General features: G+C 65.1%; 48 protein-coding genes, 1 tRNA gene, 1 pseudogene and 1 riboswitch (1 of these 51 only partly in view). Of the genes and pseudogenes, 22 read left to right on the plus strand and 28 right to left on the minus strand.

Features of this window, described 5'->3' with window-relative positions; all coding sequences use genetic code 11:
* The 7 genes from FOY51_RS22105 to FOY51_RS22135 all read left to right on the plus strand — a co-directional run.
* Positions 1–441, plus strand: partial view of a DEAD/DEAH box helicase gene (locus tag FOY51_RS22105; protein ID WP_371830481.1) — the 3' portion only. 1,137 nt of this gene lie to the left of the window's left edge; 441 of the gene's 1,578 nt are visible here — the last part of the coding sequence; its start codon lies beyond the left edge, outside the window; its stop codon occupies positions 439–441.
* Between the two features lie 12 nt (positions 442–453).
* Positions 454–1,740 (plus strand): DEAD/DEAH box helicase, encoded by a 1,287-nt coding sequence (locus tag FOY51_RS22110; RefSeq protein WP_149432435.1) that lies wholly within the window; start codon positions 454–456, stop codon positions 1,738–1,740.
* 4 nt (positions 1,741–1,744) lie between these two features.
* Entirely contained in the window at positions 1,745–2,584 is an 840-nt protein-coding gene (locus FOY51_RS22115; protein WP_149432436.1) for a DMT family transporter, read from the plus strand.
* An 11-nt stretch (positions 2,585–2,595) separates the two neighbouring features.
* Entirely contained in the window at positions 2,596–4,032 is a 1,437-nt protein-coding gene (locus tag FOY51_RS22120) for a GuaB1 family IMP dehydrogenase-related protein (RefSeq protein WP_149432437.1), read from the plus strand.
* 206 nt (positions 4,033–4,238) lie between these two features.
* A complete protein-coding gene (locus FOY51_RS22125; protein ID WP_149432438.1) occupies positions 4,239–5,621 on the plus strand; it encodes a hemolysin family protein in 1,383 nt (460 codons plus the stop codon).
* Positions 5,614–6,717: a hemolysin family protein gene (locus tag FOY51_RS22130; RefSeq protein WP_149432439.1), complete on the plus strand. Its 1,104-nt coding sequence runs from the start codon at positions 5,614–5,616 to the stop codon at positions 6,715–6,717. The genes FOY51_RS22125 and FOY51_RS22130 overlap by 8 nt, the downstream gene beginning before the upstream one ends.
* A gap of 13 nt (positions 6,718–6,730) precedes the next feature.
* Entirely contained in the window at positions 6,731–7,609 is an 879-nt protein-coding gene (locus tag FOY51_RS22135) for a 3-methyladenine DNA glycosylase (protein ID WP_149432440.1), read from the plus strand.
* Here the strand turns inward: FOY51_RS22135 and FOY51_RS22140 are convergent.
* Complete coding sequence (locus tag FOY51_RS22140) at positions 7,591–8,349, minus strand: SDR family oxidoreductase (protein ID WP_149432441.1); 759 nt, start codon at positions 8,347–8,349, stop codon at positions 7,591–7,593. The genes FOY51_RS22135 and FOY51_RS22140 overlap by 19 nt on opposite strands.
* Before the next feature lie 207 nt (positions 8,350–8,556).
* On the opposite strand from FOY51_RS22140, the gene FOY51_RS22145 reads away from it, so the two are divergent.
* Both FOY51_RS22145 and FOY51_RS22150 read left to right on the plus strand, forming a co-directional pair.
* Positions 8,557–10,749: a malate synthase G gene (locus FOY51_RS22145; protein ID WP_149432442.1), complete on the plus strand. Its 2,193-nt coding sequence runs from the start codon at positions 8,557–8,559 to the stop codon at positions 10,747–10,749.
* Between the two features lie 17 nt (positions 10,750–10,766).
* Complete coding sequence (locus FOY51_RS22150) at positions 10,767–12,509, plus strand: substrate-binding domain-containing protein (RefSeq protein ID WP_149432443.1); 1,743 nt, start codon at positions 10,767–10,769, stop codon at positions 12,507–12,509.
* 109 nt (positions 12,510–12,618) lie between these two features.
* Here the strand turns inward: FOY51_RS22150 and FOY51_RS22155 are convergent, their stop codons facing one another.
* From FOY51_RS22155 to FOY51_RS22215, 13 genes are all read right to left on the minus strand, one after another.
* Positions 12,619–13,560 (minus strand): HNH endonuclease signature motif containing protein, encoded by a 942-nt coding sequence (locus FOY51_RS22155; protein WP_149432444.1) that lies wholly within the window; start codon positions 13,558–13,560, stop codon positions 12,619–12,621.
* A 146-nt stretch (positions 13,561–13,706) separates the two neighbouring features.
* Positions 13,707–13,886 (minus strand): hypothetical protein, encoded by a 180-nt coding sequence (locus FOY51_RS22160; RefSeq protein WP_149432445.1) that lies wholly within the window; start codon positions 13,884–13,886, stop codon positions 13,707–13,709.
* A gap of 158 nt (positions 13,887–14,044) precedes the next feature.
* Positions 14,045–16,849: an aminomethyl-transferring glycine dehydrogenase gene (gene gcvP, locus FOY51_RS22165; RefSeq protein WP_187776427.1), complete on the minus strand. Its 2,805-nt coding sequence runs from the start codon at positions 16,847–16,849 to the stop codon at positions 14,045–14,047.
* A 198-nt stretch (positions 16,850–17,047) separates the two neighbouring features.
* A riboswitch (glycine riboswitch) is annotated at positions 17,048–17,161 on the minus strand.
* Positions 17,162–17,174: 13 nt separating this feature from the next.
* Positions 17,175–17,768, minus strand: a complete 594-nt coding sequence (locus FOY51_RS22170) for a MerR family transcriptional regulator (RefSeq protein WP_149432447.1) — start codon at positions 17,766–17,768, stop codon at positions 17,175–17,177.
* A gap of 139 nt (positions 17,769–17,907) precedes the next feature.
* Positions 17,908–18,381 carry a bifunctional nuclease family protein gene (locus tag FOY51_RS22175; protein ID WP_149432448.1) on the minus strand — a complete coding sequence of 158 codons (474 nt, stop codon included), beginning with the start codon at positions 18,379–18,381 and terminating at the stop codon, positions 17,908–17,910.
* Between the two features lie 88 nt (positions 18,382–18,469).
* Positions 18,470–19,198: a transcriptional regulator FtsR gene (gene ftsR / locus FOY51_RS22180; protein ID WP_149432449.1), complete on the minus strand. Its 729-nt coding sequence runs from the start codon at positions 19,196–19,198 to the stop codon at positions 18,470–18,472.
* On the minus strand, positions 19,198–19,698 hold the full coding sequence (gene garA, locus FOY51_RS22185; protein WP_149432450.1) for a glycogen accumulation regulator GarA: 501 nt from the start codon (positions 19,696–19,698) through the stop codon (positions 19,198–19,200). Before garA ends, ftsR begins: the two co-directional genes overlap by 1 nt.
* Positions 19,699–19,848: 150 nt before the next feature.
* Positions 19,849–20,253 (minus strand): glycine cleavage system protein GcvH, encoded by a 405-nt coding sequence (gene gcvH / locus FOY51_RS22190; RefSeq protein ID WP_149432451.1) that lies wholly within the window; start codon positions 20,251–20,253, stop codon positions 19,849–19,851.
* A 154-nt stretch (positions 20,254–20,407) separates the two neighbouring features.
* A complete protein-coding gene (locus tag FOY51_RS22195) occupies positions 20,408–21,049 on the minus strand; it encodes a CDP-alcohol phosphatidyltransferase family protein (protein ID WP_290367914.1) in 642 nt (213 codons plus the stop codon).
* Positions 21,046–22,095: an SMP-30/gluconolactonase/LRE family protein gene (locus tag FOY51_RS22200; RefSeq protein ID WP_149432452.1), complete on the minus strand. Its 1,050-nt coding sequence runs from the start codon at positions 22,093–22,095 to the stop codon at positions 21,046–21,048. Before FOY51_RS22200 ends, FOY51_RS22195 begins: the two co-directional genes overlap by 4 nt.
* Positions 22,096–22,122: 27 nt before the next feature.
* Complete coding sequence (locus FOY51_RS22205; RefSeq protein ID WP_149432453.1) at positions 22,123–22,746, minus strand: NUDIX hydrolase; 624 nt, start codon at positions 22,744–22,746, stop codon at positions 22,123–22,125.
* 16 nt (positions 22,747–22,762) lie between these two features.
* Positions 22,763–23,665 carry a serine hydrolase gene (locus tag FOY51_RS22210; RefSeq protein ID WP_149432454.1) on the minus strand — a complete coding sequence of 301 codons (903 nt, stop codon included), beginning with the start codon at positions 23,663–23,665 and terminating at the stop codon, positions 22,763–22,765.
* Entirely contained in the window at positions 23,662–24,537 is an 876-nt protein-coding gene (locus FOY51_RS22215; protein WP_149432455.1) for a LysR family transcriptional regulator, read from the minus strand. Before FOY51_RS22215 ends, FOY51_RS22210 begins: the two co-directional genes overlap by 4 nt.
* A 157-nt stretch (positions 24,538–24,694) precedes the next feature.
* Here FOY51_RS22215 and bla point away from each other — a divergent pair, with 157 nt between their 5' ends.
* Positions 24,695–25,672 (plus strand): class A beta-lactamase, encoded by a 978-nt coding sequence (gene bla, locus FOY51_RS22220; RefSeq protein WP_149432456.1) that lies wholly within the window; start codon positions 24,695–24,697, stop codon positions 25,670–25,672.
* Here the strand turns inward: bla and recD are convergent.
* From recD to recC, 3 genes are read right to left on the minus strand one after another with little or no spacing between them, the layout of a single operon-like run.
* Positions 25,644–27,515, minus strand: a complete 1,872-nt coding sequence (gene recD, locus FOY51_RS22225; RefSeq protein WP_149432457.1) for an exodeoxyribonuclease V subunit alpha — start codon at positions 27,513–27,515, stop codon at positions 25,644–25,646. The two genes, bla and recD, sit on opposite strands and share 29 nt — an antisense overlap.
* Complete coding sequence (locus FOY51_RS22230; RefSeq protein ID WP_149432458.1) at positions 27,512–30,832, minus strand: UvrD-helicase domain-containing protein; 3,321 nt, start codon at positions 30,830–30,832, stop codon at positions 27,512–27,514. Before FOY51_RS22230 ends, recD begins: the two co-directional genes overlap by 4 nt.
* Positions 30,790–34,062: an exodeoxyribonuclease V subunit gamma gene (gene recC / locus FOY51_RS22235; protein ID WP_149432459.1), complete on the minus strand. Its 3,273-nt coding sequence runs from the start codon at positions 34,060–34,062 to the stop codon at positions 30,790–30,792. Before recC ends, FOY51_RS22230 begins: the two co-directional genes overlap by 43 nt.
* 231 nt (positions 34,063–34,293) lie before the next feature.
* On the opposite strand from recC, the gene FOY51_RS22240 reads away from it, so the two are divergent.
* The 4 genes from FOY51_RS22240 (at position 34,294) to FOY51_RS22255 (ending at position 37,441) form a co-directional block, all read left to right on the plus strand.
* Positions 34,294–35,097 (plus strand): alpha/beta fold hydrolase, encoded by an 804-nt coding sequence (locus FOY51_RS22240; RefSeq protein WP_149432460.1) that lies wholly within the window; start codon positions 34,294–34,296, stop codon positions 35,095–35,097.
* Positions 35,094–35,645, plus strand: a complete 552-nt coding sequence (locus FOY51_RS22245; protein WP_149432461.1) for a type 1 glutamine amidotransferase domain-containing protein — start codon at positions 35,094–35,096, stop codon at positions 35,643–35,645. The genes FOY51_RS22240 and FOY51_RS22245 overlap by 4 nt, the downstream gene beginning before the upstream one ends.
* An 87-nt stretch (positions 35,646–35,732) precedes the next feature.
* Complete coding sequence (locus tag FOY51_RS22250; protein ID WP_149432462.1) at positions 35,733–36,452, plus strand: GAF and ANTAR domain-containing protein; 720 nt, start codon at positions 35,733–35,735, stop codon at positions 36,450–36,452.
* An 11-nt stretch (positions 36,453–36,463) separates the two neighbouring features.
* Positions 36,464–37,441 (plus strand): patatin-like phospholipase family protein, encoded by a 978-nt coding sequence (locus FOY51_RS22255; RefSeq protein ID WP_149432463.1) that lies wholly within the window; start codon positions 36,464–36,466, stop codon positions 37,439–37,441.
* Between the two features lie 10 nt (positions 37,442–37,451).
* Here the strand turns inward: FOY51_RS22255 and FOY51_RS22260 are convergent, their stop codons facing one another.
* Positions 37,452–37,712 carry a hypothetical protein gene (locus FOY51_RS22260; protein WP_149432464.1) on the minus strand — a complete coding sequence of 87 codons (261 nt, stop codon included), beginning with the start codon at positions 37,710–37,712 and terminating at the stop codon, positions 37,452–37,454.
* Positions 37,713–37,827: 115 nt separating this feature from the next.
* On the opposite strand from FOY51_RS22260, the gene FOY51_RS22265 reads away from it, so the two are divergent.
* From FOY51_RS22265 to FOY51_RS22290, 6 genes are all read left to right on the plus strand, one after another.
* Positions 37,828–39,015: an ROK family transcriptional regulator gene (locus FOY51_RS22265; RefSeq protein ID WP_149432465.1), complete on the plus strand. Its 1,188-nt coding sequence runs from the start codon at positions 37,828–37,830 to the stop codon at positions 39,013–39,015.
* A gap of 128 nt (positions 39,016–39,143) precedes the next feature.
* Complete coding sequence (locus tag FOY51_RS22270) at positions 39,144–40,631, plus strand: sugar porter family MFS transporter (protein ID WP_149432466.1); 1,488 nt, start codon at positions 39,144–39,146, stop codon at positions 40,629–40,631.
* A 29-nt stretch (positions 40,632–40,660) separates the two neighbouring features.
* Positions 40,661–41,665, plus strand: a complete 1,005-nt coding sequence (locus FOY51_RS22275) for a carbohydrate kinase family protein (RefSeq protein WP_149432467.1) — start codon at positions 40,661–40,663, stop codon at positions 41,663–41,665.
* Positions 41,662–44,001 carry a glycoside hydrolase family 65 protein gene (locus FOY51_RS22280; RefSeq protein WP_149432468.1) on the plus strand — a complete coding sequence of 780 codons (2,340 nt, stop codon included), beginning with the start codon at positions 41,662–41,664 and terminating at the stop codon, positions 43,999–44,001. Before FOY51_RS22275 ends, FOY51_RS22280 begins: the two co-directional genes overlap by 4 nt.
* A 2-nt stretch (positions 44,002–44,003) precedes the next feature.
* Positions 44,004–44,744: an HAD family hydrolase gene (locus FOY51_RS22285; RefSeq protein ID WP_149432486.1), complete on the plus strand. Its 741-nt coding sequence runs from the start codon at positions 44,004–44,006 to the stop codon at positions 44,742–44,744.
* Between the two features lie 31 nt (positions 44,745–44,775).
* A complete protein-coding gene (locus FOY51_RS22290) occupies positions 44,776–45,117 on the plus strand; it encodes a hypothetical protein (protein WP_149432469.1) in 342 nt (113 codons plus the stop codon).
* A gap of 100 nt (positions 45,118–45,217) precedes the next feature.
* On the opposite strand, the gene FOY51_RS22295 is transcribed toward FOY51_RS22290, so the two are convergent.
* From FOY51_RS22295 to FOY51_RS22330, 8 genes and pseudogenes are all read right to left on the minus strand, one after another.
* Positions 45,218–46,051 carry an SDR family oxidoreductase gene (locus FOY51_RS22295; protein WP_214633135.1) on the minus strand — a complete coding sequence of 278 codons (834 nt, stop codon included), beginning with the start codon at positions 46,049–46,051 and terminating at the stop codon, positions 45,218–45,220.
* A gap of 72 nt (positions 46,052–46,123) precedes the next feature.
* Positions 46,124–47,191, minus strand: coding sequence for a 3-hydroxyacyl-CoA dehydrogenase family protein (locus tag FOY51_RS22300; protein ID WP_149432471.1), 1,068 nt, complete (start codon positions 47,189–47,191; stop codon positions 46,124–46,126).
* Positions 47,188–48,333: an acyl-CoA dehydrogenase family protein gene (locus FOY51_RS22305; protein WP_149432472.1), complete on the minus strand. Its 1,146-nt coding sequence runs from the start codon at positions 48,331–48,333 to the stop codon at positions 47,188–47,190. Before FOY51_RS22305 ends, FOY51_RS22300 begins: the two co-directional genes overlap by 4 nt.
* Positions 48,330–50,123: an acyclic terpene utilization AtuA family protein gene (locus FOY51_RS22310; protein ID WP_149432473.1), complete on the minus strand. Its 1,794-nt coding sequence runs from the start codon at positions 50,121–50,123 to the stop codon at positions 48,330–48,332. Before FOY51_RS22310 ends, FOY51_RS22305 begins: the two co-directional genes overlap by 4 nt.
* Positions 50,120–51,271: an acyl-CoA dehydrogenase family protein gene (locus FOY51_RS22315; protein ID WP_149432474.1), complete on the minus strand. Its 1,152-nt coding sequence runs from the start codon at positions 51,269–51,271 to the stop codon at positions 50,120–50,122. The genes FOY51_RS22310 and FOY51_RS22315 overlap by 4 nt, the downstream gene beginning before the upstream one ends.
* Positions 51,268–53,223, minus strand: coding sequence for an ATP-binding protein (locus tag FOY51_RS22320; protein WP_149432475.1), 1,956 nt, complete (start codon positions 53,221–53,223; stop codon positions 51,268–51,270). The genes FOY51_RS22315 and FOY51_RS22320 overlap by 4 nt, the downstream gene beginning before the upstream one ends.
* Complete coding sequence (locus FOY51_RS22325) at positions 53,220–54,059, minus strand: enoyl-CoA hydratase/isomerase family protein (protein WP_149432476.1); 840 nt, start codon at positions 54,057–54,059, stop codon at positions 53,220–53,222. The genes FOY51_RS22320 and FOY51_RS22325 overlap by 4 nt, the downstream gene beginning before the upstream one ends.
* Before the next feature lie 7 nt (positions 54,060–54,066).
* Positions 54,067–55,757, minus strand: a pseudogene (locus tag FOY51_RS22330) (acyl-CoA carboxylase subunit beta).
* Positions 55,758–55,829: 72 nt separating this feature from the next.
* On the opposite strand from FOY51_RS22330, the gene FOY51_RS22335 reads away from it, so the two are divergent.
* On the plus strand, positions 55,830–56,507 hold the full coding sequence (locus FOY51_RS22335; protein WP_149432477.1) for a TetR/AcrR family transcriptional regulator: 678 nt from the start codon (positions 55,830–55,832) through the stop codon (positions 56,505–56,507).
* A gap of 163 nt (positions 56,508–56,670) precedes the next feature.
* On the opposite strand, the gene FOY51_RS27305 is transcribed toward FOY51_RS22335, so the two are convergent.
* Both FOY51_RS27305 and FOY51_RS22345 read right to left on the minus strand, forming a co-directional pair.
* Positions 56,671–56,940, minus strand: coding sequence for a hypothetical protein (locus FOY51_RS27305; protein ID WP_187776429.1), 270 nt, complete (start codon positions 56,938–56,940; stop codon positions 56,671–56,673).
* Between the two features lie 194 nt (positions 56,941–57,134).
* A tRNA-Pro gene (locus FOY51_RS22345) sits at positions 57,135–57,211 on the minus strand.
* A 176-nt stretch (positions 57,212–57,387) separates the two neighbouring features.
* Between FOY51_RS22345 and FOY51_RS22350 the strand changes: the two genes are divergently transcribed.
* Positions 57,388–57,660 carry a hypothetical protein gene (locus FOY51_RS22350; RefSeq protein WP_149432478.1) on the plus strand — a complete coding sequence of 91 codons (273 nt, stop codon included), beginning with the start codon at positions 57,388–57,390 and terminating at the stop codon, positions 57,658–57,660.
* Positions 57,661–57,671: the final 11 nt, after the last annotated feature.

Raw genomic sequence — 57,671 nt, forward strand, 5'->3', positions numbered from 1 at the left:
ATGCGCAAGCTCACCTCGATGGCCGGTGTGAAGACGACGCCGGTGCCGGTTGCACCGGGCTCCGACCAGCTCGCATCGATCACCGGCGCCCAGCAGCCCACCGGAGAACCGTTGCGGCAGAGCGCTTCCTACACCGATCGCCGCAACTCCTTCGACGGTCGCTCGCGGCCGCCGCGTCGCGAAGGTGGCGGCGGCTACCGCGGCAACGCTCCCCGCGAGGGCGGCTACCGCGGCGGCGACAGCCAGCGCAGCGAAGGTGGCTACCGCGGCCAGGGCGGGCCTCGCCGCGAGAGCGCGCCACGAGACGGCGGCTTCCGCGCAGAAGGCCGCCCCGAGCGCCGGGACAGCTCGGCAGCACCGCGCACGTCGGGTGGCTTCCGAGCCCGCACCGGTGACAGCTCGTACGGCGGATTCGAAAGGCGCTCGAACCGGAGTGCGTGAGACACCGGGCGCATGACGACCGACGCGACGTTCGGCCGGCTCGGCCTACCAGCCGTGCTGGTCCAAGCGCTGCGCCGAGCAGGCTTCGTGGCACCGTTCGCCATCCAGTCGGCGTGCATCCCGGATGTGTTGGCGGGCAAAGACGTTCTCGGCCGAGCCCCCACCGGATCGGGTAAGACGCTGGCCTTCGGTCTACCGATGCTCGCTCGGCTCGCTGGGGCCCCCAGCAAGCCGAGCAGCCCTCGGGGCCTGATCCTTGCACCCACGCGTGAACTCGCCGTCCAGATCGAGCAAGCACTCGACGATCCAGCTCTCGCGCTGGGACTTCGGGTGGCCGCGGTCGTCGGCGGAATTCCTCTGAAGCGGCAAACGGAGCGGCTCGGTCGTGGCGTCGATCTACTGATCGCAACGCCCGGCCGATTGCAAGACCACCTCGATCAGGGCTCGGTCGCCCTCGATGCCGTCGCGATCACCACCATCGACGAAGCCGATCGCATGGCAGACATGGGCTTCTTGCCTCCGGTCCGCAAAATTCTCGATGCCACGCCGAAAGACGGTCAGCGCCTGCTGTTCTCGGCAACTCTCGACGCAGATGTGGACACTCTCGTCACCTCGTATCTGCATTCACCGGTCACGCATTCGACAGCACCGGTGGAAGCGACTTTGACGACGATGACCCACCACCTGCTGTTCGTCAGCAAGACGGACAAGTGGCAAGTCGCCGCCGAAATCGCCGCTCGCAGTGGCCGAACCATCATGTTCTGCCGGACCAAGCACGGTGTCGACCGTCTCGAGACACAGCTGCTGGCTGCGGGCATCGCGTGTGGTGCGCTGCACGGCGGCCGCACTCAGGGCAACCGCACCCGCACCCTGGCCCAGTTCGGGGACGGCACAACACCGGTGCTGATCGCTACCGACGTCGCGGCCCGCGGCATCCACGTCGACGACGTAACGCTGGTGGTTCACGTCGATCCGCCCACCGAGGCCAAGGACTATCTCCATCGCGCCGGACGCACCGCACGGGCCGGTGACGACGGCGTCGTCGTGACGCTGGTGACCGAGGACGAACGCGACCTCGTCGCCAAAGTCACTCGCAAGGCCGGTGTAGAGATCATCGGGATCGAGGTGCGCCCCGGCAGTCGCGAACTCGCCGAGATCACCGGCGCGCGTGCACCATCCGGCATCCCGATCGAGAAACCGACTCCGCCCGCGGCCGCGCCGCCACGCCGAAAGTCACGTGTTCCGATCGACGCTCAGCCGACCCGCCACCGCGGCAACCGTCGACGCGGCTCACACTGATCCGATGCCCTACGCAACCATCGTCTGCTCGCTGATCGCCGCGCTGCTTTTCGCGTGTGCTGCTGTGGCACAACAACACGCGGCGTCGTCGGTCCCCGAAGGCGAGTCGCTGATGAGCGAGCTGATCCGAAAGCCGCGCTGGTGGGCGGGAATTGCCGGTGACGGCGGCGGCTACGCGATGCAGGCCATTGCGTTGAGCCTGGGCTCGGTACTGATCGTTCAGCCGCTGCTCGTCAGCGCCGTGGTCTTCGCGCTGCCACTCGCCGCCCGATTCTCCGGGCGCCGAATTACGCCTCGCATGTGGGCGTTGGCGGCTGCGCTGACTGGAGCACTTGCCGTCTTTCTCGTTGTCGGCAACCCGAGCGAGGGTAAGAGCGACGCACCGTTTTCCGAGTGGGCCGTCCCGTTGATCGTGCTGCTCGTCGTCGTCGGAGTCGCGACGGCCGGTGGGTTGGCACGAATCGAAGTCGGCTTGCGCGCACTGCTTCTGGGCGCCGCGGGCGGACTGTTGTTCGGCCTCGCGGCGGCTCTGACGAAAGACGTCACCGATCGGTTCGGTTCCGGCATCTGGTCGGTGCTGACCAGTTGGCAGACGTGGATCCTGATCGCATCCGGCATCGTCGGTGTCTACCTGCAGCAGCGCGCATTTCAAGTAGGACCGCTCTCGGCGTCCTTACCCGCGGTGACCATCGCGGAACCGTTGGCGGCGGTGTTCGTCGGCATGACCGTTCTGGACGAACGATTGCGTGCCGACGCCCTCGGGATCGGTGTCACCGCTGCTGCCGTCGTCGTCATGGCCGTCGCTACGTTGCTGTTGTCGCGTTCCCAAGCCCAGTCCGCGTAGAATTGCCACACGTGCAGTTCCTTCCCGGGCAGACCCCGCCTTACGACCTGACGTACGACGACGTTTTCCTCGTCCCCAACCGGACCGAGGTGACCTCCCGATTCGACGTCGATCTCGCCACCGGTGACGGTTCCGGCACCACCATTCCGATCGTCGTGGCGAACATGACCGCTGTCGCCGGGCGCCGGATGGCAGAGACCGTGGCACGTCGCGGCGGCTTGGTGGTACTCCCCCAGGATCTGCCGATCGAGGCGGTCGCCGAAACCGTGTCGTTCGTGAAGAGCCGCAACCTCGTCGCGGATACGCCGGTCACGCTGCATCCCGACGATTCGGTGTCCGATGCACTGGCGTTGCTGCACAAACGCGCGCACGGTGCCGTTGTCGTCGTCGAGAACGATCGCCCGGTCGGTGTGGTCACCGAAGCGGCATGCGCCGATGTAGACCGCTTCGCTCGGCTGCGCTCGGTCGCGGCAACCGACTTCGTCAGCGTTCCGGTGTCGACGTCTCCGCGTGAAGTCTTCGAACTTCTCGAGACCAGGCACGACGCGATCGCGATTCTCACCGACGCCGACGGAAGACTCGCAGGCGTCCTGACCCGAACCGGTGCGGTCCGAGCCGGCATCTATCTGCCCGCCACCGACGACGCGGGCAAGCTGCGCGTCGCGGCAGCGGTCGGCATCAACGGCGACGTCGCAGCAAAGGCGAAGGCCTTGGTGCACGCAGGCGCCGACCTGCTGGTCATCGACACCGCACACGGTCATCAGACGAAGATGCTGGACGCGCTGAGTGCCGTCAGCGCGCTGGACCTCGGCGTGCCTCTTGCAGCGGGAAACGTGGTGTCCGCCGCGGGAACGCGCGATCTCGCCGCCGCCGGTGCAGACATCGTGAAGGTGGGAGTGGGGCCGGGCGCCATGTGCACCACCCGCATGATGACCGGCGTCGGCCGTCCACAGTTCTCCGCGGTTGCGGAGTGTTCCGATGCCGCCCGCGAGGTCGGCGTGCACGTCTGGGCCGACGGCGGCGTCCGACATCCGCGTGACGTTGCTCTCGCCCTCGCGGCGGGTGCGTCGAACGTGATGATCGGATCCTGGTTCGCCGGCACCTACGAATCGCCCGGCGATCTGCGAATCGACCAGTCGGGCAATGCTTACAAGGAGAGCTTCGGAATGGCGTCCAAGCGTGCCGTCGCAGCGCGGACCGCGTCCGACAGCGGCTTCGATCGCGCCCGAAAAGGCCTGTTCGAAGAGGGTATCTCCAGCTCCCGCATGCGACTGGACCCGGAACGCCCCGGCGTCGAGGACCTGATCGATCACATCTGCTCCGGAGTGCGCAGCACCTGTACCTACGCGGGTGCACGCAGCTTGCCGGAACTGCACGAGAAGGCAGTTCTGGGTGTGCAATCCGCAGCCGGATTCGCCGAAGGTCGTCCGCTGCCGTCCGGTTGGTGACTGCCGCCCGACTGCTCCTACCGGTAATGTGTGGGGACCTGTCACCCAGCGAAAGGAATCAGGTGCCCGAGGCACCCGTAACCACAACCGTCGACTCCGCAAGCGAGCACGGCGATGAGGGCTCGACATCGGAGGGCCCCTCTACGGAGCCGGGCGACAAACCCGGCGCTCCAACACGGTCCAACTCCACGCGGTGGCGATAGCCCATGGACATCGCCATCACCATTGCAAGCCTCATCGGCTTCATCGCACTCACCCTCGGCACGGCACTGTTCGTCGCAGCCGAATTCTCGCTGACCACGCTCGAGCGCAGCACCGTCGATTCCCATGCTCGCGACGGTGACGTCCGGTCACGCCAGGTGCAACGTGCGCACCGAACTCTCTCCTTCCAACTCTCCGGTGCCCAGCTCGGCATCACGATCACCACGCTGATCACCGGCTACATCGCCGAACCCGTGCTGGCGAAACTGATCACACCCGCACTGGGCGACATCGGAGTCAGCGACGGTGTAGCGGGCGGAATCTCCCTGGCGATCGCATTGATTCTGGCAACGTCGCTGTCGATGGTCTACGGCGAACTGGTGCCGAAGAATCTGGCAATCTCGCACCCACTCGCCACTGCGCGATTCACGGCGGGCGCACAGATCGCCTTCACGACAGTGTTCAAGTGGGCCATCAACTTCCTCAACGGGGCGGCCAACTGGATCGTGCGCCGATTCGGGATCGAGCCCGCCGAAGAACTGCGGTCGGCAAGGTCACCGCAGGAGTTGGGATCGTTGGTCCGCAACTCCGCACGGCACGGCTCCCTCGATCAGAAGACGGCCCAATTGGTCGACAGGTCATTGCAATTCGGCGAGCGAAGCGCAGAAGAACTGATGACGCCGCGCGTCAAGATCGAGACTCTAGAGACGACGGACACGGTTGCGCAACTGATCGAAACCGCTTCGCGGACAGGCTTTTCCCGCTTCCCGATCGTCGACGGCGACTTGGACAACGCCATCGGAATCGTGCACATCAAGCAGGCGTTCACCGTTCCCGCCGCCGAACGCGGGACCACGCGGCTCGACACCCTGGCTCGGATCGCACCTGCCGTGCCGTCGACGCTCGACGGCGACGAGGTGATGGAACGAGTGCGCGCCAACGGTATGCAGGTCGCGCTCGTGGTCGACGAGTACGGCGGCACAGCGGGAATGGTCACGATGGAAGACCTGATCGAGGAAATTCTCGGTGACGTGCGCGACGAACACGATCAGCCCGATCTGGACGTTGCGCGAATCGGTGCCAGTTGGAGCTGCTCGGGGCTGCTGCGTATCGACGAGATCGCGCAGGCGATCGGCTACAACGCTCCCGAAGGCGAGTACGACACGCTGGGCGGCCTGCTGCTCACCCAACTCGGCCGCATTCCCATAGAGGGCGACGAGGTCGCGCTACCACCCACCGCGGGCAGCGACCAGGTCGATGACGCAGGCGGCTGGATCGCGAAGGTGCAACGCATGGACGGCCGGAGAATAGACCGCGTGCTGCTGACCCCGGTGCCCGCCGATGTGCTGGCCGTGGCCGTTTCCGACGAGGAGGCGCGCGATGTCTGATCTGTTCGGTGTGGCGATCGCCGTATTCCTTCTCGCCTGCAACGCGTTCTTCGTGGGCGCCGAGTTCGCCCTGATCTCGGCACGTCGTGACCGATTGGAAGCGTTGGCCGCGCAGGGTAAGAAGCGCGCGCTGACGGTGATGCGGGCAGGCGAAAACTTGTCGTTGATGCTCGCTGCCGCGCAGCTGGGCATCACCATCTGTTCGATCCTGCTGGGTCGTGTCGGTGAACCCGCCATCGCGCACCTCATCGAAGCGCCGATGGATGCCTTGGGCATGCCGGACGAACTCCTGCATCCGATCGGATTCACCATCGCGCTGGCGCTGGTGGTCATCCTGCACATCCTGCTCGGCGAGATGGTCCCGAAGAACATCGCGCTCGCAGGGCCGGAACGCAGTGCGATGCTGCTGGTTCCGGTACACCTCGCGTGGATTCGGTTGGCACGCCCGCTGATTGCGTTCTACAACATGCTGGCCAACTGGTCGCTGCGATTGTTCCGCGTCGAACCGAAGGACGAGCTGGACGCCACTGTCTCGGCGATCGAACTGTCGGAGATGATCGGCGAATCCCGCTCCGAAGGTCTGCTCGACGAGGAAGAGCACCGGCGCTTGACGCAGGCGCTGGAGACCGCGGGGCGCACGGTTGCCGATGTTTTGATTCCGTTGGATCAAGCGCGGTCGGTGCCACTGATCGGTGACGGCACCACGTTGGGATCGATCGAAGAGGCGGTGATCGAGACCGGCTATTCGCGCTATCCGGTGCGGGCCGGCGACGGTTCGTTGATCGGGTACATCCACCTCAAGGACGTACTGGACGAGGTGGGCGACGACAACGCCGGACCGGAAACCGTGATTCCACGGTCGGATATTCGCATTCTTCCTTCGGTCGCGTTGCGCACCCCGCTCGACGAGGCCCTCGGCCGGTTGCGCCGCGCGAGCAGCCATCTCGGTCGTGTCGTGGATCCGGACGGTGCCACTGTCGGCATCGTTGCACTGGAGGATCTGGTCGAGGAATTCGTCGGGACCGTGCGTGACGGCACCCACCGGGTCCGCGATGTGGTCCCGGGACGTGGAAGAGCCTCGAACCGGCCGTCGTGATGGTCCAACTACGGTGACGACCCGTCTGGCAGAACCCGATTGGACTGCTCGCCGAGCAGCACATCGGGCTCGCGTTGCACCGCTCGTCGAGCCACACGCGGAAAGGAAGTCGACCGGTCGCACGCATCCGGTGATCGACTTCCTGTTCACGTACTACAGCCTCCGGCCTGCGCTGCTGCGGCGCTGGGGGCCCGGTTACGGCGTGTTGCTCGACGGTGCAGGTGCCCTGGATTACCTGCAGTACAAGGGATATCGCGAGATCGACGGTGGCATCGGGGTGGACCCTGCTCTCCTCGACGCACGGCGGTCCACGCTGGAGTTCGTGGTGGCACTGCTCGCCGCTACGGAGAGCAGGCCCGCCCAACTCGGCTGCTTCGGCTTGCACGAATGGGCGATGGTCTATCGGGGCGGAGACGCGGACGTTCGGCATTCGTCGGTACCACTGCGTTTGGGTCACGACGGCACCGATTCCGTCGTGGAGTCCATGCAGCTGCGCTGCACCCACTACGACGCGTTCCGGTTCTTCACACCGGCCGCGGTCCAGCGCAATGTCGAGCCGCTGCGACGAGTCGACCAGCTCGAGCGCGAGCAGCCGGGATGCGTGCACGCCACCATGGATCTGTACAAGTGGGGCTACAAGTTGGGCCCACTGATCGATTCCGATCTGCTGGCCGACTGTTTCGACCTGGCCGTCGATGCGCGCGAACTCGACATGCGAGCCAGCCCGTACGACCTAACGGAGTTCGGTTACTCCCCCGTGCAGATCGAGACGCCGAGTGGGCGGGCCGAATACGTTCGTGGTCAGTCCGCCTTGGCCGAGCGGGCCGCCGTGCTGAGATCCGCACTGCTGCAACGCTGCCGAAGCCTGCTCGCTCAGCCCCTGCCGACGTAGGGCATCTCCGTCGCCATCAGGGTGATGAACTGGACGTTGACGTCGAGCGGCAGCTCGGCCATCGACAGCACGGCGGCCGCGGCATGGCGAGCATCGAACGTCGGCTCCGACTTGATACTCCCGTCGGCCTGACGCACGCCGGACGCGATGCCCGCCGTCATGTCGGTTGCGGCGTTGCCGATGTCGATCTGCCCGCAGGCGATATCGAAGCCGCGCCCGTCCAGCGAGATCGACTTGGTCAGCCCGGTGATCGCATGTTTGGTCGCCGTGTAGGCGACCGATCCCGGTCGGGGCGTGTTGGCGGAGATCGAGCCGTTGTTGATGATCCGACCGCCGCGCGGCTCCTGCGCCTTCATCGCCCGCACCGCAGCGGCCGCACAGAGGAACGCGCCCGTCAGGTTCACCGCGACGGTGTCGGACCAGGCGACCGGATCGATCTCGTCCACCGATCCCGACGGCCCGAAGGTTCCCGCATTGTTGACCAGCACGTCGACGCGGCCCCACTTCGCCGAGACGGTGTCGAACAATGCGGTTACCGAATCGGCGTCAGACACGTCCGTCGGCACCACCACCGCGCGCGGATGATCAGCCGCGGCCGCCACCAGCTGTTCTCGGCGTCGGCCTGCTAGCGCAACCGCAAAGCCGGCATCGAGAAAGGCTCGCGTGATCTCTCGGCCGAGACCGGTTCCCGCGCCGGTCACGACGGCAACTTTGGGCGCACGATCGGATCCAGCGGACACGTCTTTTCCTCCTCGCAGGGAATTCCACGAGGACGCTACGCGCCTCTCGCCGGGCGCTGACGGCCGATCGGCGGCGGCTACGATAACGGTTTGTCCGGCAGACACAGTTGACCGACCTGCTGACACACAGTATTTTCAGTTAGCGGATGTTAAATTTCATCAGGCGGAATAGTCGAATCATCGGGTTCAAGACAAGTGAGGCAGTTCATGACTGAGCGCGTTCAGGTCGCTGATCTACAGGTTGCGAAGGTTCTGCACGATTTCGTGGAGACCGAGGCGCTTCCCGGCACCGGGATCGACCCCGCCCAGTTCTGGCAGGGTGCTGCGTCGGTCATTGCCGACCTCGCACCACGCAACCGTGATCTCCTGGACAAGCGCGACGAGATCCAGGGCAAGGTGGATGCCTGGCATTCCGAGCATCCCGGCATCGACTACGACCGTGCCGCCTACAAGGCCTTCCTGCAGGAAATCGGTTACCTCCTGCCCGAGCCCGCCCCGTTCGGCATCAGCACCGGTGGCGTCGACGACGAGATCACCAGCACCGCGGGCCCGCAGCTCGTCGTGCCGATCACCAACGCGCGCTTCGCCATCAACGCCGCCAACGCGCGCTGGGGCTCGCTCTACGACGCGCTCTACGGCACGGACGCCATCTCCGAAGAAAATGGGGCGGAGAAGGCGGGTCCTGTTGAAAACCCTAGCTACAACAAGGTGCGCGGCGACAAGGTCATCGACTTCGCCCGCAACTTCCTCGACGACGCCGCAACGCTGATCACCAGCTCGCACCACGGCTCCACGTCGTACACGATCGTCGACGGCGAACTGGAGGTCGGCCTGGAGGACGGCACCAGCATCGGCCTTGCCGATCCCAGCATCCTGGTCGGCTACCTCGGCGACCCGGCGTCGCCCACGTCGATCCTGTTGAAGCAGAACGGTCTGCACATCGAGATCCAGATCGACCCGAGTTCCCCGGTCGGCAGTACCGACACCGCGGGCGTCAAGGACCTCGTGCTCGAGTCCGCGGTCACGACGATCATGGATTTCGAAGATTCGGTCGCCGCGGTCGATGCCGACGACAAGGTCACCGGTTACCGCAACTGGCTCGGTCTCATGAAGGGCGATCTGGCCGAAGAGGTTGCCAAGGGCGGCAAGACCTTCACCCGCGTGATGAACCCGGATCGGGTGTACACCGCGATCGGCGGCGGCGAACTGACCCTGCACGGCCGCTCGCTGCTGTTCGTCCGCAACGTCGGTCACCTGATGACCAGCGATGCGATTCTCACCGCAGACGGCAAAGAGGTCCCCGAGGGCATCCTCGACGCCCTGTTCACGTCGTTGATCGGCGTGCACAGCCTCAACGGCGACAACACGCTGTCCAACAGCCGTACCGGCTCGCTCTACATCGTGAAGCCGAAGATGCACGGCCCCGAAGAGGTCGGGTTCACCGACGAACTGTTCGGCCGTGTCGAGGACGTCCTCGGCCTGCCGCGCAACACCCTCAAGGTCGGCATCATGGACGAGGAACGCCGCACCACGGTCAACCTGTCCGCGGCCATCAAGGCAGCCGAAGCACGCGTGGTGTTCATCAACACCGGCTTCCTCGACCGCACCGGCGACGAGATCCACACCTCCATGGAGGCAGGCCCGGTCGTCCGCAAGGGCGAGATGAAGAAGCAGAAGTGGATCAGCGCCTACGAGGACTTCAACGTCGACACCGGTCTGGCAGACGGCCTCGAGGGCAAGGCGCAGATCGGTAAGGGCATGTGGGCCATGCCCGATCTGATGCACGACATGCTCGAGCAGAAGATCGCACATCCCAAGGCCGGCGCGAACACGGCGTGGGTTCCCTCGCCCACCGCCGCGACACTGCATTCGCTGCATTACCACCAGGTGGACGTGTTCAAGCGGCAGGAAGAGATCGCCAAGGGTGGTGCCCGCGCCAGCGTGGACGACATCCTGACGATTCCCCTTGCGCCGAACACCGATTGGACCGCCGAGGAAAAGCAGACCGAGCTGGACAACAACTCGCAGTCGATCCTCGGCTACGTGGTGCGGTGGATCGATCACGGCGTCGGTTGCTCCAAGGTCCCTGACATCGAGGATGTCGCGCTCATGGAGGACCGCGCCACGCTGCGCATCTCCAGCCAACTCGTTGCGAACTGGCTGCGACACAATGTCGTCACCGAGGACGAGGTTCTGGAAAGCCTGAAGCGGATGGCTCCCGTTGTCGATCGTCAGAATGCGAACGATCCCGAGTACCGGCCACTGGCACCGGACTTCGACACCAACATCGCATTCCAGGCGGCTGCCGAGCTGATTCTGCAGGGCACGTCACAGCCGAACGGCTACACCGAGCCGATCCTGCATCGCCGGCGTCGTGAGTACAAGGCAGCAAACGCCTAGCGCATAGACTGCCCGCTGTGGGACATCATCGCGGTGAAGACCAGATTCGACGTGTCAGTCGTGAGCCGATCATCGCGGTGGTGGCGGTGGTCCTCGTCGTCGTATTGGTGATCGGTTGGTTCAAGCTCAGAGACGTCATCACCGATCAGGGCAAGGATGCCGCGGACGCCTGTGTCGAAGGCAATTCGACGCTCGCTGTCACGGCGGATCCGGACATCGCGCCGCTGATCAAGGCTGCCGCGGATCGCTACAACGCGACCAAGCCGGTGGTCCGCGATCACTGTGTGACGGTCGCTGTCGCAGCCAAACCGTCGCAGTTGGTGGAGTCCGGTCTGCTGGGCGGGACGTGGGACGACGGCGCACAGGGGCCGCGGCCCGCACTCTGGATTCCGCAGTCGTCCAGTTCGGTGCAGCGGGTGTCGTCGGTCAAGGGTTTGATCGACGGGCAACCGAAGTCGCTCGCGACCAGCCCGATCGTGCTGGCGGTGCAACCGATTCTGCAGCAAGCATTGACCAGAGCGAACATCGGCTGGCAAGACCTGCCTCGCCTGCAAGGGGCAGCGGATTCGCTTGCACCGCTCGGGCTTCCGGGTTGGGGCGGGCTGCGGCTCGTACTGCCTGCCGGCCCGCTGTCGGGTGCAGGCGCCGCCTCGGTCGGAGCGGTGGCGGCAGCGGTGTCCAACGCCGGTGTCGGTCCGCTGTCCGACGATGCCGCACGCTCCCCTGCAGTCGTGTCGGCCGTATCGACGATGGCGGCTGGAGCAGGTGCGGCCAACGGCGATCGACCCGCTACCACGGCGGCCGCGCTGGCCTTCCTCTCCGCACAGACCGATCGGGTGACCGCTCCTTTCCACGCCGTCGCGACAACCGCACAGCAGGTTGCGCAGGCCGCGAAGGGGTCTGACAAGGTCGCCTCGTTTGCACCGCTCGGCGCCGGGCCGATCGCCGACTATCCGACCACCGCGCTGTCCGGCGATTGGGTGGACGAAACCCAGAACCGCAGTGCGGCATTGTTCGTCGACTTCCTGAGCCAGAGCGATCAAACGAAATCGTTGACCGATGCCGGCTTCGTCACCAGCCCCGCACCCCCGAACACGATCCTTCCCGCGTCCGGCGCGGTGCAGGATCAACTCGCCGACGTGGTGGCCAAGCCGCGGCTCGGGAGCAACGCCACCGTGCTTCTCGACGTGTCGTCGTCGATGTCGACCACCGAGGGCGACGGCACTCGGCTGAGCAATGTTGCCGCCGCACTGCGCGATCAGGTGAAGGCGTCCACCGACACCAGCAGGCTCGCCCTGTGGGAATACGCGAAGAACCTAGACGGGCCCAACCCGTACCGCGTTGCTGTCTCGTCCGCCCCCTTGACCAGCAACCAACGCAGCCTCGTCGATCAGGCCTTGTCCGCGGCCACCGCGACCAGCGTAGCGAAGGACAACACGTATCCCAGCGTGGAGGCCGCGTACAAGGCGGCGATCGCTGGATTCGTTCCGGGACAGACCAACTCGCTACTGCTGGTCACCGACGGCCCCGACGACGATTCACCGATCTCCGGTCAACAACTCCTCGACGACATCGCGGCAGCGGCCGATCCCGCGAAACCGATCCGAATCGACGTGATCGTCGTCGGACCGGGCAACCCCGGTTCCGCCAACACCGTGCAGACTCTGGCGCAGCGCTCCGGTGGCACCCTCGCCACCGTCGCGACGTCCACCGGGCAAAATTTGCCCGATGCCGTCGCGAAGGCGCTGCGGACGAACTGAGCTTGGACACCGAACGGGTAAAGCGTCCCGATGGCATCGTGACGCTCGCAGAATGGCTCCGCATCGGGGGCGGCCGATGCGGAGCCATTCTGTGCAGTTGTGCTGTCGGCTATGCCATGACCGGGGAGCCACGGTTGTTGGCGGGTAACGGTTCTCGGAATCGGTCGCGTTTCACGGGTGGGATGAACCAGGGGTGGCGATCTTCACCGATGAACACGTCCCAGCCGCCGTGGTGGATCATGCGGTGGTGAAACCTGCAGAGCAGCACCAAATTGTCGAGATCAGTTGGTCCGCCCTCTGCCCAGTGTTTGACGTGATGTCCTTCGCACCACGACGGCGGCCGTCCGCAGCCCGGAAACGCGCACCCATGATCACGGGCAACCAGGGCACGACGGAGTTTTCGGGAAATGACTTTGGTGGTGCGACCCAAAATGATGGGAGTGCCGTTCTCGTCCAACAGAATCGGTGACAGTGTGCAGTCACAGGCGAGACGACGCACGGCGGCCACGGAGAGCGGACCCATCCAGGGTGTCCACCCGACATTCGTGTCCGCGAACATCTCGGCGTAGGCACCCCGATCCGCGGGCGGTGACTGCTTCAAGTCGTTGGCGTTGATGTGGACGTGCAGGTGCGCGCGTTCGCCACCTTCATCAGTACCGCACGCGGCATCGTGGTAGCGGCGCAACACCTCCGTCAACGCATCCGCCCGTCGCTGCGCGGGTGTCCGGGTATCCGGTTCGGCATCGGAAGCGGGTCGTGGCTTCGACAGTGGTGAGAGGGCCGATAACAGCATCTCCCCGGTTTCGGCATCGATGTCACCCTTGAGCACCACCCGCCCATTGGACGTGGTGGAGGCGAACAGTTCGTTGCGGTCGAGGTCTTCGGCGGGCGGCGGATCATCTTCTTCGAAGACCCGCTTGAGCCGGGCGAGCGCACCCCGCAACACTTTCGTATCCCGATCCCGGGTCGCATCGAGTAGAAATTTCAATGCCGCTGGTGCTGCTTCGTCGGGCATCCCGGCAGGTGGTCGTTCCAGAAAGCTGATGATCATCGCGGCATGATCGGCGGAGATGTCACCCGCTTCTTAGGCGGCCCGCACATCCGGCTGTGAACGCAACGCGCCTGCGAGGCGGTCGATCCGGATCGCTTCCTGATTGGTCAGCGACGTGTGCATGCCAACCAGGCCGCGACACCGGTCTAGCCGGACGGGACCGCACCCCGATCGTCGATGTCGGCGATCATCCGGTAGCGCAACGCTTCCAACTCGTGAATCACCGAGCAGACATCGAGGACCGACGACGCCAACGCGTCATCGGTCAGGTGCCACGTATCGTGGCTCACCGACCTGATCTCTTCGACAATCTCCCCTAACCCCATACCCGAAGTGTATCGGGGGCCACCGACAAGAAACTCCTGAAACCTATGGGGCCCAAGGGAAGTGCGCTTCACACTGTGAGTGAAGTTCGGTGCCCTGACACCCAACTTCACGCACAGGCGGCAAAGGCGCTCTTACGGCCTCACCTGGAGAGGGAGATCTAGCCGGAATACGCCTCCAGCGGAGGGCACGAGCAAACCAGATTGCGGTCGCCGTGTGCACCGTCGATCCGGCGAACGGCCGGCCACACCTTGGGCCGTGACTTTCCACGCGGGTAGACGGCGATCTCACGCGAGTACGGGTGCGTCCACTCCGCGACCAGGCAGGCGGCGGTGTGCGGCGCTCCGCGCAACGGGTTGTCGTCGACCGCCCACTCCCCCGATCCGACACGGTCGATTTCGCCGCGAATCGCAATCATCGCTTCGCAGAATTCGTCGATCTCGTCGAGGTTCTCGCTCTCGGTGGGTTCCACCATCAGCGTGCCCGCGACCGGGAAGCTCATGGTCGGCGCGTGGAAACCGTAGTCCGCCAACCGCTTCGCCACGTCGTCCACGGTGACGCCGGTCCGCTTGGTCAGCTCGCGCAGGTCCAGGATGCACTCGTGCGCGACCATCGAGTTCTCGCCCGTGTACAGCACGGGGAAGTGCTCGTCGAGGCGACGTGCGATGTAGTTGGCCGAGGCGATGGCCGTCAGCGACGCACGACGCAAGCCGTCGGCGCCCATCATCCGGATGTACGCCCAGGTGATCGGCAGAATCGACGCCGAGCCGTATGGCGCGGCGGACACCGTTGGGCCGCCGCCCAATTCGGGCGTCATCGGATGACCGGGCAGGTACGGCGTCAGGTGCGACCGCACACCGATCGGACCGACGCCGGGTCCACCGCCGCCGTGCGGGATGCAGAAGGTCTTGTGCAGGTTCAGGTGGCTGACGTCGCCACCGAACTTACCTGGACGGGCAAGGCCCACAAGAGCGTTCAGGTTCGCGCCGTCGACGTAGACCTGACCACCGGCGTCGTGCACAGCTGCACACAGTTCACTGATCTCGTGTTCGTAGACACCGTGCGTCGACGGATACGTGATCATGATCGCGGCCAGCCGTTCGGCGTGATCGTCGATCTTCGCGCGCAGATCGTCGAGGTCGACGTCGCCGTTCGGGCGGCACGCGACCACTTCGACGCGCATGCCGGCCATCACGGCCGACGCCGCGTTGGTGCCGTGCGCGCTGGACGGAATCAGGCAGGTGTCGCGGTGATCGTCGCCGCGGGCCAGGTGGTAACGCCGAATCGCTAGCAGCCCAGCGTATTCGCCTTGGCTACCCGCGTTCGGCTGCAAGCTGACCGCGTCGTAGCCCGTGATCGCCGCGAGCCAGGTCTCCAGGTCGGAGACCACGGTACGGATTCCGACGGAGTCCTCGGCAGGCGCGAAGGGATGCAGTTTGGCGAAGCCGGGCCAGGTGATGGGCTCCATCTCGGCGGTGGCGTTCAGCTTCATCGTGCACGAACCGAGCGGAATCATGCTGCGGTCCAACGCGATGTCCTTGTCGGACAGTGCTCGAAGGTAACGCAGCATCGATGTCTCGGTGCGGTGTCGGGTGAACGCGGGGTGGGTGAGGAACTCGGAAGTACGGGTCTCGATGTCGGATCCAGTCCGCTCCACACTCTCGACGCCGAAGGCGTCCAGGACCGCCGCGACGTGATCGTCCGTGGTGGCCTCGTCGCATGCGATGCCGACGTGATCCGCATCGACCAGACGCAGGTTGATGCCGCGCGACTTTGCCGCGGAAACAACGCTTTCCGCCTTGCCTGGCACCCTTGCGAGCACGGTGTCGAAGTAGGTGTCGTGGACGACGGCAGAACCGAGTCCGCCTGCGATCTTTTCAGCCTGGCCGTGCACCCGGCGCGCAATGGACGTCAACCCGTCAGCACCGTGGTAGCTGGCGTACATAGCAGCGACGATGGCGAGAAGCACCTGCGCCGTACAGATGTTGGAGGTCGCCTTCTCACGGCGGATGTGCTGCTCACGAGTCTGCAGCGCGAGGCGGTAGGCGAGATCGCCGTCGGCGTCGATGGACACCCCGACCAGGCGACCCGGTAGCTGCCGGGCATGCTTGGCGTGCACGGCCAGGTAGCCCGCGTGCGGCCCGCCGAATCCCATCGGCACACCGAAGCGTTGACTGGTGCCGAAACACACATCGGCGCCGATCTCGCCGGGCGGCGTAATCAGTGTCAGCGCAAGGAGATCCGCACCGACCGCGACCAAAGCACCACGCTCGTGGGCCGCGGCGATCAGATCGGACCAGTCGACGACCCGCCCCGATGCGCCGGGCAGCTGCACCAGCACGCCGTAGAAGTCACCGTCGGGCAGCTCACAGGAACCGAGGTCGGCTTCGACGATCTCGATACCCAGCGGCTCGGCACGCGTTTCCAGCACCGCACGCGTCTGGGGGAACAGATCGGCATCGACGACGAAGCGAGGCGACTTGCTCTTGCTCGCGCGACGCAGCAGCGTCATCGATTCCGCTGCGGCAGTGGCCTCGTCGAGCATGGACGAGTTGGCGACCTCCATCGCCGTGAGGTCCGCAACCATCGTCTGAAAGTTGAGCAGCGCCTCGAGGCGGCCCTGGCTGATCTCCGGCTGATACGGCGTGTACGCGGTGTACCAGGCGGGGCTTTCCAGGATCCCGCGCACCAACACCGGCGGGGTCGATGTGTCGTAGTAGCCGAGGCCGATCATCGACGTTGCCACCGTGTTGCTCGCAGCACGATCGGCGAGCACAGCGAGTGCCTCGTGCTCGGTGAGCGCGGGCGGCAGCACGTCCAGCCCGGCACCGTTCACGTCCAGAATGCTGGCAGGAACGGCCTTCGCGGCCATCTCGTCGAGCGAGGCGACGCCGATCATCTCGAGGATGCGGGTGAGGTCGGCCGAGTCCGGTCCGATGTGGCGGTCGACGAAGAGGTCGGTCACTCGTGTCTCCAAGCGAATCGAAGGATCAGGACGCGTCCTCTCATCGATTACAACCGATGCAGGACGATCCCTCCCCCTCTGTCGCAATGCCCGAAATCCGGGCGCCTGAGAGATTCAGGCTCGCTACGGCCGTCATGTACCGGCGCAAGCCCTTTCCCCGTGGGCGGGTGGGAACTCCCACCGCTTTCCAGAGACGTCGAAGCTCGCGCGGTCCTCGGTGCCTGAGAGATTAACGGGGAGGTGCTGCTCCTTCGGCGTTCAGTGGCTGCCCTGCGTGCAGAACTGCCACCGAAACTCTCCCGCGCGACGGCGACGTGATTGCAGTTTAGCCGGTCTTGCGACCGACTCTGTTCTTGCGACGGTAAGCCAACTCGTCTTCGGGGCGGGCTTCGCTTTCGCCGCCGTCGGCACGCTCGGCCGGGAAGTTGGCAATAGTGCCTGTGAGCTCGCGCATTGCGCCGCTGACCGCAATGCCGAACACGCCTTGGCCGCCCTGTAGGAGATCCACCACTTCTTCGGCAGACGTGCATTCGTAGACGGTCGTGCCGTCCGAGAACAGCGTGATCTTGGCGAGGTCGTGCACGCCACGGTCGCGGAGATGATCGACGGCAACCCGAATGTTCTGCAGGGAGATGCCGGTATCGAGCAGACGCTTCACGATCTTGAGGACCAGGATGTCCTTGAAGGAATAGAGCCGCTGGCTCCCGGATCCTGCTGCGCCTCGAATGGACGGCACCACAAGCGAAGTGCGGGCCCAGTAGTCGAGTTGGCGATAGGTGATGCCGGCGATCTGGCACGCGCTGGGCACTCGGTATCCGACCAGATCGTCGGGAACCGAGTCGTCGGGGAACAGGCCGGGCTGGATTTCCTGCCCGACGTCCTGGGGCCGAGCTCCCGCTGCCTGCGGCTCATCTACCACTGACTGACTCCCTCTCGGCTGTTGCGGACTGCCGGTAACTGTTCAGGCTACTCTCAGGTGGAACGCTATGGGCCGGACCCAACACGGTCAATGCGACGCGCCCAAGGCTCAACCTAAACTTGAGGGTGAGACTGTTTCGTTATCCGTCGGTCGCTTTGAAATCGTCAGGCGAGACCGATTCCAGGAACTCCTTGAACTTCTCGACCTCGTCTTCACGCTCGTCGGGCATCACCAATCCCGCCTCGGCCAACACCGGCTCTTCGGCGTAGATCGGGACACCCGCACGCAATGCGATGGCCACCGAGTCGGACGGCCGGGCCGACACCCGCAGATCTTGATCGAAGACCAAGTCTGCGTAGAAGGTGCCGTTCTGCAGATCGACGATCCGAACTTCCTTCAATGTGTGACCCAGCGCGTCGATCAGATTCTTGATCAGATCGTGCGTCAACGGCCGCGCCGGCTCGACGCCCTGCTGCTCGAGCACGATCGCCGTCGCTTCGGTCTGACCGATCCAGATGGGCAGGTAACGCTCACCGTCGGATTCCCGCAGCAGCAAGACAGGCTGGTTCTGCGGTTCGTTGACACGAATACCGATCACACGCATCTCGCTCATCGCGATCTGCCTCCCGCCAGTACTAGAAGCATCCAAGGAAAGTCTATGCGAAGGCGGTGTTGCGTTCGAGCCGTTGGTGTTCGCGAACTCAGTGATCCAACGCCCCGCGCACAGCCGCCTTGACCAGACAGGTGTGCAGCGTCAGCGACAGTGACGCCAACTCTCGAACCATCTCTTCCGCACGGTCGCGGGCACCGGCGTCTCTGCCCTTCGCGATCGGTCCGGCAATCTGCGCAACCAGGCCCGCTTCGCGATCTGCAGCAAGTTTGAATGCGCGCAGGTGGCGGACCTCGAGTCCGAACTCGGCCATCGCCTTTGCGGTAGCGGCCAGCGTCACCGAATCGTCGTCGAAGAAGCCCGCAGGCCCCGCGACGATCAGTCCGGACTTGGTCAGCTCGGACAGAAACGCAGCGTCGATACCTGCTCGCTCGATCAGATCTTCACGGCTGACCCGGATTTCGCGATCGGCACGGAACTCGTCCGGCGAAACCTCACCGGGAACCACGCCGAGTCGACGCGGCTTCGGTGCACTCGCGCCGAGCGTTGCCACACCGCTGTCGATCGCTTCGAGCTGCTCCTTGATGACCTTCAGAGGCAGGTACTGATCGCGCTGCGCCGTCAGAACGAAACGGAGCCGTTCGCAATCGGAGATCGAGAACCGCCGATATCCCGACGGCGTCCGCTCCGGACTGATCAAACCTTCCGCTTCGAGGAAGCGGATCTTCGAGATGGTGATGTCAGGAAAGTCGGGCCGCAGTTGATCGAGGACGGAGCCGATCGACATCCCGCCCCGTGATCGCTGACCGACCGCAGTCATTACTGACTACCTGCACCTGCCGACGAGTCACCGACCTGCGAGGCACCACGCGGTCCGGTGAGGAACACCAGGCGGAACTTGCCGATCTGGACCTCGTCACCGTTGGCGAGCACTGCCGAATCGACGGGCTCGCGATTGACATAGGTGCCGTTGAGGCTGCCCACATCGACGACCTGGAACTCGTCGTCGTCCTGACGGAACTCGGCATGGCGGCGGCTGACCGTCACGTCGTCGAGGAAGATGTCGCTGTCCGGGTGGCGCCCGGCCGACGTCGTCGGCTGATCGAGCAGAAAGCGCGAGCCTGCGTTGGGTCCGCGCTTGACGACCAGCAGAGCCGAACCGGCAGGCAAGCCTTCGACACCGGATACGGGCGCCTCGCTACCCGCGGGCGCATCTCCGGTGCGCGAAGTATCGACTTCGTTCAGGAAATCCGCACGGAACACCGAAGTGGTCTCCGCTGGACTTTCCCCATAAGCCGAAGCATTGTCGTTCTCGCTCACCGTTTCTCCTCCTAAAGTCCGATTTTTCGGGTAGCTCATCGTTCTAGACAGTCTCGGACCTGCGCCCCGACACGGCACACGTAGTTGATATGACCGTACCTTGCTGCAGGCAGTGCGTGTAGGCAGACGGGCGAGGTCCGCCCGGCCTGTTCAGTCGCCGGTGATGGCGACGTAGCCTTCTGCGTCGAGGGTATCCGTCAACGCGGCGTCGAGGGCTTCCTCGTCTTCGACGCGCAGGTCGACCAACCAGCCGTCGCCGTACGGATCGGTGTTCACCGTTTCCGGGCTCGACTCCAGATCTGCGTTGATTGCAATCACTTTCGCCGAAAGTGGTGCGTAGATGTCGGAAACGCTCTTGGTCGATTCGACCTCGCCGAACGTGTCACCACTGGCAACGACATCATCTTCGGAAGGCAGTTGCACGAAGACGACGTCACCCAATTGTGACTGTGCGTAGTCCGTGATCCCGACGCGCACCGTTGTGGGTCCCGTGCGCCGAATCCATTCGTGTTCCTCGGTGTAGCGCAAATCGGTGGGAGTATCGAGTTCACTCACGGCGTACCGATCCCTTCGCTTGGTGTGGGCTGAGAGTACAGCGTCGGCCGGGGGCTCCGCGGGCTCGCTGACAGCGTGCTTACTGATCGCCTGCGAGCGATCGAGCACCCGGGGGCAACACCGTATCGGCAACGCCGCGAGCGTAGTTCACCGCCTACGGCGAAACAGCGGAATGCCCGGTGTTTGCTCGGTCGACGACCGGGAAGGTCCGGGCGACCGCCATCGCCTTCCAGACGTACAGGCCACCCGTCCAGACGTAGACCGCCGTCCCCCACACCAGGAACGCGTAGCCGAATGCGCCGGCCGCGGTGTCGCCGGGCCAATCAGCGTGTCCCGCAAGGATCCACGGGAACGCCGACATCAACGCGAACGTGGCGGCCTTCCCCAGATAGATGACGTCGGGCGGCGGCAGCCCGCGCCGACGGTAGACGAACATCGTCAGCGTCAGAATGCCGTCACGGGCGATCAGGATAACCGCAACCCACCAGGGAATGATCCCGATGATCACGAACCCGACCAGCGCCGAGAGCAGATACAGGCGGTCGATCAGCGGGTCGAGGATGGCACCGAGTTTCGACGTCTGGTCCATCAGACGGGCCAGTTTGCCGTCGAGCCAGTCGGTTGCACCGATCGTGACCAGCAGACCGAACGCCCACCAGACGGCGTCGGTAGCGATCAGCAGATACAGAAAGACCGGGATCCCGAGCAGCCGAATCATGCTGATCACGTTGGGAACAGTGAAGATTCGGTCCGTCTGGACCGGTTCCGCGTGGGCAGCCTGTTCGCTGGGCGTCACTGGGTGACCTTTCCGACTGGAGACGGCACCCGAGCGATGTCGTCGGCGGTCAGGCTACCCAGGTACAGCCAGCCATCGGCTTCGCGCACGCCGGTGATCGGCGAATAGCTGCCCTTGGAGCCCTGCAACGAATGCACGATCGTCGCGTTCCCGTCGATTCCCAGTACCCAGCCACGCTGCTGCGGGTTCGGCTGCAGGCGCTCGGGAACGTTGGCGACGACCGTGCGCAGCAGCGGGCGCGGTCCCAGCATGTCGAGGCTGCGCATCCGCGGGCTGTACAACGCGACCCAGAAGATGCCGTCCTTGGTCTGCGAGGCCAGATTGTCCGGAATACCCGGCAGATTCGCCGCCCATACCGAAACGCGGCCAGCACGTGGCCCCGTGAGATCGACACGGGTGATCTGGTAGGCGCCGGTTTCGGCCACCACCAGGTACGACTCGTCGAGCGACAGTCCGACACCGTTGGCGAATTGCAGACCGTCGGCCAGCAGGTCGGTCTCCCCAGTCTTCGGGTCGAACCGGAGCAGCCTTCCGGTACCGGAATGTTCGAGCATGTCGTAGCGGTGGTCGGCGATCGTGAAGCGCTGCGACGAGTCCGTGAAGTACACGATCCCGTCCTTGCCGACCGCCGAATTGTTGGTGGCGTACAGGGCGATGCCCGCGGCCGTATCGGTGAGCAGTTCCACCCGGCCTGTCTCGTCGACGCGCAACACACCGCGTTCCGCGTCGCAGACCAGGTAACGGCCGTCACTCAGAATTTCGATGCCCAACGGTCGGCCGCGCGTATTCGCGATCAGTTCGGCTCGCCCCTTGCTGCCGAAACGCCAGATGGAGCCGTCGACGGTTCCGGTCAGCACTCGACCTTCGTGATCGACGGCAACATCCTCAGGTCCGTTACCCGTCGGCAGCCGCCACCGCTCGGCCGCATCGAGCGCCGTGTTCGGCGCGAGCACCCCGGTGGGCGGCGGTGGCTGGGGCGGCTGCCAGCCGACCGGGGAAATCCCGACCCGATCGATCGTGGCCAGCGCCGATTCGAGAATGCCCATGTGGTGTCTCTACCCCATTCGTCTCTACTATCGCCAGGCAAACACCGGTTGGTCCAACTGGTCTGTTCGAGTGTGTCGTCCGTGCAGCGCAATTTCGCGAAATTGGTAGATCACCGCTCCGGTTGGCGCATGGACGAGGAACCCGCGAAACGGCCACTGCACGATCGGTCGATCGGACTCCGGAATTCGGACGAATCGCGGCTCCGTGTCCAACTCTGCCATCGAGGGCACGAAGACGGTGGCAACCTCGTCAGGATTGGCCACGAATCGGGTGAGATCGGTACCGACCCACACGACGAACGGTGAGATGACGTAGCCGGAGCGGGTCACGTAGTCGTCGAGTCGGCCGAGCACCTGCGAGTCGTCGGCCGCGATACCGAGCTCTTCGTGCAGCTCGCGCAACGCGGCGACCTGCAGGGTCTCCCCCGGATCCACTCCACCGCCCGGAAGTGCGAACTGTCCCGGATGTGCGCGCATGCGATCGGGACGCATCGTCAGCAAGAATCCCGCGTCGCCGTCATCCGTGACGCCCACTGCGACCACCACCGCAGCCGAGCGCCGCCCGTCGAGGTCGGCGGTGCGCGGCCGAAATTCCGACAGCGCGACTCTGAGCGTCTCGGGGGTGATCTCGTATTCGTCGGGAGCAGTCATGTCCCTTCGACATTAGTCATGTGTCGACGGTTCCGGACCGCAGCTCGCTCACCGCGATACGCGCGACCTCACCGATCGCCGCGTCGACCGCGGGCAACGACGGATCGGCTCGCGCGGCGCGGGTGAACACCGCGACCGCGACGGGACTCTCGCCGGGGAACGTCACCACGGCCACCTCGTTGCGGATGATGCCGATGGTGCCAGTCTTGCCTGCAACCTCGACCCCGCCATGTGGAAAGCCGGATCGGATGCGGTGCTGCCAGAGCTGCTTTCCCAGGACGTCCTTCACATAGGCGGTCTGGGTCGCCGACAGCATCGCGCCCGACCAGATGGCGCCGAGTAGGTCGTTCATCTCGCGCGGAGTGGTGGCGCTCGCGTACGACGGGTCGTAGGCCGACACCGTCCACGCGTCGTCGTTGTCGGCCAGCGCCGCGAAGGCTTCCGCGGTGGTGTGCGAGTCGGTCTCTCGCACCAGTGACGCATGCACGGCCGCCGTCCCGCCGACGACGCGGGTGCGAGCGAGCCCGAGCGCAGCAATCGTCTCGTCCACACGGGTAAGCCCGACACGTCCCAGCACGATGTCGGCCGCCGAGTTGTCGGAGACCACGATCATGGAGGTGGCCAGGTCGCGCCAGCTCAGTGTCACCGGATCTCGAAATATCGAGATGCCGGTGGGTCCGGGTGTGCACTGGGCCGGAACGACGCGTACCTGCTCGAGTGGATCGATCTCCCCGGCGTCGAAGCAGCGGCACAGCGCTACCATCAGCGGCAACTTGTAGACCGACGCGGTGACGACCAGCTGGTCGCCGTCAACGGACAGTTGCGCCGAATGGGAGTCGAGCCGCCGAGCATGTAGCCAGCCCGTACACCCGGCGTCGGCGAAGACGTCCCTGATCCGCTTCTCCACCTGCGTCGTCATTGCTTTCTGCCCTGCAGCAGCACTCGATCCAGCGCGTGCGCAGCGTCGTCGTGCTCGTCCTTCGATCGACGAACGATCCGCAACCGCAACGCAATTCGATCCGGCAGCAGCGAAATCCACGCAATGCCAGGAATATCGGTGGGTACGGTGGTCGTCACGCCGAAGCAGCCGCCCGCCGCGACTTTGGCGAAGAGTGCGGTGTCACCGTCGGATTCGACGATCTGCGGATCGAGCCCGCGTTCCCGCCAGAGATCGCGGAACAGGTCGTAGGCGGGTGGTCCGGCGTCGCGCGGCAGCGTCGCAAGCGCAAGACCGCGCAGCGTTCGGACCTGTGCAGTCCGGGCGCGTGCGGCGGCGTGATCGGCGGGAACCACTACCCACCGCGGTACGGTGACGACAGGGCCACAGTGCAAACCCGTTGTGACAGCGGGGTGTTCGATGACGGCCAGGTCGAGGCCGCCCGCTCGAACCTGCTCGACCAGATCCGTCGTCGCGCCGATCGTCGTCGCCACCTGCGCCGCACCGCCCGATCGCAGCGACCCGACGCATGCGGTGAGCAGCCGATCGCTGCAACCGGTCGTCATCCCCCATCGGGTCGCCCCACGTTCCTCCGTCAGGCGGCGGGCTTCGTCGTCGAATCGCGCGGCGTCCGCGACCAGCAGACGGGCTCGCGGCAACAGCTGCGCACCCGCCTGCGTCAGGGCAACACCGCGAGACGACCGCTCGAACAACGCGAGTCCGAGCCGCTCTTCCAACCGGCGCACACCGAGTGACACGGGCGGCTGCGTCATGCCAAGGCTTGCCGCGGCTCTGCCGAAGTGACCTTCTTCGGCGACGGCCACGAAGAATCTGAGGTGGCGGATCACGTCCATCGTTCCATTCAACCAATCGATTCGTTCGGATCACCTCCACGATTCCGTATTCGACGACCATTGAAGACCAGCTGACCTGCGTCGATATCGAATCGCACTCGGACTCGCCGACGGCTCCTATTGGCCAACGACGCTCATCGATGGTGAATTCGCTTCCATGCCTGTTCCCGACTCCCCCAGCGAATTCCGACTGCGCCGCCGCAGCTTTCTCGCGGTCGCTCTTGCGGTTCCGGCCTTGGCCGCCTGCAGCACCGCAACGACGAGTCCCGCGACGCGCGCTTCCACGACGCAGGGTCGACCGACGGCCCCACCGAAGCCCGCCCTCGACACCCAGAAGCTCGATAGCCGCCTCGCCGCACTGGAGCAGCAGTACAACGCCAGAGTCGGCGTCGCCGTCGATCGACCGTCGGACGGGGCCGAGTACCGGCATCGCGGCGACGAAACATTTGCGCACTGCTCGACGTTCAAGGTGTACGCCGCATCGGCGCTTCTTCGCCTTGTCGCCGCCGGATCGGCGTCGCTCGACACCACGGTGGTGATCGATGCCGCTGCGGTGGTTGCCAACTCGCCCGTCACTGCCAAGGCGGCGGGGTCGCCGATGTCGATGGGCGACCTCTGTCTCGCCGCGCTCACCCAGAGCGACAACACGGCAGGCAACTATCTGTTGCACGCCATCGGCGGGCCGCCGGCGATCACCGCGTTCGCCCGATCCGTCGGTGACACCACGACGCGAGGCGATCGGTTCGAAACGGATCTCAACACCGCGATTCCCGGCGATCTGCGGGACACCTCGACCCCGGCCGGCCTGGCGGCGGGCTTCGGCGCAACGATCCTCGGCGACGGCCTGCAACCCGATGGGCGCGCGCAACTCCAAGATTGGATGCGGCGCAGCCTCACCTCCGCCGCACGCATTCGGGCCGGACTACCGCAGGGGTGGACGTCGGCCGACAAAACCGGCTCCGGCGACTACGCAACGGTGAACGACGCTGGTGTGGTCTGGGACCCGGCAGGCAAGCCTGTGGTGGTAGCAATCCTGACGACCACCCGTTCCGGACGGCAAGACGCTCCGGCGGACGGCAAGCTGGTCGTCGACATCACCGCTGCGATCATAGAAACGTTCGGCGTAGCCCACTAGCCCGCAACACCTGACGTGTGACGCCTACGCGCACAGCTTCCTCCGACCCCACGATCCGCACATGGTTGCGAGCCCGAGTGATGGCCGTGTACAACAGTTCTCGAGTCAGCAGCGACGATGCGCGCGCGGGAAGCAACACCGATACGGCGTCGTACTGGCTGCCCTGGCTGCGGTGGATCGTCATCGCGTAGACCGTCTGCACCGCCGACAGCTGACTCGGGTACAGCAGATACGGTTCGCTGCCCCGCTGGAACGCCGCCATCAGTGTGCCGTCGCCTCGGTCGACGATCACGCCGGTATCACCGTTGTATATCCGCGTCTCGTGATCGTTGGCGGTCACCAACAACGGTTGGCCCGGATACCAATTCGCGGGATCCAACCATTCACCGCGGCTGGTGCCCACCCATTCCCGAGCTCGTTGCGCCCAGCGTTGCACGCCGAACGGACCGTCGCGATGCGCGCACAGCAGCCGGTGCGATTCGAGGCTGCGTAGTGCTCCGTCGACGTCGCCGACTGCGGCAGCATCGGCGACTGCCGACGCCGTTGCGACCACGTCGTCGTGTAGCGCCGTCAGATCGTCGGGCGAATGAAACGACGTTTCGGGTGACCCACTTCGGAGCAGGTCGATCACGCGGTCTTCGTCTCCGCCGCGCACCGCAGCAGCAAGCTCCTCGATCGCACCACCGAAGCGTCGGCCGCGAGTCAGTCGAATCACACCGCCGCGCAACCTGTCTCGTTCGTCGTCCGTCAACGAGTGCGGATCGTCGAGGGCCGCGACATCGGATCCGACCAACGCACCCAGCGTGGCATTCGCCGCCTCGGCCACGGGCCGGGCGACCAGATCCGCAAGCACCGCACCGGCATCGACCGAGGTCAGCTGGTCCGGATCACCGACGAGGACCAGTCGAGCATCCGGACGAACGGCCTCGAGCAGCCGACACATCATCGTCAGCGACACCATCGATGTCTCGTCGACCACGATCACGTCGTACGGCAACCGATTCGACGCGTTGTGCCGAAACCGGCTGTTACTGCCGCGTTGCCAACCCAACAGCCGATGCAACGTCATCGCCGTCACGCCGTGCGGCAGCGTCAATTCGGCCGCCTGGTCGCTGACCGATTCCTGCAGGCGCGCCGCCGCCTTGCCCGTCGGCGCTGCAAGACCGATGCGAACATGCGAACCGTGTTCGGCCACAAGCAAAGCCAGAATTCGCGCGATGGTGTGGGTTTTACCTGTACCCGGCCCACCTGCGATAACCGTGGTCCATCGCGTCGCCGCAACGGCGGCCGCGATGCGTTGCCGGTCCGGCGCGGACGTTTGCGTCCCAGACGGGTCGACGAACAACTCCGCCAACTTCTCGTAGACCACGCGCGCGTCGACCGTCGGCTGGACCGACGCGCGTGCGTCGAGAGCGTGCCTGATCGTCTGCTCCTGGCGGAAGTATCGATCGAGGTAGAGCAGTTCACCCTCGGCGGTGTCCACCAGCCGTAACGGGCGCAGCGGGCCTGCCGGACCACCGATCACCAGCCGACTTTTGCGGAGCGCGGCAATCACGTCGTCGAGTTCCGGCCATGGCAGAGTCGAGAGATCCACCTGATCGTCGTCGACACCCGACTCTTCGTCGATGGTCACATCGCGGAGCCGACGCAGGTCGAGGCACACCGAACCCGCACGGACCGCGCGCACCGTCATCGCCGTTGCCAACAGCACGGGTTCGGAATCTTCGCCGGTGAGCTTGGCGAGCCGAAGCGCGACATGAACATCGGCGGCGGCGAGCACACCCGCTTCGTTGAACGTTCGCAACAGCCCTGTTGCGCGCTGGACCAGATGTGCCTGCGTCATGAGCCCGCCAACAAGTCGGACAACGCCGTCACCAACGTCGCGGGCGGACGCCAGTCGAAGACGCCGCAACCGGCAGGAGTGTCGGCGCCCACCATTCCGCGCACGAACAGGTACGCAATTCCGCCCAGATGGACTGCTGGGTCGTAGTCGGGTAGCCGCCACCGCAGATACCGATGCAGCGCAACCGAATACAGGAGAGCTTGCAGCGGGTAATGCGCGCGCATCATCTCCGCCGTCATCCGCTCATGGGTGTAGTGCTCCACCGTCAGGTCACCGAGGCCGAGCCGGTTCGTCTTGTAGTCGACCACCACGAACGTCGGTCCCGGCATCCGCAGTACCGCGTCGATGCTGCCGGTGAGGTAGCCGCGCAAGGCGACCGCGTCCAGTTCGGCAAGCTGGTCGGCATAGGGCGCCACCGAGTCGTCGGCGGCCAAATGGTGGCGCAGCAAGCCTGCGATCGCCCGCACCGTCACCGTGTCCGACACCGGATCGTCGCCTCCGGCGAGCGGCAGCTCGAAGTCGAGTTCGGCCAGTCGATCGGCGTTCGCCATGTCGGCCAGCGTGATTCGCGGTGTCAGCGACACCGGCGTCCGCATGACCGGAAGCAGCGCTGCGGCAAGCGCATCCGGATCGACGTCGGCAAGCCGCGATTCGACGGCGTCGCGACACCGCTCGCGGAGCTCGGTCGCCAGATCGGGCACATCGGTATCGACCACTTCGAGTACCTCGTGCACCAGCGTGCCGAACGCAGCGCCGGCGGGCAGGCCGTTCATCGGCGACGGCGTCCCGGCCAGGACATCGTCGATCGGCGGCGCCTCGTCGGGTTCGTCTGTCTTCTCCGGTGTCTCCGCTTCGCTGCCGACCCCGGGCGAGTCGTGCGCGGATGCCGTGAGGGCCGAGTACGAGGTACGCCGCCACTCCATGTCCAACTCACGCCGGAAATCGGCGGCGGCAAGTTCGCCCACGGGTGTGATCACGGGCGTCCAAGCCGGATGCGCGCCCGTGTCGTCGGCGACCGGCTCGATCGACACGACGTCGGAGTCCGGTCCCGGCCATGCCGAAAGTTGGCTTGCCATTACCGAATCCACCGCAATCTTGGCTGAAGCATCCGGCTCCGGACTGTCCGCACCGCGCGCGAACATCAGCCGATGCAGGGGTGATCCGGCTGTCGAGAACGCAGGCGCCCACCACAGCACTACCTGGCACATCGCGCGCGTCAATGCCACGTAGAGCAACCTGAGCTCTTCCCCTGCTCCGTCGGCGTGGTGACTCTGCTTGCGCTGCGCGTACCCAGGCCCGGTCGCGCCACCGACGTCGAGGACACGCTCGCCGTCCGGGCCATGCAGCAGCAGGATGCTGGGATTCGGATTCTTCGCAGCGTCCCACGCGAACGGCACGTAGACGATGGGAAACTCCAGGCCCTTGCTCGCGTGGATGGTCGCGATCTGCACCGCCGCCGCATCGCTGTCGAGACGCCGGCTTCGATCCTGCACATCGCCGGACGCGGGGTCCTCGATGCGCTCGGTGAGCCACCGCGTCAACGACGTCAATCCGATCCCTCCGGACACCGTCGCACGATTCAGCAATTGCGCGATGTGACGGAGATCGGTGAGCTCGCGTTCACCGGATTCCCGCGCCAACAAACGACTTTCGAGGTTGTCTCGCGCGGCGACGCGCTCGAATACCGCAGCGAATCCGGCGACACCGAACAGTGTTGCCAACTCGCGAAGCCACGCGCCCACCGATGCGACGGCATCGTCACCACGTCCGTCGAGCTCCGCCGCCGTCCACCCGAGCAGCGGCGTCAAGGCGGCCAACCGCACACGATCCGAGCGGTGAGGTTGTTCCAATGCCTGGAGAAACCACAGCCAGTGCGTGGCGCTAGCCGTCTCGAAGACACTGGTGCCGCTGGCCAGCACAGAAGGAATTCCGCTGCGGTCCAATGCGTCACGCACCAGCGCGACTTGCGCCCGGGTCCGGACGAGCACCGCGATGTCGCCGGGTTGAACAGGACGAGACGGACCGTCCACGGCAAGGGTTGCACCACTGCTCAGCAGTCCGACGATGTCGCGACCGACGTCCGTGGCAACAGCCGTACGTAGCCTGCCGACCGCCGGATAGCCCGATTTGTTCAGCGGCCCCGCGCCGGTGCGTGGCAGATGTCGGATGCGCAAAGGGACGGTCCCGGTGAGCCGACTCTCGGTATGTGTTGCGGCAACGGGATGCACGACGATGTCGCGGTGACCGAGCGCCGCGCCGCCGTAGAGCCTGCCCAGCGCACGGAGCAACCCGGCATCGCTACGCCAATTGGTGCCCAATTCTTCCAGCGCATCGGCGTGCCGGGCCGCATCGAGGTAGCTGAGCACCTCGGCACCCCGAAACGCGTAGATCGCCTGCTTGGGGTCGCCGACCAGCACCAGGGTGGTCGTGCCGTGGAATGCCCGCCGCACGATCTCCCACTGCAGCGGATCGGTGTCCTGGAACTCGTCGACCAGCACCACCCGGTAGCGCTCCTGGATTCGTGCGCAGGACGCAGCACCGTGCATGGGATCGGCAAGCACATCGCGAAGCAGTTCGAGCAGATCGTCGAAGTCACGCAGGCCGAGATTCTGTTTGCGCCGCTGCACTTCGGCTTTTGCGGCCGCGGCGAAGGCCCTGCGGTGTCCGGCCTCGGTCTCGTCGTCGTGTTCGGGTGCCAACGCGGCTTGTCTGTCACCGATAGCGGCCTTCGCGACTTCCATCGCCTCCGACGCCGACATCGGAGCGGCCATATCGAGGCGGCTGTACTTGCGCAGGTACAGGTCGTCGACCACTTCGGTGATCAGATCGTCGACGCCTTCGACCAACCGCACGTCGGTCTCACGCTCACCGGCGATGCCGAGCGTGTCCAGCATGCGCTGACAGAAGCTGTGCGTGGTGGCGATGGTGCCCGCATCGAAGTCCGAGAGGGCGCGTAAGAGCCGAATGCGGCGCACCGCGACTACATCCGGCTCGGCGTCGGCGAGATATCTGATGAGCGGATCCGGCGACATCCTCGCGGTGTGCGTATCGGCCAGTTCGCTTGCCGCAGAGCTGAATCTGGCCCGTGTCCGTTCCCGCAGTTCCTGGGTGGCGGCTCGGCTGAACGTCACCAGCAGCAACTGCGACACGTCGGCAACGCCGTCGGCGATGAAGCGCGTCGCCAATCCGACTATCGCATAGGTCTTTCCGGTGCCCGCACTGGCTTCCAAGATGGTAGTCCCGGTAGGCAGCGGCGCGAGGAGATCGAAATCGCTCACGGTTGACCCACCGTCTCGTTGCTCAGCAAGCCGTCCCACAACCGCCGGGCAAACGCACCGAATCGCGTCGACTCGTCCGCCCAGGTCGCCTCGTCGCCGATCGGTGAATCCGAACCCAGTTGGGCCAGAGCGAGATCCGGTCCGTGCGCAAAGGCGAGATGACGATCGTTCGCTTCACCGAACTTGCTGGACCATTCCTTGTCGGCGGTCGCGAGTGCATCGGCGGGACTGGCACCACGGACGCGCCGATCGGCATAGATCGACGACGACGCAGGCGCAACCGGCAGCGGTTCCCGTAGGCCGCGATCGCGCAGATCCACCAACCGACGCAGTTCCTCGATCGGGTCGGCAGGGACGGCGAGTGTGGATCGCCAGGTGGGGCGCCCGAACTGGCCGCGCCCCGTCGACACGGCCTGCCAGCCCTGCTCCGGGTGCTGGACGTGCGTGGCCAGCAGCGAAACCCATCCCGCAATGCGGTGTTTCGGCGCAAGCCGCGAGTACGACGTGCGCGCGATGGTCGTTCCGTAGACACCGCTGATCGCTCCGTTCAATCTGCGACCGCCACCCAGATCGATCGAGACATCGACCGTGTCGGGCGTCCCGTCGTGGACGGGACGCGACACCTGCGCGAGCAGGCCGACCGATCGCTCGATGTCCTCGAGTTGGCGGCTCCCCTGCCGAAACGGTGGCAGCGTCCCGCGCCGCCATTCGGCTGCCGTGAAGTCCGCCAGTTCGCCGCCGTCGAGCATGGAACTCAGCATGCGGTCACCGATGTCCCACTTGTCGAGGCCACCCAATTCGACGGTCAGCGCATCCACGATGTCGTCGTCGAGTTCCGGAACGCGAACGCCGATGCGCTGTCGGAGAAAACCCTGCGTCGGATGTTGCAGGAAGGCAATGAGATCCACCAGATCGACATCACCCGCCGGCTGTGCCGGTAGCGCAACCGGAAGCAACGGTGGAATCGGCTGCGGCACAGTGCGTGACGCGAGCGCACCGTGCAACGCATCGCGATCGAAGCTGAACGGCGCAGCAGCATCGAAGTTGCGCGGATCGAACGGTTGCAAGGGATGACGCCGAACAACAGCTTCCGGCTCGCTGGTGACCGACGCCGCCACCGCATCGATCACGTCGCTGAGTGGAACCGCAGGCGGACGAACAGCCCCCGACACCGGATCCGCACCCGTGTAGAACAGCAGCAGCCGCTCCCCTGCCGACATCAGCGCGTCCAGCAGGAGCTGGCGATCTTCGCTACGGGTATGGCGCTCACCCGGAACAGGATCACGTGCGAGGACGTCGTCGCCGTCGACCCCGCCGGTACGCGGAAACACCTCGTCGTCCAGCCCGAGGAGCACGACCACGCGATGCGGAACCGAGCGCATCGGCACCATCGTGCACACCGTGAGTTCGCCCGTCCGGAAGTTCGCTCGGGTAGGACGACCGGCGAGTGCTCGCGTCAGCATCGCCCGCACGTCCTGAAGCCGGAGCTCGACACCGTCGCTGTGCTCCACTACCGACGCGAGCTCGCGACGGCATTGCGCCACCTGCCACGCGTCGGCCGTTCCGACGTCGGTCAGCAAGTCGAGTCCGCGCCGCAGGACCGTCATCCAGGTGGTCGCCAGCTGCGGGCCCTGCAGATCCCGCAGCGTGACGGCAAGCCTGTCGACGAGTTCGGCGAATCGACCGGCGAGGTCGATGTCATTGCTGTCCACGTCGTCCAAAGGCAATGCGAGATCGAGCCATTCGTTCGACGATTCGTCGGCAGCAGCACCGAGCAGAATACGGTCGACCGCAGTGTTGAAGGTGTTCTGCCGGAAGTCTGCGAGGTCGTACGCGGCTCGCTGCCGCAGCCCGATGCCCCACCGCGCGCCGGATTCCGCCGTCCACTCCCGCAGCCGCTCCAGATCGTCGTCGCTGAAGCCGAAGCGCGTCCGTACCGGCATGGCGGCCGCAAGGTCCAGCACACTGCTCGCGGTGACGCGACCGCCTGCCAGCTCGAGCAGCGCGGAAAGCGTTGCAAGCAACGGATTTGTCTGCCGCAGGCCGCGATCCGCCAGACGAACCCGCAGTCGATGCCCCGGGTGGCCGAGAACACCCTGGCCGAACGCCGCGAGAATCAAGGGTGCATAGGTGTCGACGTCCGGGCACATGACCAGAACGTCGCGTGGCTCCAGCGTCGGATCGTCCTCGAACAGGTGCAGCAGGCTCTCGCGCAGCACCTCGACCTGCCTGGATGGCCCGTGGCACGCATGCACCTGCACACTGCGGTCGAGTTCGACCGTCGCCTCGGGAAGTCGATCGTGTGCGACATCGGCCTGGATACGTCCGAGCACGGAGTCCACTGCCTGATCACCGGGATGGTAGATGTCTTCGAATTCGACTGTTGCCAAACGTGATTGCAATTCCCGAACATCGCGCGCAAGACTTGCCAGCAGCGGGTGCTGCACGGCTTGGCTGCTGCGGTCCTGCGCGCGACGGGTCGGCCGATCCGATCGGGCCAGCGTGTCCCACATCGCTGGGCTCGGATGCGGCAACCACAGGTGCACATCACGGTGGGCGGCGAGTGCCGCAATCACCGCCAACTGATCAGTCGCGAGGCGCGTGGGTCCGAACAACGAGAGTCGCGGCGGCAGGTCCACCAGATCCGGTCGCGCTCGCAACGCGTCGCAGGCGGACTCGAGCCGCTCGGCGGGACTGGCCGAGCCGAGATGATCACGCAAGCGGCGCCACAACTCAGCTTGCCAGAGCAGGTCGTCGTCGAGTGCCGAACCAGCGCCGTCTGTGTCGCGCCCTGCCGCCCAGTCGACCGACATCGCAGGGCGTTGCGCGCCGTAGCTGCGGAACAGCGCACTGAGCTGCGCGGCGGTTCCGTAGCGGCGGCCTGCGCGGTGCTCGTCGACACCGTCACCCAGGTGCTTCGCCAGGACCGCGCACCACGGTTCACCGATGGATCGGTCGATGACGTCGAGCAACCCCCACAGCATGTGCGAGGGGGACCACGGATCGTCGTCGGCCGACATTCCCGCTGCAGCGGCGATCGCGTCGTCGACCAATCGCGTCGTCGAAGGAAAATCGATGTTCGCCGCGACCCCGTCGCCGTCGACGGCGCCGAGATTCGTCGCAAGCCGCTGGTTGAGCCATCGCTCCACACCCTTCGCGGGAACGGCGATCACCTCGCGGGCGAACGGATCCTCGAGGGGTGCGCGAAGCACGTCCGAGAGAGCGGACGCAAGCGTGCTCGACCGCTCGGCGCGGTGCACTGTCAGCACGTCATCCCCTCGCTCCCATCGCGCTACTCGAAACCATCACACCGGATGTGTGAATCCGGTTCCGCGTGGGTACTCGAACAGACACGTCCAACGAAAGGAACCGAAGCATGCGTGCAGTTGTCCTCAACGGCCCGAGAGGCGTGTCGGTATCCGAGGTACCCGACGAGACCTTAGAGCAGCCCACCGACGCCCTCACCGAAATCACCGCGACCAGGCCGAGGAGCAGCTGAGATGTCGGACATCAATGTCGTTCGGCAAGGATCCGGCGCGCCGCTGGTACTGGTGCACGGACTGGGTTCGAGCCTCGGGAATTGGCAGCCGATCATGGCGGAACTGACGCGCGAACGAGAAGTGATCGCTTTCGATCTGCCGGGCTTCGGTGAGAGTCCACCCCTGACCGGTGACGTGACCATCGAGACTCTCACCGATGCCGTCGAGGTGTTTCTGCAGGAAAACGACCTGGTCGATGCCGACATCGTCGGCAGTTCGATGGGCGCGCGCATGGTGCTCGAGATGGCACGTCGTGGCCACGCGGGCACCGTGGTGGCACTCGATCCGGGCGGTTTCTGGACCGACACCCAAGTGAAGATCTTCGGCGCAACCGTCGGTCCGTCGGTAGCGCTGGTTCGCGGAATTCAGCCGCTGCTCCCCGCAATGACATCGTCGGCGATCGGGCGGACCGCGCTACTGCTCCAGTTTTCGAATGCGCCCTGGAAGCTGGATCGAGATCTGGTGCTGGGCGAGCTACGAAGTTTCAAGAGAGCCACCAGCCTGAAAGCGGCGTTCGATGCGCTGGTCCACGGCCACAAGCAGGAAGGCGCGCGGGCCGGAAGTCTGAAGTCGAAGGTGGTGATCGGCTGGGGGCGAAACGACAGAGTCACCTTGCCGAGCGAAGCGCAACGCGCGACAGAACTGTTTCCCGACGCTCAACTGCACTGGTTCGAGCATTGCGGGCACTTTCCGCACTGGGATCAACCGGCAGAGACTGCTCGCTTGATCCTCGATTCGACACGCAAGCGAAAGGAACAACGATGACATCCGAGAAGCTGACAGGCCGCAGAGTGGCGATTCTCGCAACCGACGGCGTCGAGCAGGTCGAGCTGACCGAGCCTCGTTCGGCTGTCGACAATGCCGGAGCCACAACCACATTGGTATCGCTTGCCGCGGGCGAGATACAAGCCATGAACCACGACGTGGAGGCGGGCGACAAGTTCACGGTCGATGCGGTGGTGTCGGAGGTCTCGTCGGACGACTTCGACGCGCTGATTCTTCCCGGCGGCACCACAAACCCCGACAAGCTGCGAAAGAACGAGTCGGCAGTGCGGTTCGTGCGCGATTTCGTCGATGCGGGCAAGCCTGTGGGCGTCATCTGCCACGGACCCTGGACCTTGGTCGAAGCCGATGTCGTCCGAGGCAGAACCTTGACGTCGTACCCGAGTATCCGCACGGATATCAAGAATGCGGGTGGAACAGTCGTCGACGAGGAAGTGGTAGTCGACAACGGCTTGGTGTCCAGTCGCGACCCGGACGACATACCGGCGTTCTGCGCAAAAATCGTCGAGGAATTCGCCGCCGCTGGGTGATCGCGTGAGCGGCAATCCTCGACGGCATACGATTGAGCCTGTGCATCGGCGGTGTCCCGGCGGTGCAGAACGTCGAGGAGCGTGCACATGGTCAATCTGGCGCCACCGGAGGAACACGATGGTCCAGCGGACATCGATGTCCGTCTGAGCACGATCTTGGGCGAGATCGCGCGAACGCTCCAGCAGGACCACAACGATCTCGACGCGACTCTGAACGGAATCTGCGACGCCGCGCGCCTGATTCCCGGCGCCGAGGACGCCGGCATCACCCTGTTGTTGAACGGCTCGAAACTGGACTCGAAGGGGCAGACGGGCCCGATTCCCGACAAGATCGACCTCCTTCAAGAACGCATCAAACAGGGACCCTGCGTCGACGCGGCGCGAGACCAGGAAATGGTTCGCGTCGACGACATGCGGACCGAATCGCGCTGGCCGCAGTTCAGCCCGGCCGCAGCAGCTGCCGGGGTGCGCAGCATGCTGAGTTTCCAGCTCTGGGTGGAGGATTCGCATCTCGGTGCCCTCAACATGTATTCCACAACGGTCAATGCGTTCGACGAATCGTCCGAGCAGATCGCGAATCCCCTCGCGGCGCACGCGTCGGTTGCTCTCGCAGGTGCTCGACGGGAAGAACAGTTGCGTGAGGCCGTGGACAGCCGCGACCTGATCGGGCAGGCGAAAGGCATGCTGATGCAGCAGTATTCGATCAACGCGGACCAGGCGTTCGACTTGCTGACCAAGCTGTCGCAAGAGCGGAATGTCAAGGTTCGCCAGATTGCCGAATCGATCACCGAGCGCGGGCTGAACTGAGTAATCGCTACATGACGGAATCGACTCGGATCGCCCTTGCCCTCGGCAGCGGCGGCGCACGCGGCTACGCACACATCGGGGCGATTCGTGAGTTGGAGCGTCGCGGCTTCACGATCGCAGGCATCGCCGGGTCGTCGATGGGCGCCGTGATCGGCGGCATGTACGCCGGCGGCAAACTCGACGAGTACGAGGAGTGGGCACTCACCCTCAATCAGCTCGAAGTGTTTCGCCTGCTCGATCCGTCGATACTCGAACCCGGCGCGATCCGCGCATCGAAGATTCTCGATCGAATACGAGAGATGCTGGGCGACATAGCAATCGAAGACCTACCGATCCCGTTCATCGCTGTTGCCACCGATCTCGCGGCGGGCCGATCGGTGTGGTTTCAGAACGGCCCACTCGACGCCGCAATCCGGGCCTCGATCGCCATTCCCGGCGTGATCTCACCATCCGTCCTCAACGGCCGCGTGCTGGCCGACGGCGGCATTCTCGATCCGCTGCCGGTCGGAGCCACCGCAAGCATCGACGCGAACATGGTGGTCGGGATCAGTGTGAACGGCGAGCCCGAAATCAGCGATCACTGGACGCCGGTGCGCACCGATCCGGGAGCCATCGAGGAGTTGCTCGGCAAGTTTCGTCGAGGCGCCGAACAACTGCGGTCCCCCGTGAGTTCGGTGATGACGCGGTTGTCGGCGACACCCTCGGACGAGAACTCGGAAATCGACGACACCGCCGAACCGGACGATGCCGTTCAATCGGTCCCGAAACTGGGCAGGCTCGAAGTGATGAACCGGTCGCTCGACGTCATGCAGGCCGCCCTGTCGCGCTACCAACGTGCAGGCCACCCGCCGGATCTGCTGGTCGAGATCCCGCGGACGGCCTGCCGAGCACTCGATTTCCACCGAGCCGCCGAATTGATCGAATTGGGGCGGACAGCGACGGCAGCAGCCCTAGACAGCGCAGGACTCGACGTATCCGACGACGACTGACCTTGCTCGATCAGATGCAGCCGAGCGACTGCGCGTGCAGCGACAAATCTTGCGCCTGACGCTCGAGCCGCCGCTCGTCTCGGTTGTCACGTTGGTGTGCCGCACGGGTGTTGAGGTCGTCGATTTGGCTGATGAGACTTTGGCACTGGCTTGCGTTGCCGGTCGGCCAACCCTGCTGGGCCTGAGCGGCATTCGCGACCGACGCGCCGGCGAACGAGACGGCCGAGACAGCGGCGACGGTAGCGAGTGCGGTTGCAGCGATGCGAATCATGTGAGTTCTCCTCGAGACATGTGATTGATGTTGCAATCGATGCTCGGTAAAAAATCGCGTCGCGACCAGCAACCTCAGGGGTGGACGTGAGCACCCTTCGGGGGATTATGTGGAGATGGACCCTGACACCGCTGGATCGCGAGCCCTAGTCCGTCCCGGATCCACCACCGCGTTGCGCGAACTGAATCGCCAGCGGATGCGGGAGGCATTGCAGCAACTCGAGCGAGCCACGCAAGCTGATCTCGCTCGGGCGACCGGGCTGGCACCTGCGACCGTGTCCAGTCTTGCTCGCGAGCTTCGGGATGCCGGCGAGGTGGTCGACGAGGTCACACCGGGTCGGCGACGCATTCTGCGGCTGGCCGATCGATCGGGTTTCGTCATCGGTGTCGACTACGGCCACCGCCACGTCACTGTCGCCGTCGCAGACCTGGATCATCAGGTGCTTGCCCAGCACAGGACCGAACTCGGAACCAGCGTCCTCGCAGCCGACGGGCTGGCCGTCACTGCAGACCTGACCGAGAGGGCTTTGCGCACCGCCGGTGTCGATCGTCACGAAATCGTCGGTGCCGCAATGGGTCTCCCGGCACCGATCGATCGCAGGACCGGGTGCGTCGGGTCGCCGTCGATTCTGCCCGGCTGGGTCGGCGTCGACGCCTCCGAGCTGGCAACCTCTGTCCTTGGCTTGCCGGTTCGGGTGACCGTCGACAACGACGCGAATTTGGGCGCGCTGGCGGAGCACCGCTGGGGTGCCGGCGTCGGCGTCAGCGACATGGCGTATCTGAAGCTATCCGATGGCGTCGGCGCAGGCTTGATCGTGGACGGACGACTGTATTCCGGTATCACCGGGACTGCCGGCGAAATCGGTCACGTCACCGTCGACGAGTTCGGCGACGTGTGCCGCTGCGGAAATCGGGGCTGCCTGGAGACGCTGGTGTCCGCGCGTCGCGTCGTCTCGCTGCTGGCACCCCTGGTCGACACCGAACTCACCATCACCGAGATCGTGGCACGCGCGGAGCGTGGCGAGCGGTCCTTCTGGCGAGTCCTGCACGACGTGGGACGGCAAGTCGGCCGAAGCTTGGCAGACCTCTGCAGCCTGCTCAACCCACAGCTCGTACTGATCGGCGGCGAACTGGCGCAGGCAGCGACGATCCTCGTACCCGCGATCGAGCAGACGGTCCAGCGATGCGGCGTGCCTGCTGCCGCACACGCCCTCCGCATCGCGCCGGCAACCCTCGGCGCTCGAGCGCACGTCCTCGGAGCCGTTGCGAGAGCGGAACAGTCAGCAATTGTGTTCACCTCCTGAATGAAAACAGCTACGCATCGGTAGCTTTCATTTACCTCTTGTACACCTACGGTTACGACGGCAATATGTGAGCCGAATCACATCTGTCGTCTGGCTCTCGCCAGCTCGGCCTGTCGAGAGGATCACCAATGAGCGAAGGTGCGCTGTTCGCGAACGAACCGCCGGTATTCGGAGGGGACGAGGAAAGCTCGGGCAATCGCGTCATCCTCATTGCCTCGGTCGCCGCGCTGGGCGGGCTGCTGTTCGGATACGACAGCGCGGTCATCAACGGCGCGGTGTCATCGATTCAAGATGATTTCGGCATTGCCGACGCCGTGCTCGGCTTCGCGGTGGCGTCCGCGCTGCTCGGTGCCGCCGCAGGCGCGATGTCCGCCGGTCGGATCGCGGACAAGATCGGCCGCCTGAAGGTGATGCGGATCGCGGCCGTGCTGTTCTTCATCAGCGCAGTCGGCACTGCATTGGCACCGGAAATCTGGACGCTGGTGATCTTCCGCGTGATCGGCGGCGTGGGCGTCGGCATCGCGTCGGTGATCGCTCCGGCGTACATCGCGGAGACCTCGCCTGCGCGAATCCGTGGGCGGCTCGGGTCCCTTCAACAACTCGCGATTGTGCTGGGCATTTTCTTGTCCCTGCTGGTGGACTACGTTTTGGCCCATCTCGCCGGTGGCGCAGGTGAGCACCTGGCGTTCGGGCTGGAGGCGTGGCGCTGGATGTTCCTCGCCATGGTGGTGCCTGCGACGTTGTACGGAGTGCTCGCATCGACGATCCCCGAATCCCCGCGCTTCCTCATCGCCACCCAGCGCCTCCCGGAAGCCAGGCGAGTCCTCACCCTGCTGTTCGGCGAGAAGAATCTCGAACTGACCATCACAAGAATCCAGACGAGCCTCAAGGGTGACTCCGAGCCGTCCTGGCGCGACCTCAAACGACCGACCGGCGGGATCTATCCGATCGTCTGGGTGGGACTGTTCCTATCCATCTTCCAACAGGCCGTCGGCATCAACGTCATCTTCTACTACTCGAACATCCTGTGGGAGGCAGTCGGTTTCAAAGAGAGCCAGGCGTTCCAGACCAGTGTGTTCACGTCGATAGTCAACATTGCGACGACCATCGTCGCGATCGCACTCGTCGACAAGATCGGCCGCAAGCCGCTGCTGATGATCGGCTCGATCGGTATGACGGTCACCCTCGGAATCATGGCGGTCTGCTTCGGCGGAGCATCGCAGCTTCCCAACGCCGACGGGGTGCTCGAACCGCATCTGACCGGTGCGGCCGGACCTATCGCATTGGTGGCCGCCAACCTCTTCGTCGTGTTCTTCGGAATGAGTTGGGGACCCGTCGTCTGGGTCCTGCTCGGAGAGATGTTCCCGAACCGGATTCGTGGTGCCGCACTGTCGCTGGCGGCCGCTGGGCAATGGGCGGCGAACTGGGCCATCACGGTCAGCTTCCCAAGCCTCAAGTCGTTCTCCCTCGGCTTCGCATACGGCATGTACGCCCTGTTTGCGCTCATCTCGCTGGCATTCGTTTCCCGATTCGTTCGGGAGACAAAGGGCATGGCTCTCGAGGACATGGACGAAGCAACCGGCGTCGCGCCGACAACCTCGGGCTCAGCATCCTGATCCACATCGACTTGCAGGAGAGAATCACCATGTCAACAATCGTCACCGGCCGCTCGGTTGCAGTACTCGGACCGATCCCGCGCGACCACGTCGTCACGCATCGCGGCGAGGTATTCGACAAGTACGGATGCGTGCTCTACACCGTCGCCGCACTGGCGTCGCTACTCGGACCAGATGATGTCGTCCGACCTATCGTCCATGTCCGTGGCGAAGATCTGGATCCAATTCGCCGGCAGCTCGAGGTCTACTCGAACGTCGACCTCACCGGCATCCGTGCCGACAGCGATCGTGGTGACGTCGTCGAGTTGCGGTTCCGCGACCAGAACTTCCGCGACGAACGGCAAACGGGATTCATGCACCCGATCCAACCGCAGGACGTCGAGTTCGCACTCGATTCGGACGCGTTCGTCTGTGTACCGATCACGGACTACGAAGTGGCACAGCCGACGCTTGCGTACATCAAGGCACACAGCGACGCGCCGATCCTGCTGGATTGCCACGGCCCGACGGTTGCGCTGACGGCGGCGGGCCACCGAGTCAGTCGACTCTGGATCGATCGCGATGCCTGGTTGCCGACCATCGACATCATGAAGATGAACCTCGAGGAGGCCGGCTGTTCCTGGTTTCCGCCTCCGGGCAGCGATCCGGACCTCTTCGGAGCCCCGCTGCCGCGCGATCAGCTCGCCGAATTCGCCACGCATTGCCTCGATCGTGGCGTCAAGGCGGTGTGCGTCACGCTCGACGAGGAAGGCTGCGTGCTGTTCTTCCGCGGGGCCGATGGTGAGCATCGCGAGGAAACCGTTCCGCGGATCAGCGTCGAGAACGTGGTCGACACCACGGGTTGCGGCGACTCCTTCGCCGCAGGCATGGCGTTCGGCTACCTGGAGTCCGGGGACTTCGTGACTGCTGCCAGGTATGGCAACGCGATGGGAGCACAGCGGTGTTCCGGGAGCGACCTGTCGGTGTACCTCGACCTCGAGGGAACCAACGCCCAGATTCGCGAAGCGTACGGCGCCGAAGCGGTGGCTCGATGACCACCGCTGTCGATACCGGCACCTGGACCGTCACCGAGGAGGGCTGGGATCCCCTACGCGCCAACTACTTCGAGACAGTCTTCACAGTCGGCAACGGTCGACTCGGCACGCGAGGGTCGCTGGAAGAACGCCACACCGGTGCCCTGCCCGGTACGTTCCTCGCAGGGGTCTACGACGCCTACGACTCCCCCGTCATCGACCTCGTCAACGCACCCGACTGGCTCACCACCGAGGTGTACGTCGACGGCCTGCTGCTGGACCCCCTCGCCGCTACCGTTGCGTCCCATCGCCGTTCGCTCGATCTGAGGACCGGCGTACTGAGCCGCGACACCGTGTTCATGGTCGCCAACGATGCGCGCGTTCGCATTCGGACCGAACGATTCGCGAGCATGGCGAACCGCGACCTGACCGCTCTCCGACTCGAGGTGACACCGCTGGACCGCCCAGCCGACATCACGGTCCGAACCGGCATCGACGGAGACCGGAAGAATCTCGAGCGCCTTCCGGCCTATCCGGACGGGACGACGTTTCCGCACGATCTCAAGTGGGACAAATGGGCGCGGTCGACCCACTTCCATTGCGAAGAAACCGGTTTCGTCGGCGAGACGGGACACCTGGTGTGTCGCACGATCGATTCCGACATCCAGATCGCGTATGTCTGCGACGTCGGTGTGGACACCACCCCGGCACGACGACGTCAGGTCCGCCGTCACGACTACGTCGGCGTCGAGGTGGATTTCGACGTCGATGCCGGCGTAAGCGTCACCCTGGACAAGCTGGTCGGCATCGCCACCAGCCGTGACCCGGGTGAGTCGGGCGCACCGTTGTCGCGTGCATCGAACACGCTGCTTCGGACCGCCGATTTCGAAACTGCACAGGCGTCGTCGTCGGCTGCATGGGCACAGCTGTGGGCCGACTCCGATTGCGAGATAGTCGGTGACGAACGCGCCGCGCTCGCACTGCGTTTCGGCATCTATCACCTGTTGATCGCGGCCAACCCGGACGATCCCACCGTCAACATCGGCGCCAAATCTCTGTCCGGAGAGGGCTATCGAGGGCACGTGTTCTGGGACACCGAGATCATGATGCTGCCCTTCTACATGTTCACGCAGCCGAAGACGGCACGCGCGTTGCTCGGATACCGTCACCACACGCTGCCCGGGGCGCGAAAAGTATCGTCCGACAACGAGACCCGAGGCGCGCGCTATCCCTGGGAGTCGGCGGATACCGGATTGGAAGAATGTCCGCTGTTCACACCGGACGGACTGAATCGCTTCTACACGCGAGACGAGGAACTACACGTCACGGCGGACGTCGCATACGCGATCGTGCGGTATGCCGACATCACCGGCGACGTCGACTATCTGTACGGCGAAGGCGCGGAGATTCTGTTCGAAACCGCGCGCTACTGGGTCGACCGGTGTGAGTCCGACGACGACGCGCTGGCATTGCGCACCGTGATGGGTCCCGACGAATTCCATTCGCACGTCGACGACAACGCCTTCACCAACCGAATGGTGCAGTGGCATCTCGAACGCGCGGTCGCGGTGCACAGCGCGATGACCGCAGAACGTCCACGCGCACTCGCCGATTTGGAACAGCGGATCGGTGTGACTGCAGACGACGCGGCCGCCTGGGCCGATTCAGCACGTCGCATCGTCGCCCCGACCGATCCCGACTGCGGCGTCATCGAACAATTCGACGGCTACTTCGATCGCGCGGTCGTCCCGGTCACCGAATGGGACGCGAACGATATGCCTCGGTATCCCAAGGGCTACAACCACTTCAACTGCGAGGACACATCGCTGCTCAAACAACCCGACGTCGTGATGTTGATGTTCCTGTTGCCCGACGACTACTCGTTGGCTACCCGACGCGCGAACTACGAATTCTACGAACCGCGAACGCTCCACAAGTCGTCGCTGAGTCCATCCATCCATGCCATAGTCGGTCTGCAGGTAGGCGATGCAAGCAAGGCCGAGCGCTATTTCGCTCGATCGGCGTTCGTGGATCTCGACGACAACCAGGGCAATACCGAAGAGGGCATGCACATCGCCTCGGCAGGAGGCACCTGGCAAGTTGCGACACATGGCTTCGGCGGATTCCTCGCATCCTCGGACGGACTGCATTTCTCCCCCTCGCTCCCGCAATCGTGGCAACGCCTGCGCTTCTCGGTGCACTGGCGAGGAAGGAAGATTCGAGCCGACTTGGGGCACGACGACGCGTCGTTCGAACTGATCGGCGCAGGACCAGCCGAGACCATCACAGTGTGGGATCGCTCTGTCTCGCTCTCCCCCGGTCGCCTGCAGACCGTGGGGAAAACGGAGCGCACGTGACGATGGCGTCCGCTCATGACACTGTGTTCTCCTCTGCCGCAGTGCTGTTCGACCTCGACGGTGTTCTCACCGACACTGCTGCCGTGCACCGTCGGGCGTGGGCAGAACTGTTCACCGGCTATCTCCCCCGTGCCGCGCCAGATGCGGACAGCTATACCGACGCCGATTACTACGCCCTGATCGACGGGAAGCCCAGAGATGCCGGGGTGCGAGCGGTACTGCGATCTCGCGGCATCGCACTTCCCGACGGCAACGACGACGATCCGCCAGGTACTGCCACCGTGGCTGGGCTGGGAAATCGAAAGAACGCCGCGTTCCGAGAGGCGCTGCTGCACGACGGTGTGGATGTCTTCCCTGGTTCGCTAAAACTGTTGAACGCACTCGCTCACACCACGATTCCGCTGGCTGTGGTGTCCAGTTCGAAGAATGCCCGGATGGTGCTGGAGGAAGCAGGTCTGCTCGACCGGTTCGTGGTGGTGGTCGACGGACTGTACGCCGAACGTAATCGTCTACTCGGCAAGCCGGACCCGGCGATGTTCCTGGCTGCAGCCGCCGAACTCGGTGCCGCGCCCGACTCCAGCACCGTGGTCGAGGACGCGATATCGGGAGTCGCCGGTGCGCGCGCGGGCAGATTTCGAACAATAGCCGTCGATCGCGGAGTCGGAGGTGCCGCCCTTCTCGCCGCGGGTGCCGATCTGGTCGTGGCTGACCTTGCCGAACTCTTACCGGACGGCGGCATGTGAATTTCGGCGACGGTGGTGCATACTCGAACTTGTGTTCGATCGAAGGCTCACCCGCACCTTCAAGCCCCTGCGTCCGGTCTACGTCGACATGGACCAGGTCCTACCGATCGGCGGCGGCGAGCGTGTGGTCGCCGTCCCGGCCGTCGTGCGAAAGCTGGGCCTGAGACTGCACGGGACAATGCCTGCCGAGCAGAAGGCGTGGCACCGATTGACCGACGGACGCTGGGTCGCGGCGGTGCATGTTCCAGTCGAGTGCGGTGATCGCGGTTGGATCTTCGTCGATCTGGTCGTCCCTGCCGAGGCGATCAGCCCCAGGGAGTGCTTTGTCGATTTGCCATCTCGGCCGACGAATCATTGGGGCACAACGGAGTGAGACTTGGCCACTGATGTGTCATGGTGTTCGCTGGCTCGACCGGTCAGACCGCGCCGCGCCATCGGTTCGACATCAAGTCCCACCGCACTCAATACTTCGGTCATTTCCTGTCAACTCCTGTCGTGACAAACCTGATGTCGTTGCGATGCTGTCTCGTGGCGATCGCGGCTTCCTCGACGGCTTCGAGCAGACCCGCAGGCGGATAGGACCCCGCGCCGAACACGTCACGTGCGCCATCGAGCGTCAGGACCGAACCCGAAAAGTAGTCGCCCGCCGGTGACGCGAGATAGGTGACGAGCCAGCCCCATTCCTCCACGGTTCCCCAACGCCCGGCGGGGACCCGGGTCAGCGCATCCTCCTTCACTCCCGGCACGTACCGTGTCGCAAGCGCATCGGTATCGAAGTGTCCGGCCGCCAACGCATTCAGCCGAATCCCGAAGCGCGCCCATTCCACCGACAGCGTCTTCGTCATGTTCTCCACGGCAGCACGGGCCGCGGACGAGTGCACCAGACCTGGGAATCCGTCGTGCGGCGACAGCGTGACATTGAGAATCTTGCCGCCGCCCTGCGGGATCATCGCCTTCGTCGCTACCGCGTGCGTCATCAACCACGTACCGAGCACGTTCAGTTCGAGCACAGTGCGAAAACCGTTGGGAGTGATGTACTCCGCCGGTAGCGCGAATTGCCCGCCTGCGTTGTTGACCAGCGTGTCGATCCGGCCGTGGTCGGCGAGCACGCGATCGACCACCTCGTTCACGGCGTCGGACTCGCGAATGTCGAGTTCGAGGGCGACGGCTGTGCCGCCGCCGTCCTCGATCGACGCCACCGTCTCCGCGAGCGGTTCCTCGCGACGGCCACACCCCACGACGATCGCGCCACCACGAGCGAGCTCGAGCGCAGCCGCTCGGCCCAGTCCGGTGCCTGCGCCCGTCACGACGCAGATGCTTCCCTTCAAGAGGTCAGGTGCGAAGATTCGCGACCTGTCGGGTGATGTGGTTACGTCCGCCTACTCGAAGGTGCGGCCGGCGGCAACGAAGTCGGTCAGCGACGCCGGCACCTCGAATCGAGGACCATACTTCTCGGCGAGTTCGGTTGCGCGGGCGACGAATCCGGCCGGTCCACCCTCGTACTGGTTGATGTACTGCAACGTGCCACCGGTCCAGGCCGGGTAGCCGATGCCGAAGATCGAGCCGATGTTGGCGTCCGCGACGGTCTTGACGATCCCTTGCGCATAGCAGTCGGCAGCCTTCAGCGCAGCCGCCACCAGCATCCGCTCCATCATGTCCTCGAACGGGATCTCGACATCCGGCTTGTGGAACTCCTCGATGAGCTGTGGCCACAACCCGAGGCGCTTGCCCTTCTCGTCGTATTCGTAGAACCCCTTGCCTGCCAACCGACCTGGACCCTCGAACTCGTCGACCATCCGGTCCGTCACCGGGCCACCGATCGCGTCGACGAACGGCACACCTGTCTTCTCGGCATCGACGATGAAACCGCGCCGCACCTTCTGCGTGGTCTTCATGTTCACTTCGTCGAGCAATTCGAGCGCGCCGACCGGGAACCCGGCCTGAGTGGTGGCCTGCTCCACCGACGCCGGGTGCGCGCCCTCGGCCAACGACGACAACGCCAGTTCGACGAACTTGAAGATGATCCGGTTCGCGTAGAACGCGTACACGTCCTTCACCACGATCGGCGTCTTCTTGATCTGCACCGCGAAATCCAGTGCACGAGCGAGCGTCTCGTCACTCGTACTGTCGCTGTCGATCACCTCGACCAGCGGCATCTTGTCCACCGGCGAGAAGAAGTGCAGACCGACGAAGTCCTTCGGCCGACTGATCGCCGACGCCATCTCCGACAACGGCAGCACTGAGGTGTCGGTCGCGATGATGGCGTCGTCGGACAGATACGGCTCGACCTCCTCGAACACCTTCCGCTTCAGGTCCAGATCCTCGAAGACCGCTTCGACCAGGAAGTCTGCGCCCTTGACATCGGCGATGTTGTCGGTCGCGACAATGCGGTCGAGCGTCTCCGTGCGCTGGGCATCAGCCTTGATCCAGTCCCGCGCCTTGCTCATGCGAAGCCGTCCATCGACGACAGCACGCGCAGCATCACTTCGTCAGCGCCGCCGCCGATCGAGAGCAACCGGTTGTCGCGGAAGAAGCGCGCCGTCCACGTCTCCTCCATGTAGCCGACGCCGCCGTGTACTTGCACGCACCAGTCCGCGACCTGGCGAGCGAGCCTGCCGGCTTTGAGCTTCGCGATCGTTGCCCTCCGCGTCACGTTCTCGCCGTCGGTGTACGCCTGTGCGATGGCATGGTTGTACACCCGCAGCATGTCGACCTCGGCGGCAAGTTCGGCGTACCCGTAGGCGAGATACTGCTGCGACGACAGCGGCGCGCCGAACACCTTGCGCTGCTTGGCATAGTCTTTCGTGCGGGTCAACGCGATGTCCATCGTGGTCGGAACCGAATAGCAGGCCCACATGCGTTCGTGCACGAACTGTTCCATTTGCTGCTGGAAGCCACGGCCGATGGTGCCGATCGTGTTGGCGACGGGGACCCGGACGTCGTCGAACGACAGCAGGCCGGTGTCGGATGCGCGCATCCCGAGCTTGTCGAGCTTCTTCGCGACGCTGAAGCCAGGTGTGTCGGTGGGCACGATGATCTGGCTCATGCCCTTGAAGCCGCCCTCGTCGGAGGTGCGAACCAGCACGCACAACCAATCCGCCTGCACCGCATTGGTGATGTAGATCTTGGCGCCGTTGATGATCCAGTCGTCGCCGTCGCGGTGCGCCTTGGTCTTCAGCCCGGCCACATCCGAGCCCGCTTCCGGCTCGGTGATAGCGACCGCGGCGATCACGTCGCCTGCCATCGCGGGCGCCAGGAACTGTTGCTTGAGTTCGTGGCTGCCATACTTGTGCAGCGAGGGTGTCGCCATCGCGTTGTGCACGCCGAACGCCATCGGGAACGCGCCGTTGTCGACCCGGCCCAACTCTTCGGCGAGCACCAGCGTGAACAGATGTTCGGCGCCCTGGCCACCGTACTCGGGGTCGTAGTCGAGTCCGACGAAGCCGAGTTTCGCCATTTTCCTGATGATTTCGCGCAGCGGCATGATTCCTGCCGCTTCCCATTCCTCGACGTTGGGATTGATCCGTTGGTCGACGAACCGGCGTACAGACGCCCGGAACTGGTCGTGCTCGGTCGAGAACAAGGTCATCGCAGGTACTCCTCCGCAAGGTGGTAGTGCAGGTCGGCGGGTATCCGGACCGGCATGTCGAGCAGCTGCTGGGCGACCGCCTTGCCTTGCGGGTCCGCCCGAAGCGAGCCGGTGCCGCCGTCACCGAGGCCGTTGCACAGCAAGAGGTTGACGGCTCCCAGTCCGGGGAGCGCGTACCGCCGCACCGATGTCCCGCCGAGGTGTGCGAGATATTCGCCGACAGCCTTCGCGGTGACCTGGCTGTGCAGAATCGGCTCGAATGCCCGCTCGCGGGCGATGACACCGATGTTCACGTCGGCGCCCTTGTCCCCCGACCTGCCGTAGGCGATGGCGCGCAACGGTATCTCGACGCCATCGGCTGCGGCATCCGACGATTCGGGGTCGAACCCGCGTGGACCGTCGAGTGCCACGCAGAGGTCCACCGGCACGTCGTCGAATGTGAGCGGCCGACCGTCGACCTCGACGTGGGCCGGCAGGAGTTCACGGGGCACGAGAAAGCTGTCGAGTGCCAACACCGGCGACGGCTTGGGCAGCGCGCCACCGCCGCCCATGCCGGGCGGTCCGGACAGTCCCATCGACGGGAACTCGCGGATCACCACGTTCAGCGCCGCGGCGTCGTCGTGGCGCACTGCGATGCGAACCCACACCTCGCGGGTCTGCTCGGCACGTGCGTGCGGGCCATAGGTGCCCTCGGAGCCGAGCACGTCGAACTGCTCGGCACGGAACGTGGCATATCCCCTGGCCGCCAACAGGGTTCGCAACCGATCCAGCATATTCGCCGCGACGCGCCTGCCCTTGGCGACCGCGTCGTGGCCACCGACGAAGAACATGATCTGCGCTCGCGAACCGTCGAACACCTGCGCACACGCCTTGAGAGTCGGCGTCGGTGCGGTCCCGCGCGCGCCGGTCACCTGCACCCGGTTGACTCCGACCTCGGTCAGAGTGACGCCGGACCAGTCGCACACCACGTCGGGGAGCAAGTACGCCGCCGGATCGCCGATCTCGTAGACGAGTTGCTCGCCGACTGTCCGGCGGTCGACCAAGCCGTCGGTGCCTGCCGAGGTAGTGAGGACGAACGACCCGTCCGGGCATACCTCGGCGATCGGATAGCCGCTGTTGGCCCAGCTTCCTGTGTCCTGCCAATCGGTCAACAGACCGCCCGTCGACTGCGGCCCGCACTCCAGCAGGTGACCGGCGAGGCTGCCCTGCGAGAGTTGCTCGTAATTGTCGGCAGCCCAGTCGAATTCGTGGATCAGCGGGCCGAGCACGAGCGCGCTGTCGACACACCGGCCGGTGATGACGATATCGGCGCCTGCGTCGAGCGCAGCGGCGATCGGTCGCGCGCCCAGGTAGGCGTTCATGCTGATCGGCCGCTCGGGGACGGTTGTGCCGCGGCTCGTTTCACGGAGATCAAGTTCGCGGAGCCGGTCGATGATCGGTAGCACGTCGTCGCCGGTGACGGTCGCGATGGACACCGAGACGCCGGCGTCGGCGGCAAGCTTGCGCAGCACGTCCGCGGCCGCATTCGGATTGATGCCGCCGGCGTTGGTGATCACCTTGACCCCACCGTCGCGATACTTCACCAGGTTCTCGCCGATGATCGCGATGATCTCGCGGGCGTATCCCTGCTCGGGATCGCGCATCTGCGCTTTGGTGAGCACCGCCATGGTGATCTCGGCAAGCGACTCGTAGATCAAGTACTCGCAGCGGCCGTCCGCGAGTAGTTGTGGTGTGGCGAGATAGGAATCGCCCCACATGCCTGCGGCGCCGCCGATTATGACCGTCTTCATTCCGTGTACCCCAATATCCTTGCCGTCCAGTCGGCGAGCGGCTCGCTTGCGCCGCCGCCGATTCGGAAAACTCGTGAATCCCGGTAGTGGCGTTCGACTTCGGTCTCCCGCATGAAACCTGTGCTGCCGTGCAGCTGCGCCGCCTGGTCGACCACGTACGAGCAGGCGTCCGCGGCTGCAATCTTCGCCATACACGTCTCGGCGACGGGCTGCTCACCCGCCACGAAGCGCGCGGTGATGCTGCGACTGTAGGTGCGGGACAGTTCGATTCGCTGCCGCATCTCGACCAGTCGGTGCTGCACCGCCTGCCGCGAGATGAGCGGCCTGCCGAACGTGACGCGTGACTTCGTGTGTGCGACGGTGAGGTCCAGGCAGCGTTGCGCGACCGCAGCAGCCTGGTGGGCCAGCGACAAGCGTTCCGACATCAGCTGAAACATCAGCAGCGCGAAGCCGCCGTTCTCGGGGCCGACCAGGTTCTCGACCGGAACGCGGCAGTCCTCGAACACCAACTCGGCGGTGTCCGAACACAGCCAGCCCATCTTGTCGAGCTTGCGCGATACGGTGAAACCGAGTGTGCCTGCCTCGATCACCAGGATCGAAAGGCCTTGCGCGCCCGCATCACCGGTGCGCACCAGCGTCGTCACGAAGTCGGCGCGTGCGCCCGAGGTGATGAACATCTTCGCCCCGTTGACGACGTAGTGGTCGCCGTCCCTACGCGCGGTCGTGCGAGTGGCCGGTAGGTCCGATCCGATATCGGCCTCGGTCACACCGAGCGAACCGATCTTCTCGCCCAACAGGGCCGGTTTCACGAAGCGCTCGATCTGATCCGGCGTACCCAGCTTGACCATGTGCGGCAACGACACCGAATGCGTGAACAGCCCCGCGAGCAACCCGGCCGATGCACCGCCGGCGACCAGCCCTTCGACCAACGCGGTGTAGTCGACGAAATCGCCGCCCTCACCGCCGACAGCCTCCGGATAGCCAACGCCGAGGAGTCCGGCCGCTGCCGCCGTCTTCGACAGCTCGCGTGGAATGAGGCCGTCGCGTTCCCAGTCGTCGAGATGCGGCGCGATCTCGCGTTCGGCGAAACGACGACCGGTATCGCGAAGCGCCTGTCGCTCTTCGGTTTCGAACGGATCGCCGGTCATTCGGTGTCCTTGTCCGCGGCCTCCGGATCGGCGGCGATCCGGACCAGCACATCGTCGGCGGCGAACTGCTGTCCGGTCGGTGCGACCTCGGTGACGACGCCCGCGATGTCGGCGCGCACGGGCCGCTCCATCTTCATCGCCTCGAGGACGAGCAGTTGATCGCCGACCTCGACGGTGTCACCGACCTTCACCAGCACCGCCGTGACAGTTCCGTGCATGGATGCGGTCAACACACCGCTGCCGGCGAGCTCGGCCGACGCTGGTGGATCGAGCAGGGTGTCGCGCAGGTCGAGATCCAGGTCTTCGAATGCGATGACCACGCGGTCGGGTTCCGGTGTGATGCCAAACGCGTCGACGGCTACCCCGTCGACCGTCAACCGGTCGCCGATGACAACCTGATGCACTGCGTCGTCGACGGTCACCGTCAGCCCGGCGGGGTCGCGGAACAGGTGTAAGTCCCTGCCGCCCAAGCGCATTGCCGAGATCATGCCCGCGGCGCTGGTCCAGCCCGCGAGCCCGGGTGAACGGACGGCGGCGACGCGTTCGCGCTCGCGATGCAACCACCCTGCCGCAACTGCAATGTGGCGCGAACTCGGGGTTCGTGCGCCCGTGAAGTCGTTCTCGTCCAGAAACGCGGTTGTGGCCTCCCCAGTGCCGAATTGGGGGTGCCGCAACACGTCGACGAGGAACCCGCGGTTCGTCGTCAACCCCAGCACGCGAGTGCGCTCGAGGGCGCCGATCAGTCGACGACGTGCTTCGTCACGATCCCGGCCGTAGGCGATGATCTTGGCCAGCATCGGGTCGTAGTTGCTGCCGACGACGCTGCCGGTCTGGATGCCGGAGTCCACCCGGACACCCTCGCCGGTCGGCGCCTCCCAAGCGGTGACCGTTCCGGTCACCGGCAGGTAGTCGTTGGCGGGATCCTCGGCGTAGAGCCGTACTTCGATAGCGTGCCCGGTGAGCCGAACCTCGTCCTGCTCGATCCGCAGGTGCTCGCCCTGGGCGATCCGCAGCTGCCAGTCGACCAGGTCGAGGCCGGTGACGAACTCGGTCACCGGATGCTCGACCTGCAGCCGAGTATTCATCTCCAGGAACGAGAACTCACCATCGACCCCGAGCAGGAATTCGACGGTGCCCGCACCGATGTAGCCGATACTCTGCGCGGCGGTCACGGCGGCGTCGGACATCTTCTGCCGCAACTCCGGCGTCATCACGGGGCTCGGCGATTCCTCGACCACCTTCTGGTGGCGGCGCTGAATGGAACAGTCGCGCTCGCCGAGGGCGATCACGTGGCCGTGCTCGTCGCCGAGCACCTGGATTTCCACGTGGCGAGGCCCCAACAGCGCCCGCTCGAGCAGCAGCACGTCGGATCCGAATGCCGACAACGCTTCCCGCCGTGCCGACGTGATGGCACCGGCGACATCAGCTGGATCGGTGACCAGACGCATGCCCTTGCCACCACCGCCCGCCGATGCCTTGACCATCAGCGGAACGCCGATGCGCTCGGCCTCAACGAGCAGTCGCTCGTCGCTCTGCTCGACTCCCTGATAGCCGGGCAGCATTGGCACGCCCGCCTCGTCCATCAGCCGCTTCGAAGCCGCCTTGTCGCCCATCGCACGAATCGCGTCCGGCGTCGGTCCGATGAACACGATGCCGGCGTCCGCACATGCCTGCGCGAAGTCGGCGCGCTCGGAAAGGAATCCGTAACCGGGATGGATCGCTTGCGCACCACTGCGTTTCGCGGCGTCGAGCAGCTTGTCCGCGTCGAGATAGGACTCCCGGGCCGGTGCCGCACCGATGTGTACCGCGGTGTCTGCGGCGCGGACGTGGGGCGCATCGACGTCCGCATCGGAGTACACCGCGACCGTTCGGTACCCCTGCGCTTTCGCCGTGCGAATCACCCGAACCGCGATCTCGCCGCGGTTCGCGATCAGAACTGTATCGAATCTCATACTGTCCGCGTCCCTTTCCCCGTCGCTTCGCTCGCCCCGGTCACCCATTCCGGATCACGTTTGCCGAGGAACGACGCAACACCCTCGCGCGCCTCGTCGCCGAGCATGATCTGTGCAAACCGCTGCGCCGCGTGATCGAGCATTTCCTCGCGCGGCGTCGCAAGCGCGGCGTGCGCAAGCTCTTTGGTGAGCGCGTTGGCCTCGGGTGCGCAACGCAGAACCTGGTTCACGACGCGCGTGACCGCCTCGTCGAGGGCGGCGCTGTCCGCGACCACCTCGTCGACGAGATTCAATCGTCGGGCCGCGTCGGCGTCGAACACCATCGACGTCAGCATCAGACGTCGCGCGTTGTGCAGGCCGATGCGGTCGATGACGTACGGCGAGATCTGTGCCGGCGTGAGACCGAGTTTGGTCTCGGTGAGCGCGAACCGGGTACCCGCGGTCGCGATCGTGATGTCGGCGATCGCCGCCAGGCCCATCCCACCGGCCATCGCGGCACCTTCGACCGCGGCGATCACGGCGACCGGTAACCGGTCCCACGCGGCGAGCACTCTTCCGTAGCTGCGGTTCACCGCCTCGATCTGCGCCGGGTCCGGTGCATCGCCCTGGAAGATGTCACGGAACATCTTCAGATCGCCGCCCGCACAGAACACACCGCCGGCGCCACGGAGCACGACCGCGCGCAACCCAGCCTTCTCGACATACTGCGCGATCTGGTTCAGACCGTCGATCACCGCGGCCGACAACGCATTCCGCTGATCCGGACGGTTCAGGGTGACGTAGAGCACCCGCGCACGCTCTTCGACGAGCACGCCATCAAGTTCCTGTAGGCGCATTTTCCGCTCACATCCTGGCCACGCCGAAGCTGACCGGTCGAGGGGCGAGTTGCTCTGCTTCGGCAGCCGTCGCGAGCACGAACCCGAGCACGCTGCGGGTGTCACGCGGGTCGATGACGCCGTCGTCGATGCCGCGGCCGGATACATAGAACGCGTCCGCTTGCCGGTCGAGGAGTTCGGTCACCTCGCGCTCCTTGGCCTCGAACACCTCTGCGGGCACGTCGACGCCTCGGCGCTTCGCCGCCGCTTCACCGACGATCCGCATCGTCATGCCCGCCTGTTCCGGGCCCATCAGGCCGATCCGGGCGTTCGGCCAGCCGAACAGGAACCGGGGACCGTAGCCGCGTCCGCACATGCCGTAGTTACCGGCGCCGTCCTGGCACCGATCATGAAGGTGAACTGCGGGACGGTCGCGTTCGACACCGCCTGAATCATCTTGGAGCCGTGCTTGATCATGCCGGCGCGCTCGTAGGCGGTGCCGACCATGAAGCCGGTCGTGTTCTGCAAGTACGTGATAGGCGTACCCACCTGGCAGCAGTGCTGGATGAAGTGGGCGGCCTTGGTCGCGCCTTCGTTGTCGATCGGTCCGTTGTTGCCGATGACCGCGACCGGACGACCGTGCACCTCACCCTCGACGCACACCGTCTGCGCACCGTAGCGACCCTTGAAATCGGCGATATCCGATCCGTCTACCAATCGCGCGATAACCTCATGCACGTCGTAGGGCTGCCGATAATCCATCGGTACGACGCCGGCAATGTCGTCCGGATCCAACGCCGGATCGGCGAAACCCGCCGCGGCTGGGCGTAATTGGCCCGACCCCCAGGCAGTGCGGGCGACCGCCTCGCGAACCAGCCGGATCGCGTCGGCGTCGTCCTCGGCCAGGTATTCGACCAGCCCGGAGACTTCGGCGTGCATCTGCGCGCCGCCGAGATTCTCGTCGTTAGCGATCTCGCCGGTAGCGGCTTTCAGCAGCGGCGGTCCGGCCAGGAATGCCTTACCGCGGCCCTTGACGCCGATCACGACATCCGACAGGCCCGGCATGTATGCCCCGCCGGCAGTCGAGGAGCCGTGCAGCACAGTGATCACCGGCAGCCCTGCGGCCGACAGGCGCGCGAGGTTGGCGAACATCTCCCCGCCGAGCACCCAGCCCTCGACCCGGTAGGACGGGATGTTCGCGCCCGCGCTCTCGACCAGATGGACGAACGGAAGTTGGTTTTCCATCGCGACCCGCTGGCAGCGCAGGAGTTTCGACAGTGCTGCCGCGGGGAGTGCCCCCGCATTGATGCCCGAGTCGGTGACCACGACCACGCACCGCACGCCGGACACGAACCCGATGCCGGCCAGAATGCTCCCGCCGGGAACCGACGTCTCGCGATCGACGTCTGCGTGACCGTTCTCCGACATCGCAAAGCCGATCAGGTTCTGCAACTCGAGGTAGGGCGCACCCGCATCGAGCAGACGCGCCAGCCGCTCACGCGGGAGCAATTGCTTTCGCGTGGCGAACCGCTCGGCAGAACGCTCGGACGCCGTGCGGGCACGCCGCTCCAACGCACGGATCTCGTCCACCATCGCGAGCATCCCGTCGCGGTTGGTACGGAACTCCTCGCCACTGGCGACAACTCGACTCCGAAACACCGACACGTGACTCGTCCCATCGTTCTGAACGGCACTCAGCGTTTTCTGAGCGTCACTCATGACAGAGCAGTGCCACACTCAGGAAGTCAAGCAAGCTGGACTATAAACCGCCTTCTTGCAATACTTCCCAGTGTGAGCAGCACTCAGTTCGACATCAGATCGAAGGGCGACCGGACCAGGGACGCCATCCGCGCCGCCGCCGACGAGTGCTTCCGCGAGTTCGGCTTCGATGCCACCGGCGCAGAGATCGCTCGGCGCGCCGGCGTCGTCGAAGGCACCGTGTTCCTGCACTACCGCAACAAGGTCGGACTGCTCGCCGCCGTCACACGCGACTTCTACGACCTGTTGCAGGTGGAAGCCGATGCAGCGCTCGCAGTCCCGGCCGAACCGGTCGAGAAGTTCCGTCGCCTCGTCGACGGCTGGGCTTTACGAATGGAAACCGACTGGGACCTGATCGCGGTCTTCGTTCAGCGCGCACAGATCGCACCTGACTCCGAGATCGCCGATGTCGTCCGGGAGTGCAGCCGCCGCTACACCCGGCTCTACGTCAGTGCGATCGACGAACTGAAGGCCGCGCGCCTGGTCGCCCCCGAGATGCCGTCCGCGCTGATCCGCGACGTGATTTTCGGATCCCTCGAACACACGGCGCGAGGTCGCATTGCTGCGGGAAAGCCGGTCCGCACCCGCGCGGTGGCAGCCCAGGTGATCGATCTCCTGCTCGCGGGTGCGGCTCCCCCGGCCGAGCGCGACGACCGGTTCGCGGCCATCGAGGCGAAGTTGGACGAAGTACTTGCCAAGGTCACGCCGTAGCGAGTGACATGCAGTCTCCGTGTCGATACCGTTCGAAGGGTCAGAGGTCGAGCAATAGCGACGACCGGGCGGCGCGAGAGACGCAGGTCAGCGTGTGATCGACACGTTCTAAATCCGGCATCGACGGTCGCGGTTATCGACCGCTCCGTCGTACCACAAGCCGTTAGCGTGAACCCCGGCGCATTGTCGGGCTATGAAGTACCGCAAGGACTTCCGCTGACGCGGTGTCGGCCAGGCACGCCGCTGCCAGCACGTCGAAGCTCGACAGCATCGACGCTGACAGCGACTGCGACACCGGACCGAATTCATGACCGCGAAGATAGGCGATACCACCGACAGATTCCGCGTCGTGCCCCGCCATCTCATGTTGCGCCCAGATCTGCGCCACACCGGTCTCACCTGGATGGCGGACGCCGACGTGCCAGTACACCACCTGCAGAAGATTGCCGCGGTGGCACTGTCGGTCGCGGCGGCGGTCCGGCCACGCCGGCCTGACTACGACCCAGCGATACCTACACCCGAGCCAACAGTCCGTCGCGGACGCTCGTCAACTGCTGTCGAACTACCTGCGGTTCCGCGTGGTCCCGCGCTGCGGGTTGTCTAACGATGAAAACACTATCTCTGACCTGGTCGGGCTGACAGGATTTGAACCTGCGACCACTTGACCCCCAGTCAAGTGCGCTACCAAGCTGCGCCACAGCCCGTTCCACGTCCGCATGCGAACGCTCGATGAGATTACAACAGTGTGCGCCGTTTGAGCCAATCACATACCTACGACACTGTTCCCTGGACTTCTCGAACCGGCGGGCGTACAGCCAATACAGCTCTGCTGCAGCAGCTTTCCCTTGTTATCGAACACTAGTTCGAGTATCATTGGGGCATGTTCGATGGGGGATTCATTCCAGGGGATTTGACGACGGATTTGCCGTTGTTCGAGGCGTTGTCGTCGGTGGTGGTGCGGGAGAACGTGTGTGCGTTCGAGAAGGTCACGATTGCTGCGGAGTTGTGGGATGTGTGGTTCGAGCGTGATGTTGAAGTACCCCTGAAGTACCCCAGGTTTAGTTCCTATGTGGTTGCGAGGGCCGGGGTCGGCTGGCTCGCTGGTTGTGAGGTGCCGGTCAAGGTGGCCTCGTACTCGACTGGCGGGACGTAGCCGAGTGATTC

Source organism: Antrihabitans cavernicola (assembly GCF_008297975.1).
Lineage (GTDB): Bacteria > Actinomycetota > Actinomycetes > Mycobacteriales > Mycobacteriaceae > Antrihabitans > Antrihabitans cavernicola.

Excerpts from the sequence above, each read along its gene's own strand:
- FOY51_RS22240 (WP_149432460.1), top strand. The coding sequence starts at position 34,294 with ATGTCGGACATCAATGTCGTTCGGCAAGGATCCGGCGCGCCGCTGGTA.
- FOY51_RS22205 (WP_149432453.1), bottom strand. The coding sequence starts at position 22,746 with ATGACTGCTCCCGACGAATACGAGATCACCCCCGAGACGCTCAGAGTC.
- FOY51_RS22350 (WP_149432478.1), top strand. The coding sequence starts at position 57,388 with ATGTTCGATGGGGGATTCATTCCAGGGGATTTGACGACGGATTTGCCG.
- FOY51_RS22175 (WP_149432448.1), bottom strand. The coding sequence starts at position 18,381 with ATGAGCGAGATGCGTGTGATCGGTATTCGTGTCAACGAACCGCAGAAC.
- FOY51_RS22260 (WP_149432464.1), bottom strand. The coding sequence starts at position 37,712 with ATGATTCGCATCGCTGCAACCGCACTCGCTACCGTCGCCGCTGTCTCG.
- recD (WP_149432457.1), bottom strand. The coding sequence starts at position 27,515 with ATGACGCAGGCACATCTGGTCCAGCGCGCAACAGGGCTGTTGCGAACG.
- FOY51_RS22110 (WP_149432435.1), top strand. The coding sequence starts at position 454 with ATGACGACCGACGCGACGTTCGGCCGGCTCGGCCTACCAGCCGTGCTG.
- bla (WP_149432456.1), top strand. The coding sequence starts at position 24,695 with ATGCCTGTTCCCGACTCCCCCAGCGAATTCCGACTGCGCCGCCGCAGC.
- FOY51_RS22275 (WP_149432467.1), top strand. The coding sequence starts at position 40,661 with ATGTCAACAATCGTCACCGGCCGCTCGGTTGCAGTACTCGGACCGATC.
- FOY51_RS22210 (WP_149432454.1), bottom strand. The coding sequence starts at position 23,665 with ATGACGACGCAGGTGGAGAAGCGGATCAGGGACGTCTTCGCCGACGCC.
- ftsR (WP_149432449.1), bottom strand. The coding sequence starts at position 19,198 with ATGACTGCGGTCGGTCAGCGATCACGGGGCGGGATGTCGATCGGCTCC.
- FOY51_RS22245 (WP_149432461.1), top strand. The coding sequence starts at position 35,094 with ATGACATCCGAGAAGCTGACAGGCCGCAGAGTGGCGATTCTCGCAACC.
- FOY51_RS22115 (WP_149432436.1), top strand. The coding sequence starts at position 1,745 with ATGCCCTACGCAACCATCGTCTGCTCGCTGATCGCCGCGCTGCTTTTC.
- FOY51_RS22310 (WP_149432473.1), bottom strand. The coding sequence starts at position 50,123 with ATGAAGACGGTCATAATCGGCGGCGCCGCAGGCATGTGGGGCGATTCC.
- FOY51_RS22125 (WP_149432438.1), top strand. The coding sequence starts at position 4,239 with ATGGACATCGCCATCACCATTGCAAGCCTCATCGGCTTCATCGCACTC.
- FOY51_RS22145 (WP_149432442.1), top strand. The coding sequence starts at position 8,557 with ATGACTGAGCGCGTTCAGGTCGCTGATCTACAGGTTGCGAAGGTTCTG.
- FOY51_RS22265 (WP_149432465.1), top strand. The coding sequence starts at position 37,828 with ATGGACCCTGACACCGCTGGATCGCGAGCCCTAGTCCGTCCCGGATCC.
- FOY51_RS22315 (WP_149432474.1), bottom strand. The coding sequence starts at position 51,271 with ATGACCGGCGATCCGTTCGAAACCGAAGAGCGACAGGCGCTTCGCGAT.
- FOY51_RS22215 (WP_149432455.1), bottom strand. The coding sequence starts at position 24,537 with ATGGACGTGATCCGCCACCTCAGATTCTTCGTGGCCGTCGCCGAAGAA.
- FOY51_RS22270 (WP_149432466.1), top strand. The coding sequence starts at position 39,144 with ATGAGCGAAGGTGCGCTGTTCGCGAACGAACCGCCGGTATTCGGAGGG.
- FOY51_RS22155 (WP_149432444.1), bottom strand. The coding sequence starts at position 13,560 with ATGATCATCAGCTTTCTGGAACGACCACCTGCCGGGATGCCCGACGAA.
- FOY51_RS22280 (WP_149432468.1), top strand. The coding sequence starts at position 41,662 with ATGACCACCGCTGTCGATACCGGCACCTGGACCGTCACCGAGGAGGGC.
- FOY51_RS22300 (WP_149432471.1), bottom strand. The coding sequence starts at position 47,191 with ATGAGCAAGGCGCGGGACTGGATCAAGGCTGATGCCCAGCGCACGGAG.
- FOY51_RS22255 (WP_149432463.1), top strand. The coding sequence starts at position 36,464 with ATGACGGAATCGACTCGGATCGCCCTTGCCCTCGGCAGCGGCGGCGCA.
- FOY51_RS22285 (WP_149432486.1), top strand. The coding sequence starts at position 44,004 with ATGGCGTCCGCTCATGACACTGTGTTCTCCTCTGCCGCAGTGCTGTTC.
- FOY51_RS22305 (WP_149432472.1), bottom strand. The coding sequence starts at position 48,333 with ATGACCTTGTTCTCGACCGAGCACGACCAGTTCCGGGCGTCTGTACGC.
- FOY51_RS22320 (WP_149432475.1), bottom strand. The coding sequence starts at position 53,223 with ATGAGATTCGATACAGTTCTGATCGCGAACCGCGGCGAGATCGCGGTT.
- FOY51_RS22200 (WP_149432452.1), bottom strand. The coding sequence starts at position 22,095 with ATGGGCATTCTCGAATCGGCGCTGGCCACGATCGATCGGGTCGGGATT.
- FOY51_RS22250 (WP_149432462.1), top strand. The coding sequence starts at position 35,733 with ATGGTCAATCTGGCGCCACCGGAGGAACACGATGGTCCAGCGGACATC.
- FOY51_RS22325 (WP_149432476.1), bottom strand. The coding sequence starts at position 54,059 with ATGCGCCTACAGGAACTTGATGGCGTGCTCGTCGAAGAGCGTGCGCGG.
- FOY51_RS22160 (WP_149432445.1), bottom strand. The coding sequence starts at position 13,886 with ATGGGGTTAGGGGAGATTGTCGAAGAGATCAGGTCGGTGAGCCACGAT.
- FOY51_RS22130 (WP_149432439.1), top strand. The coding sequence starts at position 5,614 with ATGTCTGATCTGTTCGGTGTGGCGATCGCCGTATTCCTTCTCGCCTGC.